This is a genomic window from Klebsiella sp. HMSC25G12 (assembly GCF_001807705.1).
GTDB lineage: Bacteria > Pseudomonadota > Gammaproteobacteria > Enterobacterales > Enterobacteriaceae > Klebsiella > Klebsiella variicola.
Genome location: NZ_KV789924.1, coordinates 825 through 57,668, shown reverse-complemented (window position 1 = coordinate 57,668; position 56,844 = coordinate 825). Strand labels below are relative to the sequence as shown.

The following is a 56,844-nucleotide window of genomic DNA, read 5'->3' as shown; positions in this document are numbered from 1 at the left end:
CTTCACGACCCGGTGTTTTCAGATCCAGGGCTTTAATCAGCACGCGGAAAATGACGTAGTACACGATCGCATAGCAGATACCGACAATCGGGAACAGCCACAGCTTGCTGCTGTTACCGGACAGGACGATAAAGTCGATCAGGCCGTGAGAGAACGAGGTACCGTCACGCATACCCAGCAGGATACAGATCGGGAACGCCAGACCCGCCAGAATGGCATGGATAACGTACAGGATCGGCGCCACGAACATGAAGGAGAACTCGATCGGCTCGGTGATACCGGTCAGGAACGAGGTCAGCGCGGCGGAGATCATGATACCGCCCACTTTGGCGCGGTTTTCCGGTTTAGCAGAGTGCCAAATCGCGATTGCCGCTGCCGGCAGACCGTACATTTTGAACAGGAAGCCGCCAGACAGTTTGCCCGCGGTCGGGTCGCCTGCCATGTAGCGCGGGATATCGCCGTGGAACACCTGACCAGCCGCGTTGGTGTATTCGCCGATCTGCATCTGGAAAGGAACGTTCCAGATGTGGTGCAGACCAAACGGCACCAGGCAACGCTCGATGAAACCGTAGATACCAAACGCTACCACCGGGTTCTGATAAGCAGCCCACTGGGAGAAGGTCTGGATCGCGGAACCGATCGGCGGCCAAATGAAGGAGAGGATCACGCCGGTGAAGATAGCGGCCAGACCAGAGATAATCGGTACAAAGCGCTTGCCTGCAAAGAAGCCCAGGTATTCTGGCAGCTTGATGCGATAGAAGCGGTTGAACATGTACGCGGCGATAGCACCGGAGATAATACCGCCAAGCACGCCGGTATCAGCCAGGTGTTTTGCCGCAATCTCTTCAGCAGGTAAATGCAGCACCAGCGGCGCAACCACCGCCATGGTTTTCACCATGATGCCGTAAGCCACGACTGCAGCCAGTGCGGATACACCGTCGTTATTGGTGAAGCCGAGGGCCACACCGATAGCGAAGATCAGCGGCATGTTGGCGAAAACTGAACCGCCTGCTTCTGCCATAACGTGGGAGACCACGGCTGGCAGCCAGCTGAAGTTTGCGGAACCGACGCCCAGCAGGATACCTGCGATAGGCAGTACGGATACCGGCAGCATCAGCGATTTACCGACCTTCTGCAGGTTAGCAAATGCATTCTTAAACATAATTGAGAGTGCTCCTGAGTATTTGGTACTTTTTTACGTTTTCACGCATTGGCCCGGGGGGAGAACCGTGCCGTGGACAGGACATCTAAGCGCCCTTTATTTATTACACAGAGTAAAATAATTAACGGGATGATTGTTTGACGGCTATCACGTTTCAATCAGCCTTCCGGTAAAAATTTACATCAGCTTACATAAGTTGTATCCAGATGTTGCCAAAAAACCTTCACCGCCACTTTTGTGGCGGTGAACTTTACTCGCTTTGGTTATTAATTACGAGCCTTAAAATAATAAGCAGATCAAGCAGGTTGTAAGCGGGCGGGGTCAATATGGAACAGAGTGGCAAAATTATCGGTGGTCTGCTGGGCCAGTTGCTCCAGCGACACGCCTTTCAGTACCGCCATGTATTCCGCAACGTCACGGACCAGCGCCGGCTGGTTCTCTTTGCCGCGATGGGGGACTGGCGCCAGGTACGGCGAATCGGTCTCCACCAGCAGGCGATCCAGCGGAACATAGCGCGCCGCATCGCGCAGCTGCTCGGCGTTACGAAAAGTGACGATACCGGAAAACGAGATATAGAACCCCATGTCGAGCAATTTACCCGCTGTCTCCCTGTCCTCAGTGAAACAGTGTAGTACGCCACCGCAATCCGTCACCTTTTCTTCGCGTAAAATGGCCAGGGTATCGGCGCGCGCGTCGCGGGTGTGGACGATCACCGGCTTATTCAGCTCGCGGCCAATGCGTATGTGGTCGCGAAACGAGGTTTGCTGCTGGGCTTTGGTTTCCGGGGTATAAAAATAATCCAGACCGGTCTCCCCCATCGCCACAACGCCCTCTTCCGCCGCCAGCGTGCGCAGGGTCTCCACCTCGTAGGCTTCGTCCTGGTTTAACGGATGCACGCCGCAGGAGAAGACGACGTTGTCACGCGTCCCCACCAGCTCACGCATACTGCGGTAGCCGGGCAAGGTCGTGGCGACCGCCAGGCAGAATTTCACATCGCGCGCGGCCGCTTTTGCCAGCACGTCGTCGACGTTTTTGTGCAGAGTTTGATAATCCAGACCATCAAGATGGCAGTGGGAGTCGACTAAAAACATAATGTCTCACTCAGAGGTGGGATACGGGTAAAACCGTCCCGGGTTGCAGGTAATGTTCCCAGCGCAGCAGGCGCTCGGTGAGCAGCAGTTCGCGGTTGACGCCGACGACGTTCAGCAATTGCTCACGGCAGGTACAGACGTCATGGGCGATCGCCTGCAGCCGGGCGGCGGGCAGGCTGTGCGCCAGCTGCTCCAGCAGCGGCCAGACGTCCGGGTTACTCACCAGGGCAATCCCCTGCTGTCGTTTTTGCGCATCGACCAGCAGCGATGCCAGCCAGTGCAGGCGAACCGCCGCCTGTTCATGATTGAGTATCGGCAGCAACGCCAGCCAGTCACCGCTCGCCAGAGTGGCCGCCAGGGCCTGACACAGCTGCTGCCGCGCCGTCCACTGCGGTTCCTGTAATAGTTCGAGCGCCGCGGCCGGCGCGCTGGCGCACAGACGCAACGCGGTCAACAGTGACTCCTGCGGCAGGTTCACCTCTCGCTCCAGCCAGGCCAGGGCATAAGACTCCGACGGCGGCGCCAGGTGGTGCAGGCGACAACGGCTGCGCAGAGTCGTCAGCAGACGCGCCGGCTCCTGGCAGGCGAGGAAGAACCAGGTATTCTCCGGCGGCTCCTCCAGCGTTTTCAGCAACGCGTTGGCGGCGGCATCGGTCAGCAAAGCGGCATCGCTAATCCACACCACTTTCGCCCCACCGAGGCGCGCGCGCTCATAGAGCTTTTCATTGACATCGCGCACCGCATCAATGCCCAGCGCACTCTTGCCCTTTTCGGGGATCAGCGGATAGTAATCGGGATGTGTGCCGGCCTGCATCAGCTGGCAACTATGGCAGTGGCCGCAGCTTTTATGTCCTTCGGGCTGGCGGCACATCAGGAAGCGGCACAGCGCGTAAATCAACGCCTCACCGCCCATCCCGCTCAGAGACTGTAACAGCAAGGCGTGGTGGCCTCGTCCGGCCTGATAGCTTCCGACCAGTTGCTCGAACGACGGGCGCAGCCACGGATACCATTTCATGCCGGTTGCTCCGCCATCCACTGGGCGATCGTGGCGCGAATGTCGCGAGCGACGGCGTCGAGCGGCTGGGTCGCGTCAACCGTGCGGATCGACGGGTCTGCAGCGGCCAGCTCAAGGTAGCGCGCGCGGGTGCGATTGAAGAAGTTCATGGACTCCTGCTCAATGCGATCCAGTTCGCCGCGGGCCCGGGCGCGCTGCAGCCCCACTTCCGGCGTGACGTCGAGGTACAGCGTCAGATTGGGGCGGAAATCGCCGAGTACCGCGTCGCGCAGCGTCGCCAGCATCGTACGGTCGATTCCCCGGCCGCCGCCCTGATAAGCCTGAGTCGACAGATCGTGACGATCGCCGATCACCCACTGGCCGCGGGCCAGCGCGGGCTTAATCACGGTCTCCACCAGCTGGACGCGCGCCGCGTAAAACATCAGCACTTCCGCTTTATCATTAATGACCTCATCACCCGTGGACTGGATATCCAGCACCAGGCTACGCAGTTTTTCGGCAAGGACAGTGCCCCCCGGCTCGCGGGTAAACACCATATCGTGAATACCTGCCGACTGCAGCGTCTCCACCACCAGCTGACGTGCGGTGGTCTTCCCGGCGCCCTCCAGCCCCTCGATGACGATATAGTTACTGCGCATTTTTTTCCTTAAGTACTTTCAGATAGTCCTGCACCGCACGGTTATGACTGACCAGGTTTGTGGTAAACGTATGGCCCCCTTTCCCGTCGGCGACAAAATAGAGGTATGACGTTTTCGCCGGATGGGCGGCCGCCTTCAGCGACGCCTCGCCCGGCACTGCGATAGGACCAGGCGGCAGGCCGCTGATGGTATAGGTATTGTATGCGGTCGGCGTCTCGAGATCCTTACGCGTTAACTTACCAGTATACCCCTCGCCCATCCCGTAAATCACGGTCGGATCGGTCTGTAAGCGCATACCGATGCGCAGGCGATTGATAAATACCGACGCGACGCGGTCGCGCTCTTCCGCCACCGCGGTCTCTTTCTCAATAATCGAGGCCATGGTCAACAGCTGGTTCTGATCGGCATAGGGCAGATTGTCCATCCGTCCTTCCCAGATCTTCGCCACTTCGGCGACCATTTTCTGATGCGCGCGCTTGAGGATGGCGATATCGCTGGTATTGGCGGTGTACATCCAGGTATCCGGCCAGAACCAGCCCTCCACCCAGTCGGCATGCTCAAGACCTAACGCCTTAGCCACCGTCGCATAGCTATCATCATCGAGAGTGTGCTTCACGTACGGGGCATCGCGCAGCTGGCGCAGGTAGTCGCTAACGCGCATACCTTCGACAAAGCGCAGCGGAAACTGCGCCTCTTTACCGCTGGCCAGCAGCTGCAGCATCTCGCGCACCGTCATCTGCGGCGTGAAGCGATAGGTCCCGGCTTTGAAGTGAGACAGCTCAGGTTCCACCCGCAGCAGCCACTGGAAAACGCGCGGGCGGTTGATCACCTTCTCGCGATAAAGATCCTGGCCCAGCGCCAGACGGCCGGTACCGGGCTCCAGGGTGAAGATGGTCTCTTCTTTAATCAGCAGCTTGCTGTCCGCCAGCTGGCGTACTTTCCACATGCCTGCCGCCGCGGCGATGCCCAGCACCACCACCAACAGCAGAATAAAACGTAACATTTTCTTCATACTAACCAGACAGCTCACACAAAGGGGCTAAAAAATGGTAAAGCTCGCGCGAGGACCAGACGGTCTCCTCCCAGCGACGAACCGGCACCAGCGGCATCAGCGCATTGCAGATCAGCACTTCATCGGCTTCACGCAATACCTCAGGACGCGCTGTCACTTCGACAACGCGAAACGCCGATGGTGCCAGCTGTGCGATACAGCGCTGCCGCATAATGCCGTTGACCCCGGCGTAATCGAGCCGCGGAGTAAATACATCCCGTCCCTGACGCCAGAATAAATTCGCGGCACAGCATTCCGTAAGCCACCCGTCACTGTCAAGGACCAGCGCCTCATCGGCGTCCGTCTGCTCAAGATGAGAGCGGATCAGCACCTGCTCAAGGCAATTAAGATGCTTCAGTCCGGCAAGCCACGGGTTGCGCCCCAGGGGCACCGGGCTCTGGGTCAGGGTAATGCCCTCCTCCCGCCAGCGCGCATAATGCGCCGGGAATGGAGAGACACTGAGAATGCGGGTGGGCGACACGCAGCCCGCCGTACTGTATCCCCTTCCCCCAACGCCGCGGGTGAGGATCACCTTCAACACGCCCTGCGCGTGCGGCCGCGCCAGACGCTGCATCTCTTCGCTCAGCGTCAGCCAGTCGTGAAATGGTATTTGTAATTTTTCACAGGTTGTCTGCAAACGCTGCAGATGGGCGTCCAGTAGCGCAACCTGCCCCTGCTGGATGCGGGCGGTGGTAAAACAGCCGTCGCCAAACTGGGCGGCGCGATCGTTCGCCGCCAGCGTGTCCTGTTCAACGCCATTTATCAAGAACATAAAGGACTCCTTTTCACTGGTCGGTGAGTGTCTCAGGACACGGAGCAGAGGACAAGCGGAGAAAGCCGAATAAAAAAGGCCCGACGAACGGGCCTTTTGTTAAAGCAGTACCGGGGCAAGCCCTGTCACACTTTTTTGAAGATCAGCGAACCGTTAGTGCCGCCAAAACCGAAGGAGTTGCACAGGGTGTACTCCATACCGGAAACCTGACGCGCTTCGTGTGGCACGAAATCGAGGTCGCAGCCCTCATCCGGGTTGTCGAGGTTGATCGTCGGCGGAACCGCCTGGTCGCGCAGCGCCAGGATAGAGTAGATCGACTCTACGGCCCCTGCCGCGCCCAGCAGGTGCCCGGTCATGGATTTGGTGGAGCTCACCATGACGCGGTTCGCCGCATCACCGAAGACTGACTTAACGGCCTGCGCTTCTGCTTTATCGCCAGCCGGCGTCGAGGTGCCGTGGGCGTTGACGTAGCCAATCTGGCCCGGTTCGATGCCCGCATCGCGAATGGCATTCACCATCGCCAGCGCGGCGCCCGCACCATCTTCCGGCGGTGACGTCATGTGGTAAGCATCGCTGCTCATGCCGAAGCCAACGATCTCGGCGTAGATTTTGGCACCGCGTTTTTTAGCATGCTCGTACTCTTCCAGCACCACCATACCCGCGCCGTCGCCCAGCACGAAGCCGTCGCGATCTTTATCCCACGGACGGCTCGCCGCCTGCGGGTTGTCATTGCGCGTGGAGAGCGCACGCGCCGCGCCGAAGCCGCCCACGCCAAGCGGGGTACTGGCTTTTTCCGCACCGCCTGCCACCATCGCATCGGCATCGCCATAGGCGATGATGCGCGCGGCCTGGCCGATGTTGTGCACGCCTGAAGTACACGCGGTCGCGATAGAGATACTTGGCCCACGCAGACCAAACATGATGGTCAGATGCCCGGCCACCATGTTAACAATTGTGGAAGGAACGAAGAATGGGCTGATCTTACGCGGTCCGCCGTTAACCAGCGAACTGTGGTTTTCTTCGATCAAGCCGAGACCGCCAATACCGGAGCCGATAGCGGCGCCAATACGGGTTGCATTCTCTTCCGTCACTTCAAGGCCAGAATCCTGCATGGCCTGAACGCCAGCGACAATTCCATATTGAATGAAGGCATCCATCTTGCGCTGTTCTTTGCGCGAGATAATGTCATCACAGTTAAAATCCTTTACTAAGCCAGCAAATTTCGTTGCATAGGCGCTAGTATCGAAATGGTCGATCAGGCTGATGCCACTCTGACCGGCAAGGAGAGCTTTCCAGGTAGACTCTACGGTATTGCCGACAGGAGACAACATGCCCAGTCCGGTCACAACTACACGACGCTTAGACACGTTTGTCCTCCAGGGAGGGAAAATAGATTCTTGTGGGACAATAAAAAGATAAAACTCAGGCGGTCGAATGACCGCCTGGAGATGTTCACTTACGCCTGGTGGCCGTTGATGTAATCAATGGCAGCCTGAACGGTGGTGATTTTCTCAGCTTCTTCGTCCGGAATCTCAGTATCAAACTCTTCTTCCAGAGCCATTACCAGCTCAACGGTGTCAAGAGAATCAGCGCCCAGGTCTTCAACGAAGGAAGCATTGTTGGTAACTTCTTCCTGCTTAACGCCCAGCTGCTCGCCGATAATTTTCTTAACGCGTTCTTCGATAGTGCTCATACTCTTAAATTTCCTATCAAAACTCGCTTTCGCGATGGTTTTCGTAGTGTATAAAATGTTGAAAAATTTGCAACTAAATCCCGGCAGGTCTTACCACGATTTTGCGCTATTTTGAGGCCGTTTGCCCTAAGAACGCAAATCTTTTCGCACAAAACCGCACAGGGAACCGTGCGAAGTGCGCGGTTCCTGAACGTTTTGCACAAATCTCGGTCAGACCATGTACATTCCGCCGTTGACGTGCAGCGTTTCACCAGTGATGTAACTTGCTTCGTCAGAGGCTAAAAATGCAACCGCGCTGGCGATTTCATTTGGGGTGCCAAGGCGCCCCGCAGGAACTGCCGCCAGCGTACCCGCACGCTGCTCATCGGTCAGCGCACGCGTCATGTCCGTTTCAATAAAGCCCGGAGCAACAACGTTTACAGTAATACCGCGGGACGCAACTTCACGCGCCAGTGATTTACTGAAGCCGATCAGACCCGCTTTCGCCGCAGCGTAGTTGGCCTGACCCGCATTTCCCATGGTACCAACCACAGAACCGATAGTGATAATACGTCCATGACGCTTTTTCATCATAGCGCGCATTACCGCTTTTGACAGACGGAAAACCGATGACAGGTTGGTTTCGATAATATCGTTCCACTCGTCATCTTTCATGCGCATCAACAGATTGTCGCGAGTGATCCCGGCATTATTCACCAGGATATCCACTTCGCCAAACTCTGCGCGCACATTTTCCAGAACAGATTCAATAGATGCCGGGTCGGTCACATTCAACATCAGACCTTTACCGTTGGCGCCTAAATAGTCGCTGATGGCCTGCGCGCCGCTTTCGCTGGTCGCAGTACCGATAACTTTCGCGCCACGAGCGACGAGCGTTTCAGCGATTGCACGGCCAATACCGCGGCTTGCACCGGTAACCAGCGCGATTTTTCCTTCAAAACTCATGGTTTTCCTCTTTTATTGCTCAAGCGCCGCAGACATCGCCGCCGGCTCGTTAAGCGCGGAAGCGGTCAGGGTGTCAACAATACGTTTGGTCAGGCCGGTGAGGACTTTACCCGGGCCAACTTCATACAGATGCGTTACGCCCTGCGCCGCCATAAACTCAACGGTTTTGGTCCACTGGACCGGGCTGTACAGCTGGCGTACCAGCGCGTCGCGAATGGCGTCCGGCGTGGTTTCGCATTTCACGTCGACGTTATTCACTACCGGAATCGTCGGCGCGTTGAAGGTAATTTTCTGCAACTCCAGCGCCAGTTTTTCTGCAGCTGGCTTCATCAGCGCGCAGTGGGACGGCACGCTCACCGGCAGCGGCAGCGCGCGTTTGGCGCCGGCGGCTTTACAAGCGGCGCCAGCGCGTTCAACGGCCTCTTTATGCCCAGCGATAACCACCTGGCCCGGGGAATTGTAGTTCACCGGAGAGACAACCTGCCCTTCGGCCGATTCTTCACAGGCTTTGGCGATAGAAGCGTCATCCAGGCCGATAATCGCGGACATGGCGCCGGTACCTTCCGGTACGGCTTCCTGCATGAATTTCCCGCGCAGTTCAACCAGACGAACGGCATCAGCGAAACCGATAACCCCTGCGCAAACCAGCGCGGAGTATTCGCCGAGGCTGTGGCCCGCCAGCAGGGTCGGCGCTTTGCCGCCCTGCTGCTGCCAGACGCGGTATAGCGCCACGGAGGCGGTCAGCAGCGCCGGCTGAGTCTGCCAGGTTTTATTCAGTTCTTCTGCCGGGCCCTGTTGAGCCAGCGCCCACAGATCGTAACCCAACGCTGCGGACGCTTCACCGAAGGTCTCTTCAATCACCGGCCAGGTGGCTGCCATATCGGCCAGCATGCCTACGGCCTGGGAACCTTGTCCCGGGAACACAAAAGCAAATTGCGTCATGTTTAAATCCTTATACTAAAAACGAACCAGCGCGGAACCCCAGGTGAAACCGCCACCAAAGGCTTCCAGCAGAATCAACTGACCGCGTTGGATACGGCCATCGCGAACGGCTTCATCCAGCGCGCAAGGGACTGACGCCGCGGAGGTGTTGCCATGGCGGTCGAGGGTCACAACGACGTTATCCATCGACATGCCCAGTTTCTTCGCCGTCGCGCTGATAATACGCAGGTTTGCCTGGTGCGGCACCAGCCAGTCCAGCGCTGAACGTTCAAGATTATTCGCTGCCAGCGTCTCATCAACGATGTGCGCCAGCTCGGTGACCGCCACTTTGAAGACTTCATTGCCGGCCATCGTCAGATAGATCGGGTTTTCCGGATCGACGCGATCGGCGTTCGGCAGGGTCAGCAGTTCGCCATAGCTGCCGTCAGCATGCAGATGCGTCGAGATAATGCCTGGCTCTTCAGACGCGCCAAGCACTACCGCGCCCGCGCCGTCACCGAAAATAATGATCGTGCCGCGATCGGTGGGATCGCAAGTACGCGCCAGCACATCGGCGCCAATCACCAGCGCATAATCCACCGCGCCGTTCTTCACGTACTGATCGGCGACGCTCAGCGCATAGGTGAAACCGGCGCAGGCGGCCGCGACATCAAACGCCGGGCAACCCTTAACGCCCAGCATAGACTGGATCTGGCATGCCGAACTCGGAAACGCGTGCGTGCCGGAGGTGGTCGCAACGATAATCAGACCAATCTGCTCCGCGGACACGCCCGCCATCGCCAGCGCCTGCTTTGCGGCTTCAAAGCCCATCGTAGCAACTGTTTCATGCGCTGCGGCAATACGACGCTCACGGATACCTGTGCGGGTGACAATCCACTCGTCAGAGGTCTCTACCATTTTTTCCAGGTCGGCGTTTGTACGCACTTGCTCGGGCAGATAGCTGCCGGTACCAATAATCTTCGTATACATGTACGCTCAGTCACTCTTGGGTAATATACCCGCCTCTTTCAACCTGCCGCGGCGTCAATCGTGGCCATTCGTCCCGCTTTGCTGTCGGGAGTTCACGTCACTGTCGCTTTCCGGCAGCGCGAAACCAGCTGGGTATAAAGATTCCAGGCGCGCGGCGATCCGTTGAGGAATTTGCCGCTGCACCGCCTGCACTGCCTGCTCTATCGCGACGCTAAAGGCGCGTTGATTGGCAGCACCATGACTCTTGATCACGGAACCGCGCAATCCTAACAGACAGGCGCCATTATACTGGTCGGGGTTGAGGTGACTGAATCGCCTCGCCAGGCTTTTTTGTAACCAACGTTTTAATAACAGCAGCCACCACGACCGTTTTTTGCCCTCTCCCTGAGATTTCAGCAGCGAAAGGAACATTCTGACAACACCTTCCATGGTTTTTAATGTGACGTTGCCCGTGAATCCATCACAAACCAGCACATCGGTTTTTCCGGTCAACAGTTCATTGGCTTCAAGATAGCCGATGTAGTTGAGGGAAGGCAGCGTTTTCAGCACTGCGGCAGCATCGCGAATGCTGCTGAGGCCTTTCATCTCTTCTTCGCCGATATTCAGCAAGGCGACGCGCGGGTTGGTCATGCCAACCACTTCCTCTGCCAGCACCGCGCCCATGACGGCGAACTGCACCAACATCGTGCTGTCGCAATCGACGTTGGCGCCAAGATCCAGCACCACGGTTTTGCCCTTCTGCTGGTGCGGCAGAACCGTCACCAGCGCCGGCCGCTCAATACCTTCGATCGGTTTGAGCAACAGTTTCGCCAGTCCCATCAGCGCGCCGGTGTTGCCGGCGCTGACGCAGGCTTCCGCCCGCCCTTCTTTCACAAGCTCCAGCGCCACGCGCATTGAGCTTCCGCGACTGCTGCGGATAGCCTGTGCGGGTCGCGCATCACTGGCAATAACTGACTGCGCAGGAATAATCTGCAGACGCGAACGTTGTTCGAAGTCAGCTTTGGCAAGTAATGGCGTGATGGCGTCGGGGTCGCCGACTAAAAGAAGTGTGAGTTGCGAATTAGAGTTCAGTGCCTGCAGTGCTGCAGGCACCGTCACGGATGGGCCAAAATCGCCCCCCATGACATCTAACGCCAGGGTTAGACGTGTCAAGGTATCGTCGCTGCCCGGTTCGGTGATTCCCCAGTTGCCCGGGGAGTCCTCACTAAGCTTCATCACGCTGGCACTCGCGAATGTTCACGCTGCAGACGCAACAATTCGGGCATTGATGCCCCTGGTGATCGGGTTAACCGAATGTCCAGGGACGCACACGCCCGCCATGGCCTGCAACGGGAAATCCTGCGAGTATCGCGTGATTACTTAGCGATAACCTTGCGACCGCGGTAGAAACCGTCGGCAGTGATGTGGTGACGCAGGTGTTTCTCACCAGAAGTTTTGTCTACAGACAGGCTGGTGACTGCGGTCAGCGCGTCATGGGAACGACGCATGCCACGTTTGGAACGGGTTGGTTTATTCTGTTGTACGGCCATGGACCTTACTCCTCAATTACTTACGCTTTAAGCTGGCTAATACGGCAAATGGGTTTGGTTTTTGTGCCTCTTCAGGCAGTTCGCCAAAGACCATGTCCGCGTCGGACACTTCACAGTGTTCAGAATCATGCACCGGAACTACGGGCAGGGAGAGGATAATTTCATCCTCGACCATTGCCTGCAGGTCGATTTCACCGAATTCGTTAACCTCAATCGGCTCATACGCTTCCGGTAGTGCTTCGGCCTGTTCGTCATTTCTGACGGGGCTAAAACAATACGTGGTGTGGACGTGATGAGGGAACGGTTTCCCGCAACGCTGGCATTCGAGGGTTACCGTTACCTTTGCATCGCCAGTAATGACGGCGAGACGCTGGTTATCGATAGCGAACGACATGCTGCATTCCACATCGCTGTCCACGCTGACTACAGAATCGGCTACACGTTCAACCTGATCGCGGGCATAGATGCCTTCGTAATCAAGGCGTTTTTGAGCCGTGCGGACCGGATCAAGAGTCAGGGGTAATTTTACCTTTTGCATAGGGCGCGCATATTAACTTTGTAATGTCATAGAGTCAAAGAAAAAGGCAGCCTCAGGTTGCCTTTTGCCATTTATTCGCACACATTGCGGCGCATAGTTTAAGATGATGCTCTGCGAAGCGCTATATGTGGATGAAAAAATATGTCTGAACTTATCCTCGCGTCAACCTCTCCCTGGCGGCGCATGCTGCTGGAAAAACTGGGGTTACCGTTTGAATGTGCCGCGCCTGACGTTGACGAAACGCCGCTGCCGGAAGAATCCGCGCGTCAGCTTGTCGCCCGACTGGCGCAAGCCAAAGCGCAAAGCCTGGCCTCCCGCTATCCGCACCACCTTATTATAGGCTCCGATCAGGTTTGCGTATTAGACGGTGAAATCACCGGCAAACCGCACACCGAAGAAAATGCCCGCCGGCAGTTGCGAAAGGCCAGCGGGACCATCGTCACCTTTTATACCGGTCTGGCGCTATACAACTCCGCCACCGGCCATCTGCAAACCGAATGCGAGCCCTTTGACGTTCACTTTCGCCATCTCAGCGATAAAGAGATTGAAGGCTACGTCCGCAAAGAGAACCCGCTGCAATGCGCCGGGAGTTTCAAGAGCGAGGGGTTAGGGATTACGCTATTTGAACGACTGGAAGGCCGCGACCCGAACACTCTGGTCGGTTTACCCTTAATCGCGCTCTGTCAGATGCTGCGCCGCGAGAATAACAATCCGCTGTTAGGTTAAAGCAAAAAAAACGGCGGAACTGATTCCGCCGTTGCGCTTATTTGCTCTTACGTAGCACCTGTAAACAGTGCTTCAGCTGGTTATCCAGCGGCGCCTCAACGCGCATCACCTCCCCGCTCCCCGGGTGGGTAAACTTCAGCGCCGCCGCGTGCAGGAACAGGCGGTTTAAGCCGGTACCGGACAGCTGCTTGTCGAACTCGCGGTCGCCATAGCGATCGTCAAAAGCGATAGGATGCCCGGCATACTGGGTATGAACGCGGATCTGATGCGTGCGGCCGGTGACCGGGCTGCAGCGCACCAGCGTGGCGAATTCGTAACGCTCTTCCACTTTAAAGCGCGTCTCCGACGGCTTGCCTTCCTGACTCACGCGAACGATACGCTCCCCACTCTGCAGAATATTCTTCAACAGCGGGGCCTGGACCACTTTGGTATGCGACTGCCACTGGCCGCGCACCAGCGCCAGGTAGTCTTTCTGCATGCCTTTATCGCGCAGCTGCTCGTGCAGCGAACGCAGCGCCGAGCGCTTTTTCGCCACCAGCAGCACGCCGGAGGTATCGCGGTCGAGACGATGCACCAGCTCAAGGAAACGTGCCTCCGGGCGCAGGGCGCGCAGCCCTTCAATCACGCCAAAGCTCAGTCCGCTGCCGCCGTGTACCGCAGTACCGGAAGGTTTGTTGAGTACCAGAATATGATCGTCTTCATAGAGGATCACCTCAGAGAGCGCGGCCACTTTCTGCAGATGCGGCGATACCGCCTCTTCTTCACGCTCCGCCACGCGCACCGGCGGGATACGGACTTCATCACCCGCTTCCAGCTTATACTCCGGCTTCACGCGCTTTTTGTTTACCCGCACCTCGCCTTTACGCAGGATGCGATAAATCATGCTCTTCGGTACACCTTTCAATTGGGTACGCAAAAAGTTGTCGATACGTTGCCCCGCTTCATCAGCAGCAATGGCAACCATTTTTACGGTTGGGGTCTCAGTTTTCATGGTGCGCGATTCTAAATAGCCGGACGCATTAGCGCCACTCATTTTTATATGCTTATATTTATCATTATCCTGTTTTCACGGTTTACCTGACCGCCATTTTGTTTGTTATTAGAACAATCTGTATGGGCAGGTGATAAAACTGTGAGTAACCGGGTGATAAAAGGTGAAAGTCAACTTGCTATAACAAGGTTAGCAATGGAATAATGAGACCGTTTTCCGTATTGCATCTTGTTAGAACAAGACATTAGCGGAATGACCAATTTTGTCTGACCGATCGCCCACGCAGCAATGGCGTAAGACGTTGTGATCTTTCAGACAGTTAGCGGGCTGCGGGTTGCAGTCCTTACCGGTACAGGCTCTATGGATTTCAAGTCGCAGGAAGGCGTCAACTCCGGGACTCCCGGGAGCTCATCTGGATCCTTTGATCGAGGTGAGCAGGTTAAGCCACCATGCCTGCAACGCGAAAGACGACGAGTATAAATGGAATATTCTCTGGTGATACATCCCAGGCTGTTCCCCTGAATAATTGCGCTGTGTTTCCGTTTGAAACACAGGCGACCGACACTCTGCGCCTCTTAAGCGCGCGACAACCGTGAGGTTGGCGACGTGAACCAGACACGAGGCCATCGGTTTTCCCCCGGAAAGGCATTACTCTGCCCGCAGCTTAGTCGTCAATGTAAGAATAATGAGTAAGTTACGATGAAAAGAATGTTAATCAACGCAACTCAGCAGGAAGAGTTGCGCGTCGCCCTTGTTGATGGGCAGCGCCTGTACGACCTGGATATCGAAAGCCCCGGGCACGAACAGAAAAAAGCGAACATCTACAAAGGCAAAATCACCCGCATTGAACCTAGCCTTGAAGCCGCGTTTGTCGATTACGGCGCCGAGCGTCATGGTTTCCTCCCCCTCAAAGAAATCGCCCGCGAATACTTCCCCGCTAACTACAATGCGCACGGTCGTCCTAATATCAAAGACGTGCTGCGTGAAGGTCAGGAAGTTATCGTGCAGATTGATAAAGAAGAACGCGGCAACAAAGGCGCTGCGCTCACCACCTTTATCAGCCTGGCAGGCAGCTATCTGGTCCTGATGCCGAACAACCCGCGCGCGGGGGGAATTTCCCGCCGTATCGAGGGCGACGACCGCACTGAACTGAAAGAAGCGCTGGCGAGCCTGGAGCTTCCGGACGGCATGGGTCTTATCGTTCGCACCGCTGGCGTCGGCAAATCTGCCGAAGCCCTGCAGTGGGACCTGAGCTTCCGCCTGAAGCACTGGGAAGCGATTCAGAAAGCCGCGGAAAGCCGTCCGGCGCCGTTCCTGATCCACCAGGAAAGCAACGTGATTGTCCGCGCATTCCGCGATTATCTGCGCCAGGACATCGGCGAAATCCTGATCGATAACCCGAAAGTGCTCGAGCTGGCGCGCCAGCATATCGCCGCACTGGGTCGTCCGGATTTCAGCAGCAAAATCAAACTGTACACCGGTGAAATCCCGCTGTTCAGCCATTATCAGATTGAATCGCAAATTGAGTCCGCCTTCCAGCGTGAAGTGCGCCTGCCTTCCGGTGGGTCTATCGTTATCGACAGCACCGAAGCGCTGACCGCGATCGATATCAACTCCGCCCGCGCCACCCGCGGCGGCGATATCGAAGAGACAGCCTTCAATACCAACCTTGAAGCGGCTGACGAGATTGCCCGCCAGCTGCGTCTGCGCGACCTCGGCGGCTTGATCGTTATCGACTTTATCGATATGACCCCGGTTCGCCACCAGCGTGCGGTGGAAAACCGTCTGCGTGAAGCCGTTCGTCAGGACCGCGCGCGCATTCAGATTAGCCATATTTCGCGCTTCGGCCTGCTGGAGATGTCTCGCCAGCGCCTGAGCCCGTCGCTGGGCGAATCCAGCCATCACGTCTGCCCGCGCTGCTCCGGCACCGGTACCGTGCGTGATAACGAATCGCTGTCGCTCTCTATTCTGCGTCTGATTGAAGAAGAGGCGCTGAAAGAGAACACCAAAGAAGTCCACGCCATCGTTCCGGTACCGATCGCCTCTTATCTGCTGAACGAAAAACGTGCCGCAGTGAGCGCAATCGAATCCCGTCAGGGCGATGTCCGCGTCATTATCGTGCCAAACGACGAGATGCAGACGCCGCACTACTCCGTCCTGCGCGTGCGTAAAGGTGAAGAGACCTCAACGCTGAGCTATCTGCTGCCGAAGCTGCATGAAGAAGAGATGGCGCTGCCTGGTGACGAGGAGCCAGCAGAACGTAAACGTCCGGAGCAGCCTGCGCTGGCCGCCTTTGTGATGCCTGACGCCCCACCGGCACCGATGCTGGAAGAGCCTGTGGCTGCCCCTGCGGTCGCCGCTGCCCCGGTCGCGGCCGCCGCGCCGGCCCAGCCGGGACTACTCTCACGCTTCTTCAGCGCGCTGAAAAATATCTTCTCTGGCACTGAAGAAGCCAAGCCGGTTGAAGTTCCGGTCGAGAAGAAAGCGGAAGAAAAACCGGAGCGTCAGCAGGAGCGCCGTAAACCGCGGAGCAACAACCGCCGCGATCGCAACGACCGCAACGATCGCCGTGATAACCGCGACAATCGTGACAACCGTGATAACCGTGACAATCGCGACACCCGTGCGGACAATGCCGAGGGTCGTGAGCCGCGCGAATCGCGTGAAGAAAACCGTCGCAATCGTCGCGAAAAGCAGCCGCAAAACGTAGAAGCGCGTGACGCTCGCCAGACCGTCGGCGATGACGCGGACAAAGCCAAATCCTGCGACGAGCAGCAGCCGCGCCGCGAACGCTCCCGCCGCCGCAATGACGATAAACGCCAGGCGCAGCAGGAAGCCAAGGTGCAGACGCGTGAAGAGCCGGAAGTACAGGAGACTGAGCAGGAAGAGCGTGTGCAGACTCTGCCGCGTCGTAAACCGCGTCAGCTCTCCCAGAAAGTACGCATTGAGTCAGCCGTTGCCGAGCAGACTGCCGAGATCGCGCCTGAGACCGTTGTGGCTGAAGTCGCCACCCCGCGCAGCGAGCCGGTGAAAGCCGAACTGCCGGCGGTAGTGGAAAACGTAGTGGAACACGATGAAAACGGCGAATCCCGTGAAGCGAACGGTATGCCGCGCCGCTCTCGTCGTTCCCCGCGTCATCTGCGCGTGAGCGGTCAGCGCCGTCGTCGCTATCGTGACGAACGCTATCCGACCCAGTCGCCGATGCCGCTGACCGTCGCCTGCGCCTCGCCGGAGATGGCTTCCGGTAAAGTCTGGATCCGCTACCCGGTCGTTCGTCCGCAGGACCAGCAGCCGGAAGAGGTTCCGGTTCAGGACACCAGCGCCATTGAAGCCGTCGAAGCTATTGCGACACCGGTTGCCGTAGTTGAAACCGTCACTGCCGCGCCAGTTACCGTCGAGCCGGCGACCATGGAGCCCGTTACCGCTGAGCCGGTGGTCGTCGAACCCGTCGCGGCCGCCGAGCCGGTTATCGTTGATACTCCGGAAATTGTCGAGCCAGCCGCTGTCGAGCCAGCGCCGGTCGAAGCGCCAGCTGTCGAAGCGCCTCAGGCTATTGCGCCAGTGACGATCGACGCCGAGCCGGTCACGGTTGAACCTGAAGTGGTGGAAACGGCGCCTGTCGTTGAAGCGCCAGTGGAAACCATCGTTCCGGCCACGGAAACCGTGGTGGAAGCACCGGTGACCGAAGCCGCCCCAACAGCCCCTGCCGAACCGGTCAAAGCTGAAACGCCGGTAAGCAAACCCGTGGTTGTGGCTGGCGATCGCCATGCTACCGCGCCGATGACCCGGGCGCCTGCTCCGGACTATGTCCCGGAAGCGCCGCGCCACAGCACCTGGGTGCGTCCGCCGTTCGCTTTTGAAGGTAAAGGCGCCGCCGGTGGTCATAGTGCGACGCGTAAAGCCACCGCAGAACCGACCCGCCCACAGCCCGTCGAATAAGCGTGCTTAATAAAAAAACCGGCCTCTGGCCGGTTTTTTTATGCGCTTTGCGGACGCTGCATCCCGGCCAGATCCGGCATGATCTCCCGCATCAGGTCAAGGAACTTACGCAGGCGTGTCGGATAATAGCGCGCCCAGGGATAAACCAGATGAACCGGTAGCGAGGCGGGACGCCACTGCGGGAACAGCTCAATCAGCCGTCCGGCGGCAATATCCTCCACGACTGTCCAGCTGGACACCATCGCCACCCCCAGCCCCGCCAGCGCGGTATTTCGCGCGACGTACAGGCTGTCAGTGCTCAGGCAGGGGGTGATGGCCGTCGAGACGATTTGCCCACTTTTCAGATGCCGGAGCCGTACCTCATGCTGATAAAAGGTATTAATGGCGATCCACGGCAGGCCGGATAGCGCCTCCAGCGAGGTTAACGGCGGGTACTTCGCCAGGAGTTCAGGGGAAGCCACCACGCAGCGCGGCACTTCCGCCAGCAGCACGGATACCGTGGCCGGATCCACCTCCGCGCCAACGCGAATGGCGCAGTCGATATTATCGCTGAGAAAGTCGACGGTATTATCATTCAGCATCCACTCGACCGACAGTTGCGGATGACGCTGCAGAAATGCGACCAGCGGCGCCAGCAGCTGTTGCTGGCCAAAAGCATGGGGCGCCCGTACCCGCAGCACCCCCACGGGCTGATCGTCGGCAATACGCAGATCATCCTCCAGCGCCAGCCAGGCGTCCACGACCTGACGGGCATGGCGATAACAGCGTTCGCCATCGTCAGTAAGCTTCATCGCATGAGTGGTGCGCAGGATCAACTTCACCCCCAGCAGTCCTTCCAGGGACTGCAGGCGGCGGCTGACGGTTGCCTGGGTGGTATCCATCTGCCCCGCGGCGGCGGAGAGTGAGCCGGCCTCTATAATACGAATATAGGTGCGCATCAGCTCAATGCGGTCTATACGCTCCTGTCTTTTCATTTTTCTTTTGCCTATACGTGCTACGTATAACCGTTTTACCACCAGCCCGGCTACCGCGCCAGCTGCATTCAGGGAAAAATAGCGCCATCGCATCTATGAGGTACTGATCATGACACCGACTTCCCTTTCCACCCGCGACGCAGGCTGGATTATCTTCATTCTCGCACTCGGCGCCGGCTTTAGCGTCGCCTCTATCTATTATGCGCAGCCGCTACTGCCGCTGATGGGCGCCAATCTCCATCTGTCGGTAGAAGGGATGGGGCTGGTTCCTACCCTGACGCAGGCTGGCTACGCGCTCGGCATTCTCTTCCTGCTCCCGCTCGGCGACCGTCACGATCGCCGCCGGCTGATCCTGCTGAAGAGCGCAATGCTGGCGATCCTGCTGTTCCTGTGCAGCCTTACCGGCCAGCTCACCTCACTGCTGGTGGTCAGTCTGCTGATCGGTATGGCGGCCACCATGGCGCAGGATATCGTCCCGGCGGCGGCGATCCTCGCTCCGGCAGGCAAGCAGGGAAAAATGGTGGGCACGGTGATGACCGGGCTGCTGCTGGGGATCCTGCTTTCCAGGACGGTCAGCGGCGTAGTGGGCGCCGTATTCGGCTGGCGGGTGATGTATCAGGCGGCTGCAGTCAGCGTGGCGCTGATTGGCCTGGTGATGTGGCGGGTCCTGCCGCGCTTCGCCATTCACTCGACGCTGAGCTATCCGCAGCTGATGGCCTCAATGGCGCATCTGTGGCTGCGTTATCCGGCGTTACGCCGCGCTGCGCTGGCTCAGGGGGCGCTCTCTGTCGCCTTTAGCGCTTTCTGGTCGACGCTGGCGGTGATGCTCTCAGAACACTATCACATGGGGAGCGCAGTAGCGGGTGGCTTTGGTATCGCCGGTGCCGCCGGGGCGCTGGCGGCACCGCTGGCCGGCGGACTGGCCGATAAGTTTGGCGCCGGTAAAGTGACTCAGATGGGCGCGGCGCTGGTCACCCTCTCCTTCGCCCTGATGTTTATGCTGCCGCTGCTCCCTCTGCATGGCCAGCTGGCGCTGATTGCTCTCTCGGCTATTGGCTTCGATCTCGGCCTGCAGTCAAGCCTGGTGGCACATCAGAACCTGGTTTACAGCCTGGAGCCGCAGGCCCGTGGCCGCCTGAACGCTCTGCTGTTCACCGTGGTCTTTATCGGGATGTCGCTGGGGTCGGTGCTGGGCAGCAAGCTGTACGTGCTGGCCGGCTGGAACGGAGTGGTCACCCTCGCCGTCGTCAGCGGGGCAATTGCCCTGGCGATCCGCCTGCTGGAGAATGCGCGCCTCATCGCAGCCGAACGCCGCACATCATAAAAAAAACCCGCTTCGCCTGAGCGAAGCGGGTTTCCTCTTTCCGTCGCAATGGCTTACGCTGTGCGACGGGCAAACTCTTTTACGCGGAAGCCCAACACCAGCAGCGTAGCGAAATAAGCCACTACTCCGGCGACCACCACCACCAGCAGGCGCATCAGGCGGAACGGCATCGTCCCCTGAGACCACTCCGGCATGAGATGCATGACGCCCAGCAGCGCCGCGGCCATCACCACCACCGCCGCGACCAGACGCAGCAGGAAAGTCAGCCAGCCGGGCTGTGGGGTGAAAATTTTCTGTTTACGCAGTTGCCAGTAGAGCAGCGCGGCGTTCAGGCAGGCCGCCAGCCCTATGGACAGTGACAGGCCCGCGTGCTTGAGCGGGCCGATAAACGCCAGGTTCATCACCTGGGTCATAATCAGGGTGACAATGGCAATCTTCACCGGCGTTTTGATGTCCTGACGGGAATAGAAGCCCGGCGCCAGCACTTTCACCACGATAAGCCCCATCAGCCCCACGGAATAGGCCACCAGCGCGCGCTGGGTCATCGCCGCGTCAAAGGCGCTGAATTTACCGTACTGGAACAGGGCCACGGTCAGCGGTTTAGCGAGGATCCCCAGCGCCACCGCGCTCGGCAGCGCCAGCAGGAAGCAGAGTCGCAGGCCCCAGTCCATCAGGCGGCAATACTCGTCATGGTTACCACTGGCGAAGCTTTTCGACAACGACGGCAGCAGGATGGTGCCAAGGGCCACGCCCAGGACACCTGACGGAAACTCCATCAGACGGTCGGCATAGTACATCCATGACACCGATCCCGACACGAGAAACGAGGCGAAGATGGTATTGATGATGAGGGAGATCTGGCTTACCGACACGCCAAGGATCGCCGGCCCCATCTGCTTCACTACCCGCATCGCGCCAGCATCTTTCAGATTAATTCTGGGCAGAACCAGCATGCCAATCTTCTTCAGGTGCGGCAACTGGTAGGCCAGCTGCAGCACGCCGCCGACCGTCACCGCCCAGGCCAGCGCCAGCACCGGCGGATGGAAGTACGGCGCGGCAAACAGCGCAAAGCTAATCATGCTGACGTTGAGGAACGTCGGGGCAAAGGCCGGCACCGAGAAACGGTTCCAGGTATTGAGGATCGCCCCCACCAGCGAGGCCAGGGAGATCAGCAAAATATAGGGGAAGGTAATGCGCAGCAATTGGGTGGTCAGCGCAAATTTATCGGCGGTATCAGCAAACCCGGGGGCGGTGATGGTGATCACCCACGGCGCCGCCAGCATCCCGATAACGGTGACGATCGCCAGGGCCAGGGTCAGTAATCCGGAGACATACGAGACAAAAACCCGGGTGGCATCTTCGCCCTGCTTGCTTTTATATTCGGCAAGGATCGGCACAAACGCCTGCGAGAAGGCGCCTTCGGCAAAAATACGCCGCAGCAGATTAGGCAGTTTGAAGGCGACAAAAAAGGCATCGGTCGCCATCCCGGCACCAAAAATGCGCGCCACAATCGCATCGCGGGCAAAGCCCAGCACGCGCGAAAACATGGTCATCGAACTGACGGCCGCCAGTGATTTTAAAAGATTCATTACGCTGTTATTCCAAACCCTGGAGTAAAACGCCCGCAAATGCGGGCGCTGGAAAGTGGCGATAGTCTACCGGGTTCAATATGAATTACTACTGTCAGTTGTTACAACGGATTATTCGCTGATGGCGTCGCGCCAGAGTTTGTCAACCACCCGCTGAGCCAGCAGCGCCTGTTCGCCAGCGGTTTCCGGAACCGTCTGATTTTGCACGCATTCGATGAAATGTCGCGCACAGCCGACAAAACCGCGCTGCTCGAGGGTGGTTTGCCAGCCCGCCACCGGGCGCTGGACCACGCCAAGGCCACACTCCTCCTGCCATTCGCGCATCTCACTCACCGCATATAACCCGCCATCGGTGACCGCCTGCACCCACTCACGCTGGCTTCCGGCACGGCGGTGCATGCTGGTGGTAACCTGCAGCCGGGGCGAACTGAACTGGTGTTCGGCATAGAGCATTTCACCCTGAGGAGTGATCTGCAACGTGCCGCCGCGCAGGCGCGCCTGACCATCAGCCAGCCACAACGCAGTATCCACCACGTGCAGATAGTCATCGAGAAGGGTAAAGCGCAGATCGTTGCCTACGCTGTCGCTACGATGCTTATCCATCCGCAGCGAGGCCACCTCGCCCAGCCGCCCCTTCAGTTCACGATAGAGTGGCGCAAAGCGGCGATTGAAACCGACCATCAGCGTCAGATGACGCCGGGCAGCCAGCTCGACCAGCGCTTCCGCCTCGCTCAGCTTGTCCGCCAGCGGTTTATCCACACAAACATGAACCCCGGCATTCAACAAGTGATTCACGACTTCATAATGTGAAGCCGTCGACGTATGGACAAAGACCGCATCGCACTCCGCCGCCAGGGCATCCAGCGAATCAGCATACGGGATCCGCCAGGTTTCGCAGATGCGCAACGCCTTCTCTTTTCCCGGCGACCAGGCTGCCTGCAGCGTCCAGCTTTCCGCAGCGCCTAACACCGGCAGCCACGCTTTCTGCGCGATGCCCCCTAAGCCAACCACCCCAATGCGCAGTCTTGTCCCCACGTTTAGTCCCCCAGATGGTGTAACAGCGAGTCAAGGCGCGCTTTCAATTCCGCCACCTCGCCTTCCAGTGCTTCAACCCGGGCACGCAGATCGTCATCGTCTTCCAGCGGCGAGAGTGCTTCCACCGTGGTGATCAGCGTGTCCATGTCATCGCAAAACAGATGCATATAGCGGCTTTCCCGTTTCCCCGGTTCCCGTGGCAGGCGGGCAACAAAAGGACCATCCTCGCGCGTCGCTAACCCTTCCAGCACGCTTTCCACTTCCGCCATATCGCTGAACTCATGCATCCGCTGCGCGCGGCTACGGAGTTCACCCGGCGTCTGGGCGCCGCGCAGCAGTAGCGTCGTCACCACCGCTACTTCGCCGGCGCTGAGTTTCAGATCGCCAAATTCAGAGTTGCAAAAGCGCTGCTCATACTTGGTCACTCGATTGCCGAATCCGCTGACCGTGCGCAAATAGTGGCGCTTCACCAGGGTATCCAGCAGCGTCTGGACCTCGCCTTCGCTCAGCGACATCACCGGTTCGCGGTTGGTTTTCTGATTGCAGGCGGTCACCACGGCGTTCACCGACAGCGGGTACTGCTCGGGCGTGGTAACCTGCTTTTCCAGCAGACAGCCAATGACGCGCGCTTCGTGCGCGGTTAACTGATATTTCATCCTCTCTCCTTAGCGCCCTGCTGACCAGTCCGGCGTCGTTAGCGCCGTCAGTACATGGTCACGCCACTGCCCATCAATCAGCAGATAATCTTTGGCGTAACCCTCTTTTTCGAACCCCAACCGCGCCAGCAGCGCGCCGCTGCGCTGATTATGCGGCATATAGTTGGCCATAATGCGATGGATATGCTGCGTGCGCTGCATATAGCGAATCGCGGCGGTCAACGCTTCAAACATCAGCCCCTGCCCTTGCCACTTCTCGCCAATGGAGTAGCCGAGATAACAGGCATGGAATGATCCGCGAACTACGTTGGAGAAATTCGCCACGCCAACGATCTCTTTTTCCTCCGCATCGAGCAGCGCGAAATAAAATGCAGACCCCTGCTTATGAAACTCGCCGATCATTGACAGACGCGCCTGCCACCCGGAGGGATAGCAGTGGCTGTCGTCACGTACCGGCTCCCAGGGTTTTAAGAACACTTTATTCTCGGCGTAATAATCGGCCAGACGCCAGGCGTCACGATCGTGGACCAGGCGCACCACCAGCCGGTCCGTCGTCAAACGCACCTTCGGCACGTTACTGCGATAGCCAAACATTTCCTTTTCAGTCCCCCTGACTTCAATCTTGCTCTCATCACTATACCTGTCCTGCACGATAGTGTGAAAACAGCAACATACCATTTTCTGCGCCATCTCCTCTTTTCGATGAATAGGCTCAATCGAACTTGCTTTTTGATAAAAAAATATTGTCGCAAGGGTGCTGGGAAAAGCAGCAGATTGCCCGCAGAATATCCTCGCTTATCTCTATTTTTCCCTGGAGGGGAAATGTCCCGCGTCTCGCAGGCAAGGAGCCTGGGTAAATATTTCCTGTTAGTCGATAACATGCTGGTCGTACTGGGCTTTTTTGTCGTTTTTCCGCTGATTTCCATCCGCTTTGTCGATCAGATGGGTTGGGCAGCGCTGATGGTCGGCATTGCGCTCGGCCTGCGCCAGCTGGTGCAGCAAGGATTAGGCATTTTTGGCGGCGCCATTGCCGACCGCTTCGGCGCGAAACCCATGATTGTCACCGGCATGCTGATGCGCGCCGGCGGCTTCGCGGCGATGGCCGTTGCCCATGAGCCCTGGGTGCTCTGGCTCTCCTGTATCTTGTCCGGGTTAGGCGGCACGTTGTTCGATCCGCCACGAGCCGCGCTGGTGGTCAAACTGGTGCGCCCGCATCAGCGCGGCCGCTTTTTCTCCCTCCTGATGATGCAGGACAGCGCCGGCGCGGTGATTGGCGCCCTGCTGGGCAGTTGGCTGCTACAGTATGACTTCCGTCTGGTGTGCAGCGCCGGCGCCGCGCTGTTTATCGCTTGCGCCGCGTTTAACGCCTGGTATCTGCCAGCATGGAAACTGTCCACGGTGAAAACGCCAGTCCGCGAGGGGCTGGGACGGGTGCTGCGGGATAAGCGCTTCGTCACCTATGTCCTGACGTTAACAGGCTATTACATGCTGGCGGTGCAGGTGATGCTGATGCTGCCGATCATGGTGAACGACATTGCCGGTTCGCCGGCCGCCGTGAAGTGGATGTACGCCATCGAAGCCACCATTTCGCTGACCCTGCTCTATCCCATTGCCCGCTGGAGCGAGAAACGCTACCGCCTTGAGCACCGGCTGATGGCCGGTCTGCTGGTGATGACGCTGGCGATGCTGCCGATTGGCATGACCAGCAGTTTGCAGCAGTTATTTACCCTGATCTGCCTGTTTTACATCGGTTCGATCATCGCGGAACCCGCCAGGGAGACGCTGGGCGCCTCGCTGGCGGATGCCCGGGCGCGCGGCAGCTATATGGGGTTCAGCCGCCTGGGTCTCGCCTTCGGCGGCGCGCTGGGTTACGCGGGCGGCGGCTGGCTGTTTGATGCCGGCAAAGCCGTGGGCCAGCCCGAACTGCCGTGGCTGATGCTCGGCGCCATTGGGTTTATCACTTTCCTTGCCCTGTGGTGGCAATTCAGTCCAAAACGCTCCGCCTCCGGTATGCTGGAGCCGCGCACCTAAGAGCGTAGGTCCGCGGTTTCTCCTGCCTTTCAGCCTATTCTGCTGGCATGAAGAATGCTGACAGGTCATGATGCTTTGTGTCAGGATGAATGATGGTACGAGCTTGAGGAACCCCATGAAAAAAATATTGATCGCCGCGGCGCTGATTGTCAGCGGTCTGCTGAGCGGCTGTAACCAGTTGACCCAATACACGGTAAGCGAGCAGGAGATAAACCAGGCGCTGCAGAAGCGTAACCATTTCGCCAAAGATATCGGTCTGAAAGGCGTTGCCGATGCCCATATTGAGCTGCAGAACCTGACCAGCGCTATTGGCCGTGAAGAGCCGGGTAAAGTCACGCTGACCGGGGTCGCCAACGTCGATCTGAACTCCCTGTTCGGCACCCAGAAAGCGACGATCGATCTGAAGCTCAAAGCGCTGCCAACCTTTGACAGAGAGAAAGGCGCTATCTTCCTGCAGGAAATGGAGGTGGTCGATGCCAAAGTGGCGCCCGAGAAGCTGCAGTCGGTGATTCAGGCCCTGCTCCCCTATCTGAATCAGTCGCTGCGCAGCTACTTCAGCCAGCAACCGGCCTATGTCCTGCGTGAAGACGCCAGCACCGGCGAAGCGCTGGCGAAGAAATATGCCAAGGGCATAGAGGTGAAACCGGGCGAAATTGTCATCCCCTTTACCAATTAATCTCCAGGGCGCTACGGCGCCCTGAATTTTTTACGGAAATGAGTGCAAAGGAAAACGTTTACGCTTATCCTTAGTGCCCGGCAAAAAACAGCCCTGATGACTGAACCTATTAGCCGGAGCCTTCCATGACAGCACAACCCCAGGTATTGAAAATCCGCCGCCCAGACGACTGGCATATCCATCTGCGTGATGACGATATGCTGAAAACCGTCGTGCCTTACACCAGTGAGTTTTATGGCCGGGCGATCGTGATGCCGAATCTGGTGCCGCCTGTCACCACCGTCGCGGCGGCTATCGCCTATCGCCAGCGCATTATGGACGCCGTCCCGGCCGGGCACGATTTTACCCCGTTGATGACCTGCTATCTGACAGACTCCCTCGACCCGGCGGAGCTGGAGCGCGGCTTTAACGAAGGTGTGTTCACCGCCGCCAAGCTCTACCCGGCCAACGCCACGACCAACTCCAGCCACGGTGTCACCAGCACCGACGCCATTATGCCGGTGCTGGAGCGGATGGAAAAACTGGGAATGCCGCTGCTGGTACATGGGGAAGTCACCCACGCCGAGATTGATATTTTCGATCGTGAAGCGCGCTTTATTGACACGGTGATGGAGCCCCTGCGCCAGCGCCTGCCCGGTCTGAAGGTGGTCTTTGAGCATATTACTACCAAAGATGCCGCCGAATATGTGCGTGACGGCAATGAACTGCTGGCGGCCACTATTACCCCGCAGCACCTGATGTTCAACCGCAACCATATGCTGGTCGGCGGTATTCGTCCTCACCTGTACTGCCTGCCGGTACTCAAACGCAATATTCATCAGCAGGCGCTGCGCGAACTGGTCGCCAGCGGCTTTAGCCGCGCCTTCCTTGGCACCGACTCCGCGCCGCACGCCCGCCATCGTAAGGAAGCCAGCTGCGGCTGCGCCGGCTGCTTCAACGCCCCGACCGCCCTCGGCAGCTACGCCACCGTGTTTGAAGAAATGAACGCTCTGCAGCACTTTGAAGCCTTCTGCTCGCTGAACGGCCCGCGCTTCTACGGTCTGCCGGTCAATGAAAGCTATGTTGAGCTGGTGCGTGAAGAGACCACGGTCGTTGACAGCATTGCGCTGCCCAATGATAGCCTGGTCCCGTTCCTGGCGGGTGAAACCGTTCGCTGGACGATGAAGCGATAAAAAACGTAGCCCCCTGTTGTCAACGCCCACCGGATACTGTATAAATAACCAGTATCAAACACAGGGGGCAATTATGCGCATCGAAGTGTCTATCGCCAAAACGACCGCCTTACCCAACGGCGCGCTGGAAGCGCTGAATAACGAACTCTCCCGGCGTATCGCCGAGCAATTCCCGGCCATCGACAGTCAGGTGAGCGTGCGCTACGCCACCGGCAACCAGCTCTCGGTGTTCGGCGCCCTGAAAGAAGACAAAGACCGGATAAGCGAAATCCTGCAGGAAACCTGGGAAAGCGCGGACGACTGGTTTGTCCACGATCTCTCCTGAAGCATGGCGGGATCCAGTTACTCTGGTTTGCTCCCTCATTGTGCTTTTCTTTGCCGGGTCGCCCCGGCTTTTTTCTCCCCGCCTCTTGTTCAGAATATTCCTGATTATTCTGCTTAATATCGGCTAAAATGGCCATTTCCCGCGCTTATCTTGCGTAAAAAAGCGGCGAAAACAAGAAAATCATGCTGCCTTTCATTTAATTTCTCGAGTTTATTCTTGATCCCTGATATAATTAACTTGCTTCAAAAAACATGCATTAAACCTCGAGAATTGTTGTCTTTTAACATATGAATAAGGGGTTATGATGGAAAAAAATAATGAAGTCATTCAGACCCATCCCCTCGTTGGATGGGACATCAGCACCGTTGATAGCTACGATGCGCTGATGTTGCGCCTGCACTACCAGAACCCCACTCAAGAAAACAGTCATGATGCTGAAATTGGCCAGACGCTATGGCTAACGACGGACGTCGCACGTCAATTTATTTCAATCCTGGAAGCAGGCATTGCGAAGATTGAATCTGGCGAATACCAGGAAAACGAGTACCGCCGACATTAACGCGATACGGGGAATGACTAAACAATAGTCTTAACAGGCACCTGCGGGTGCCTGAATTATTTTCGGGCTTGTATAAGCGCAGGGAGTTAATTACCCTGCTAATAAGGCAATTACCCGGAACTCACCATGCAATACGATCTTATCATTATCGGCAGCGGATCGGTCGGCGCTGCCGCTGGCTATTATGCGCGTCGTGCCGGACTCAATGTTCTGATGACCGATGCCCACCAACCTCCCCATCAGGAGGGCAGCCATCATGGCAGTAGCCGTCTTATCCGTCACGCTTATGGCGAAGGTGAAAAGTATGTTCCGCTGGTGCTGCGCGCCCAGCAGCTGTGGGATGAACTGGCTGAAATCAGCGGCGAAGCCGTTTTTGAACGCACCGGCGTCATTAACCTCGGCCCCGCCAGCTCTCCTTTCCTGGCCAACGTCGCCGCCAGCGCCAGGGCGTTCGATCTTGAGGTTGAAGAGTTAGATGCTCAGGCCGTCATGCAGCGCTGGCCGGAGATACGCCTTCCCGACGACTATCGGGCGATTTTCGAACCGGCGTCCGGCGTACTGCGCAGTGAGCTGGCTGTCGAGACCTGGATACGTCTGGCACGGGAAGCTGGCTGCGCGCAGCTATTCAACTGCCCGGTCTCAGCCATTCATCACCATGCAGACGGGGTCACCATTGATACCCTTGACGGTGAATATCACGGCAAGAAATTGCTGATTAGCGCCGGTACCTGGGTCACCCGCCTGCTTCCGGACCTCCCCATCCAGCCGGTACGTAAGGTTTTTGCCTGGTTCCAGGCCGATGGCCGTTACAGCAGCAAGAATCATTTCCCGGCATTCACCGGCGAGCTACCCAACGGCGATCAATACTACGGTTTCCCGGCGGAAGATAACGAGCTAAAGATCGGCAAGCATAACGGCGGTCAGCCTGTCTCCACGCCGCAGGAGCGATCGGCGTTTGGCGCTGTCGCCAGCGATGGTTCCGAATCCTTTCCGTTTTTACGTAACGTCCTGCCCGGGATCGGCGGCTGTCTGCACGGCGCCTCCTGCACCTATGACAACACGGTCGATGAAGATTTTATTATCGATACGCTCCCTGGCAGACCAGACACGCTGCTGATCACCGGTCTGAGCGGCCATGGCTTTAAGTTTGCGCCGGTGCTGGGAGAAATTGCCAGTCAGTTTGCCCAGGGACAGACGTCGACCTTTAACCTGACGCCTTTCTCACTGGCGCGCTTTAGCTCATAACGGAATGCGGCACGCTTGCCGCCGGAAAAAAAACGGCCTCTGTGTCGAGGCCGTTAGTCATTGAGAACGGTTATGCGTCGCCTGTTTAATATGCTGGTTAACAACGTGCGCGAGCACTTTATGATCTACCTTGCGCTGTGGTTGCTGCTGGCGATCATCGATCTCGTCTGGTTATGGTTTTTCTGACGACTCCGGCTCGGGGATCCCGAGTTTGGTGTTCAGTCGGCCACGCGATTTGTTAAAGATTTTATTGCCGTTTTCGCGTCCGGCGCGCAGTTTGCGCTGCTCCTCTTCCGGCAGCTTATGCTCTTCCATGCACGCTTCGCTACAGCAACCGGCAAACTTCTCAGCGCAGCTCGGGCACTGAATAAACAGCAGATGACAGCCATCATTCAGGCAATTGGTATGGGTATCGCACGGCGCGCCACACTGATGACAGTGCGCGATGACGTCATCGGAGATACGCTCGCCCATCCGCTCATCAAAGACAAAGTTTTTGCCAATAAAACGGACCGGCAGCCCCTGCTCACGTGCGCGGCGGGCGTACTCAATAATCCCGCCCTCGATATGCCAGACCTTATTGAAACCGTTATGCTTCATCCAGGCGCTGGCTTTTTCACAGCGAATACCGCCGGTGCAATACATAACAATTTTCTTGTCTTTGTGGTCCTGCATCATTTCCACGGCTTTCGGCAGCTGGTCGCGGAAGGTATCCGCCGGGATCTCCAGCGCGTTTTCGAAATGACCCACCTCATATTCATAGTGGTTACGCATATCGATAAATACCGCATCCGGATCGTCAAGCATGGCATTGACGTCCGCCGCCTTGAGATAATCCCCAACATTGGAGGCATCGAAAGAGGGATCGTCGATGCCATCGGCGACAATACGGTCACGCACTTTCAGGCGCAGCACCCAGAAAGATTTCCCATCGTCCTCGAGGGCGATATTGAAACGCAGCCCCGCCAGCGCCGGATCGAAGCCATAGAGAAACTCACGCAGGGCTTCAACGTTGCTTTCCGGCACGCTGATTTGCGCGTTGATCCCTTCCCGGGCCAGATAAATACGGCCAAAGACCTTCAGCTGGGTTAAGGCAACCCATAACGCATCGCGAGTGGCTTGTGGGTCGACAATGGTGAAATATTTATAGAATGAGATCGTCGTGCGCGGCTCGGTCTCAGCCAGCATTTGCGCCTTTAACGTCTCATTTGAAATGCGGTTGTGTAACACTGGCATGGTGTACCTGCTCGACATAGAAATGAGGAAATAAACGGCGGGCATGATATAGCAAAGCTAATTAATTTACATCCCTACATTTTACGCTACATTTCTCTCACCCGGTCGCGCCCCGCTTAACAAAACGAGCTGACTGTCGCCGCCTTTGGCTGGCCGGTAAAAAAATGCGATAATATAAGACGTTGCTCACTGATACGGGTATGAAATGACTCATTTGCCTAAATTTTCTCCGGCGCTGTTGCATCCGCGCTATTGGCTGCTGTGGCTGGGTATCGGCCTGCTGTGGCTGGTTGTCCAACTGCCCTATCCGCTGATTTACCGCCTGGGAAATGCCATCGGCCGGCTGGCCATGCGCTTTATGAAGCGTCGGGCGAAGATAGCCTACCGCAACCTTGAACTCTGCTTCCCAGAGAAAAGCGAGCAGGAACGTCACCGAATGGTGGTGATGAACTTTGAATCGGTGGGGATGGGACTGATGGAGACGGGGATGGCCTGGTTCTGGCCGGTTCGTCGTATCGCCCGCTGGACCGACACCATCGGCTTTGAGCATATCCGCGATGTGCAGGCGCAGCAGCGCGGCATTCTGCTGATCGGTATTCACTTCCTGACCCTCGAGATGGGCGCGCGAATGTTCGGTATGAATGAGCCGGGAATTGGCGTCTATCGCCCCAACGACAACCCGGTGATCGACTGGCTGCAGACATGGGGCCGCTTGCGCTCAAATAAGGACATGATTGACCGTAAGGATCTGAAAGGGATGATCCGGGCGCTGAAAAAAGGTGAAGTGGTCTGGTATGCGCCGGATCACGATTACGGTCCGACCGCCAGCGTCTTCGCCCCACTGTTCGCTGTCGACCAGGCGGCGACCACCTCCGGCACCTGGATGCTGGCGAAAATGTCCAAAGCCTGTATCGTCCCCTTCGTCCCGCGTCGCAAACCGGATGGTAAAGGTTATGAACTGATTATCCTGCCGCCAGAGTGTTCCCCGCCGCTGGACGACGCGGAAACCACGGCCGCCTGGATGAACAAGATTGTTGAGCAGTGCATCATGATGGCCCCGGAACAATATATGTGGCTCCACCGCCGCTTCAAAACCCGCCCCGAGGGCATGCCCTCCCGCTACTGATCCCTTTTCCCGGCCGCGCATGTGGCCGGGAATGCGCTTCTCGCTCATGCTTAAGGCTCTGCTTTAGCTTTAAAAGCTCTCCTCCATTGCGGCATTTATTTCCCAGGCGCATAATTAGCAGGCTCATATTTTCTCTTAATTTGACCTGCCGCGCAGGCCAGTGGAACCCTATGTCCTCTGCTGATACCCCTATTAACTGGAAACAAAATCTGACCGTGACCTGGCTCGGCTGCTTTTTAACGGGCGCCGCCTTCAGTCTGGTTATGCCCTTTCTGCCACTCTATGTCGAACAGCTCGGGGTCACCGGGCATAGCGCGCTGAACATGTGGTCCGGGCTGGTCTTTAGTATCACCTTCCTCTTCTCCGCCATTGCCTCACCGTTCTGGGGCGGTCTTGCTGACCGCAAAGGACGAAAAATTATGCTGCTGCGTTCCGCCCTCGGAATGTCCGTAGTGATGATGCTGATGGGGATGGCACAGAATATCTGGCAGTTTCTGCTGCTACGCGCACTGCTCGGCCTGCTGGGCGGCTTTATTCCCAACGCCAACGCCCTGATTGCCACCCAGATCCCGCGCCACAAAAGCGGCTGGGCGCTGGGCACGCTGTCAACCGGCGCGGTGAGCGGCGCCCTGCTCGGCCCGCTGGCGGGTGGCTTCCTGGCCGACCACTGGGGCCTGCGCACCGTCTTCTTTATGACCGCGGCGGTGCTGTTTATCTGCTTCCTGTTTACCCTGTTTTTAATCCGTGAAAATTTTGTGCCGATCGCCAAAAAAGAGATGCTCAGCGCCAGAGAGGTTTTCTCCTCGCTACAGAATCCCAAGCTGGTGCTCAGCCTGTTTGTGACCTCGCTGATCATCCAGGTGGCCACCGGCTCCATTGCGCCGATTCTGACGCTTTACGTGCGCGATCTCGCGGGCAACGTCAGTAACATCGCCTTTATTAGCGGGATGATCGCCTCGGTGCCGGGAATAGCCGCGCTGATGAGCGCCCCGCGGCTGGGCAGGCTCGGGGATCGTATCGGGCCGGAAAAGATCCTCATCGTCGCGCTAATTATCTCTGTGCTATTGCTGATCCCGATGTCGTTCGTTCAGACCCCACTGCAGCTGGGTATCCTGCGTTTCCTGCTCGGCGCGGCAGACGGGGCACTGCTGCCGGCAGTGCAAACCCTGCTGGTGTATAATTCCACCAGCCAGATCTCCGGGCGTATCTTTAGCTATAACCAGTCGTTCCGCGATATTGGCAACGTCACCGGCCCCCTGATAGGCGCCTCGGTGTCCGCCAACTACGGTTTCCGCGCGGTATTCCTGGTCACCGCGGGCGTGGTGCTCTTTAACGCCATTTATTCTACCCTCAGCCTGCGCCGACCTGCCGCGGAAGCCTCGCAGCCTGACCGCCATTCAGTAAATTAATGTCCAGAGGGGCCCAGCCCCTTGACGCTTTGGCTACCGCCTTCTATAGATTGAATCGTGTTCAATTCATATTCTTCTCAGGAGATTCGCTATGCCAAAGGATTCGATGTTCTATGCCACGCTCGAAGAAGCTATTGATGCAGCACGCGAAGAATTTCTCGCCAATAATCCTGACAGCGATGAAGAGAGCGCTAACGTTGAGCAGCTTAATATTCAAAAGTATGTGCTGCAGGATGGCGATATCGCCTGGCAGGCCGAATTTTTTGCTGACGAAGACGAACAAGGCGAATGTTTACCGATGCTCAGCGGCGAAGCTGCGCAGAGCGTTTTCGACGGGGATTATGATGAGATAGAGCTGCGCCAGGAGTGGCTGGAGGAAAATACCCTCCATGAGTGGGATGAAGGCGAATTCCAGCTCGAGCCCTCGCTGGACACCGAAGAGGGACAGACGGCGGCCGACGAGTGGGACGAGCGCTAATCAGTTATAGGGCCCGTGGCTGGCATCCAGCGGCAGCAGCAGCGTATCGAACACCAGCGAGAACGGAAGGTCCAGAACGGTGAGATAGCGCCATGCCGAGTCGCGAACGTCCCACTGCACGCCCGGGTAATATTGATTGCCATGCCCCTGCCCGGGCACCGTCCGGCTGATAATGCTGCCGCAGCCGCTCAGCAGCAGCGCCATGGCAATGATCGATAATATTCGCATTCACAACCTCGTGTTTCAGATAAAAAAATACCGGCATCGCTGCCGGTATTTTCCTTTACGTACGGCTTATTTCGTTTTCAGCGCCAGCGGGTTAAGCGCTAACTGCTGATAGGCGTTGACCCACGATGAATATTTCTCCGGCGCGGCCCAGACGCGATAGTGCAGACGCGACATGGTCACCGGGTCGCTCAACAGCACCAGTCGACGATCGCGGTTCAGCTTATCCGGCGTTTCGTTCAGCGCCTGCTCAACGTGGCGCTCGCGAGCGATCTCAAGGATATGACCATGACGGTGGCGCGCGGTGGCCATCGCCGTGGCGAGGGCGTTAAACGACGGATTGAATACCGCGTGCATAAAGCCATCGTCCAGTGAACGCTGACGGTTCAGCGTCAGGTACGCGTCGGTATCCTTGAGCACCTGCGGCGGCGAATACTCTTCCGGGATCAGGAACAGCTTCCAGCGCTTGGTGCGCAGGCCCACGGTCGCCCGGCTGGAGATCGCCGACACGAACGGCGACAGGATCAGCGAGACGACGATCGGCGCCAGCCAGAACAGGAAGCGCAGATCCAGCCATGCCATTCCGACTGCCCATACCAGCCCCAGCAGCAGCTGCGAGCCGTGACGCATAAAGGCTTCTCCCCACGGCGTGGAGTCATCATCACGCTGCGGCGAATTCCACACCACTTCCCAGCCGAGGAAGGCGCTGACCACGAAGACGGTGTGGAACAGCATGCGAACCGGCGCCAGCAGGACCGAGAACAGGACCTCCAGCAGCAGAGAAAGCGTGACGCGGATAAATCCGCCATACTCTTTCGGCCCTTTACACCACACCAGAATAATACTCAGCAGCTTCGGCAGGAACAGCAGCACCATGGTCGAAGCGAACAGCGCGATGGCCAGCTCTGGACGCCACTGCGGCCACACCGGGAACAGCTGACGCGGCTGCAGGAAGTACTGCGGCTCGGTCAGGGCATGCACCACCTGTAGCGCCGTCGACAGGGCAAGGAACATAAACCACAGCGGCGCCGACAGGTACGACATCACGCCGGTGAGGAACACCGCCCGGTGAACCGGGTGCATCCCTCTGACGAGGAACAGGCGGAAGTTCATCAGGTTGCCCTGACACCAGCGACGGTCGCGTTTCAGCTCGTCCAGCAGGTTCGGCGGCAGCTCCTCATAGGAGCCCGGCAGATCGTAGGCAATCCACACCCCCCAGCCGGCACGGCGCATTAGCGCGGCTTCGACGAAGTCGTGCGACAGAATCGACCCGGCAAAGTTACCCTCGCCCGGCAGCGGCGCCAGCGCGCAGTGCTCGATGAACGGCTTCACGCGGATAATGGCGTTGTGTCCCCAGTAGTGGGACTCCCCCAGCTGCCAGAAGTGCAGACCGGCCGTAAACAGCGGACCGTACACCCGGGTGGCAAACTGCTGGCAACGCGCATACAGCGTGTCCATGCCCGAAGCGCGCGGGGATGACTGGATGATCCCGGCGTTCGGGTTCGCTTCCATCAGGCGCACCAGGCTGCTCAGACACTCGCCGGTCATCACCGAGTCTGCGTCCAGCACCACCATATAGCTGTACTTGCTGCCCCAGCGGCGGCAGAAATCATCGATGTTGCCGCTCTTACGCTTCACGCGACGACGGCGACGACGATAGAAAATCTGCCCTTCGCCCTGCACTTCGGCAATCAGCTCCATCCACGCCTTTTGCTCAGCCACACAGATATCGGGGTTATAGCTGTCGCTGAGAATATAGACGTCGAAATGAGCGGCGTTACCGGTCGCTTTCACCGACTCCCAGGTCGCCCGCAACCCGGCGAAAACGCGGTCAACGTCTTCGTTACAGATCGGCATAATAAGCGCCGTACGGTGCGCCGGGTTCAACGGTTCGTCACCAACCGTCGAGGCGGAAATACTGTACTTGTCGCGGCCAATCAACAGCTGCAGAAAGCCCATTAACGCAGTCCAGAAGCCGGCGGAAACCCAGCAGAACAGCACCGCGAAGAGGATCAGAATGCCGCTCTGCAACACGTACGGCAGCAGCTGCATGAACGAGATCCACAGGTTCTGCCCCACCATGTCGGCCGGGTTGATCAGCGCCCAGCCCTGATAAGGCAGAATGGTTTTCATATACCAGGTGGCCACCACGGTCTGCGACAGCGTCAGCAGCAGCAGGATGTAGCGACGAATGGTGCCGACGGTACGCCATTTTTGCTCACTCTCGCGCTCTTCTTGCGTCAGGCGGGAGAGATAGCGCGGCGTGACATCGCGGCCGCGCAGACGATCCCAGAAGCGGCCGACCGGGTTAGTCCGCCACGGGTCCGGGATCATCGAGGAACGCCTGGCTTTCGGCATAGCATGCAGCTGGGTACGACCTTCGTCATCCTTCACCAGTTGATCGCCAGAAAGCGAATCCGGCCAGCTGTGCGCCAGACGCGCCTTCACCGACCCCAGCGGAGAGTCGTCTTCGCGAGCGAAGGTCTGATGTTCGTCATCCAGGGCCTGATGAACGGCCTGCAGACTGGTGTCCGGCAGCGCCGATTTTTCGGCGTCCGACAGCGGCAATGCGTCAATGTACTTCGTTATCTTATTCATTGGCAGGCAGCTGATAGCTCCAGGTTTCGCTCAACGTGTCATCACCGTTAACCAGTGCGGCACGCATTTCCGTCGTTTTCTTCGGATCTTTGACCTTCAAACGCAGGATCATCCGCCAGCCTTTGGTCACTGGATTGTAACGCACGGTATTTTCAACGATTTCCGCGTTATCGCCGGTGCTCGCCTGAGCAGCGACCGGGGTATCCGCTGGCAGTTTCTTCATATCGGCGCCGGTGAAGTCGACAATGAAGGCAACCGTACCGTCCGGCTGACGGATCAGGTTCGACTGCTTCACGTCGCCGGTAGAGCGGCGGGTCTGCATAACGTAAGCGTTATCTGGCGCATGCAGCTTGTCTTCATCGCGGCTGAAGGTGATGGTGTATTTGAAGTTCATCTCCTTGCCCGGCTCCGGCAGCTGATCCGGCGTCCAGTAAGTCACGATGTTATCGTTCGTTTCATCGTTGGTCGGAATTTCAACCAGCTCGATTTTCCCTTTGCCCCAGTCCCCTTTCGGGGTGATCCAGGCGCTTGGACGCAGGTCATAACGATCGTCGAGATCCTCGAAGCGCGAGAACTGACGGCCGCGCTGCAGCAGGCCAAACCCTTGCGGGTTTTCCATCGCATAGCTGCTGACAGCCAGGTGTTTCGGATTGTTCAGCGGACGCCAGATCCACTCGCCGTTACCGGCCAGGATAGACAGACCATTGGAGTCGTGCAGCGCCGGACGATAGTTGAGCGTCGGAGAAGGCTGGTTGGAACCGAACAGGAACATGCTGGTCAGCGGCGCCACACCCAGTTTGCCGACTTTGTCACGCAGGTAAACTTTGGACTGGACGTCCACGACGGTGTCGCGTCCCGGCATGATGACAAAGCGATAGGCGCCGGTTGCCCGTGGGGAATCCAGCAGTGCATAGATAGTCAGACGCTTGTCAGTGGCTTTTGGACGTTCGATCCAGAACTCACGAAAACGCGGGAACTCTTCGCCGGACGGCAGCGCGGTATCGATAGCCAGACCACGCGCGGACAGACCGTAAACCTGACCCTGACCCAGCACGCGGAAGTAGCTGGCACCGAGCATGCTGACGATTTCATCGTTCTTATCTTTGCTGTTGATCGGATACAGTACTTTGAAGCCGGCGAAACCGAGGTCTTTCACCGTGTCTTTATCGTGCTGGACGTTACCAAAGTTGAAATAGTCCGGACTATATTTAATTTTGCGCACGCTGGTCGCCGTCACTTCATTGATGGTGACCGGCGTGTCGAAGTACATCCCCTGATGGTAAAATTCAAGCTTGAATGGGGTTTTCTGGTTATTCCAGTAAGCTTTATCGTGATTAAACTGAATTTGCTGGTAGTCCGCGTATTTCATGTCGCGGAAAGCGGAGGGCAGGTTACTCTTCGGCGCTTCATAGCCTTTCCCGGCTAACGTTTTGGCCTCTTTTGCAACGTCATCAATGCTAAACGCCCATGCAGATGAAGTACACAGGGACAACATTACGGCTGCGCTTAACCAACGCATTTTCATCATCTGTGGTTTATGTTTCATATAAGTAAGCACTTCCCCCTTTGTGTGCTTAAATCGATCCGATCTATTTTAATGGAAACTCAGGCAATCCGACAACATAATCCCTGCTTTGTTCAGCCTGGCGGCACAGGGAATAAACAGTTCGCTGTCCCGTTTGCACTTTGAGTGCTTATCCTGGAGACAGATACCCCGAGTTCATGTAGGGTTGCTGATAATGTAAGCGTTATCACCTTGAGTGATAAGACGAATTATCTGAGATTGTCGTGAATCGTATGAATAATACTCCGGTACAGCGTGAATATTTCTTCGACAGCATCCGCGCCTGGTTGATGCTGCTGGGGATCCCTTTCCACATTTCGCTGATTTATTCCAGCCACAGCTGGCATGTCAACAGCGCCGAACCCTCGTGGTGGTTGACGCTGTTTAATGACTTCATCCATGCCTTTCGCATGCAGGTCTTTTTCGTCATCTCCGGCTATTTCTCCTACATGCTGTTCCTGCGCTACCCGCTGAAAAAATGGTGGAAAGTGCGCGTTGAACGGGTCGGTATTCCGATGCTGACCGCCATCCCACTGCTGACGCTGCCGCAATTTATTATGCTGCAATACGTCAACGGCAAGGCGGAAAACTGGCATACCCTTTCGATGTACGACAAATTTAATACCCTGGCCTGGGAGCTCATTTCCCACCTGTGGTTTTTACTGGTTCTGGTGGTGCTGACCTCGCTGGGGGTGGTGCTGTTTAAATGGCTGACGCGCCGTCCGGCTGGCCACGGCCTCGCCTTCAGTGACACTGTCACCATGGGCCAGCTGACGATGATTTTCCTCGCGCTGGGGGTCTTTTATGCGCTGATCCGCCGGTCCTTGTTCCTGCTCTATCCGCCCCTGCTGAGCAATGGTCTGTTTAACTTTGTGGTGATGCAGACGCTGTTCTATCTGCCCTTCTTTGTGCTGGGCGCGCAGACCTTTATTAATCCACGCTTAAAGACCATGTTCACCACTCCATCGCCGTGGTGCTGCGCCGCAGCGCTGCTCGGGTTTATCGCCTATCGACTGAATCAGCAGTATGGGTCCGGCGACGGCTGGATGTATGAAACCGAATCGGTGATTACTATGGTGTTGGGGCTGTGGATGGTCAATGTGGTCTTTTCGCTCGGCCATCGACTGCTGAACTTCCAGTCAGCGCGCGTGACCTATTTCGTCAATGCCTCGCTGTTTATTTACCTGGTGCACCACCCGCTGACGCTACTGTACGGGGCGTGGATCACCCCGGCCATCAAGTCCAATACCTTAGGCTTTATTGTCGGGCTGGTTTTTGTGGTGGGTATCGCGCTGATCCTGTATGAAATTCATCTGCGCATTCCGCTGCTGCGTTTCCTGTTCTCCGGTAAACCGATGAACAAACCGGCCAAAACCCCGGCTTCGGCCAGCTAATTTGCCGCGGGTGCGGCACGCCAGGCGTGTCGCATTACGCCTGCTCGTCAAAAAGCCGGTCGAAAATCATATTATACAGAGCTTCTAAATCTGCCTTATCGACCGGGGTCGAGGCGCTCAGCTCACAGCGATAGGCGGCCCCCTCGGTCAGAACGGCGATGAGCTCTGATGCGGCATTGCGTCGCGCATCGCTGAGCCCGGGATGGTAGCGCTGCGACAGACGTCCTCCTTCCTCTTTCAAACGCCGATCGGCCTGCACCAGGATCTCGCGCAAGCGTGGGTTACGCGAGGCTTCGGCGTTGATCTCCATCAGCAGATAATTGTCGCTTTTGGTGGCTGCCGACGTCGGGATCCTGCCGGCCAGCACCGCCGCTTTGCGCGCCAGATTGTGGTTCTCATCGATCATCTCCCCGACCCTGGCGTGGACGATTTCGCTGACAATCGCTTCGATGATCGCCTCTTTGCTGGCAAAAATACGATACAGCTGACCAACGCTCAGGCCCGCCTCGCGGGCAATATCGGCAACGGAAGCGCCATGCAGCCCCTTTTCAGCAAAACACCTTTGCGCAGCGGCAACGATCTCTGCGCGGCGCGCCTGCTGCTTCTGCTGTACTTTTCCTTCTGACACCCTGCTCCCTCCTGCTATCCATCTTTCCCGTCAATACCGGCGGTTATCATAGCCTATTCTGCTGGATCAGGGGTATGACGCCAGCAGGCGGCGATAGATAGCCGCCGTTTCCTCATCAAAACAGACGAACAGGACGCGCTCAAGGGGGTTATAGCGAGTGAGAAACGCGGTGACGGTGCGCACGGCGATCTCCGCCGCTTCCTCTTTTGGATAGCCATACACGCCGGTGCTGATCGCCGGAAACGCAATGGAGCGATAGTTGTTTGCCGCGGCCAGCTTCAGACTGTTTTTGTAAGCATCCGCCAGGGTTTGCGCTTCCATGCGGTCGCCGCCGTGCCAGACCGGGCCCACGGTGTGGATCACCGCGCTGGCGGGAAGATCGCCCGCAATAGTGATCACCGCGTGACCGGGAGGACATTCGCCCTGCTGCTGCAATACCTGTTTGCAAGCCGCCAGCAGCGCCGGGCCGGCCGCCCGGTGGATCGCGCCATCTACCCCGCCGCCGCCCAGCAGCGAGGGGTTTGCCGCATTAACAATCACATCGACTTCAAGCGTCGTAATATCGCCGAGAATTACCTCAGGTTGAACAGCCATTTCTCCTCCTGTCGGCATAGCGCGTGGATACGGCTTTCTGCCGATACTAGGGCATTCCCGCCCCCGGGAGCAAGATTATCCCTCAGCCCTGGCGACGGGAAGCTAAAAAAAACAGGACCCTAAGGGTCCTGTTGAGTCTGCTGTTTCGCCAGTCAGGCGTTGTCATTAGCGAACGATTTATGTTTGCCCGCGCGGGCCGCCAGCCACAGGCCACTATTCTTCATGGCATAGCCAAAAACCAGACCCAACGCCAGGGAGGGCACCACCAGGCGCCAGTCGCCGTCTGCCGCAAAAGTCGCGCAGGCGCCGATAAAGGTGCCCGGTACAAACGACAGCAATGTCTGTCGCGCCTGAATGCACATCAGGAAGGCGACGATACCGGTCATCATATAGCTGAGGATCTGCAGCTGCGGGGCCAGTGCGCTACCGTGGATAATCACTAATGCCCAGACCACGCCGCTCATTACCGTGCACGAGGAGATGGCCAGACCTTTCAGACCGCCCTGCGGGCAGGCGAAATAGGCCGTACAGCCGAGGAAACCGGCCCAGCTCAGCAGGCCGAGAGCGACCGCCACCCATCCCCAAATTCCGGAGAGAATGCCCGTCGTTAATGCGATTGCGAAGAGTATGTTCATGGCGCGTATCCTAGCAGATACGCGCCGGAAGAATGAGATCTAAAACACAGTATATGAATGAACCTAATTTCAGTTGCATTCAAATAGTGATTAAAATCACATATTATTGCTCATCTTCTTCCTGAAGCTCGTCCCACATCGCGGCGATGGCGTCGCGGGTCAATGGCGCCATGGTGCGCCAGAATGGCGTGTGCGCATGGGCTTCGACTTTGCCCAGCATCGTCCCGCACCATGGCAGGATATAGTCAGCAAACAGAAGCTCCAGCGTCTCGCTCTGGTCTTCTGTAGCATGATCCTCCAGCCAGGAGGCGGCCAACAGCAGCGATCCGAGATGATCCGCCGGACCTTCCCCTGTCGGGATACCGTGTTCGCTCATAAAAGCCCGTACTTCTGCTTCCGAGGAACCCTCCACCCACGCGCTACGGTACGGCGGCACGCTGCAGGCTTCACCGACGAACAGCGCATTATAGTCCGTCGCCAGGGACTGCATCTCACAGCTTTTCTGCAGACGCGCCAGCAGTTCATCCTGCTCAAGCGGCCAGCTGGCAGCCAGTTTGCCCTCACGGATCAGGGTAAACAGCGGCACCAGCAGCAGGTCCTGCGGTTGACGGTAATACAGCGAACCCAGCACGCGGCAGAGGATTGAAAACTCGTTCATTCAGTTATTCCAGTTATACAAATTAAAGGTCAGCAAATTCCGGGATCGCCGGCATGCCCCGCGACTCGAGGAAGTTGAGCAGGCGACGCGGAGAAACGTTGAGGATCCTCTCCTCCGGGAAATCGACCGCATCAAGGATCTTGCGGCATTCGGTAAATTCCCCGAGGGTAAAGGCAGTGTGAGAGTCCGAGCCCAGCGCCACCCATCCCCCGGCATCACGCACCGCCGCAGCGATAGCTCGACAGTTATCTTCACTGCCCACGCGCGATGAAATAAAAGAGGAGTTATTAATCTCCAGCGCCACCTGATAGCGGGCCGCCGCTTCGGCAATAGCCGGGATATCCACCGGGAATTTCGGATTACCCGGATGGCTAATCATATGCACCTTACCGCTGGCCATCGCGGCAATCATCGCCTGCGTATGGGTGTCTCGATCCTGCGGCGGGAACACCGGCTCATGGAATCCGGCAATGATCAGATCAAGCGAGGTTAACATCGGCCCGGAGCAGTCGATCTCACCTTCGATATTTTTAATATTCGACTCAATACCGCGCAGGATCCCCACCCCGTCTACCAGACGGGGCCAGATGCGCATATTAACGAAGTGCCAGTAGTGCGGGGCATCCGCCATATCCGGGCCATGGTCGGTGATGGCGAAGAGTTTGATCCCTTTACGCTTTGCTTCCGCAATATAATCGTGCAGGGTGCTGTAGGCGTGGGTGCTGGCGACGGTATGCATGTGCAGGTCAACGGGATACATCACATTCTCCTCTTCTGTTTGCCGCAAGAATAGCAGGAAACCGGGCTATTGATTAGCAAAAACCCCGCCGTGGCGGGGTTCTCTCGTCTTAATAACCGCGCTGGCGGTCAACCTGACCGCTTACCGGTTCCCCTCGCTCAAGCCGGCTAATGGTCTCCGCAATGTAGGTGATAGCTTCCATTGGACGGGTCACTGCCGCCACATGGGGGGTCATGGCCACCCGCGGATGTGCCCATAGCGGGCTCTCCTGCGGCAGCGGTTCGCGACTGAAGACATCGAGCATCGCCCCTTTGAGCTTACCGCTGTTCAGCGCCGCCAGCAGATCCTCTTCAACGACATGCACGCCGCGAGCAAGGTTGAGGACATAGCTCTCATCCGGCAACTGCGCCAGCAGCGTTTGGTTAATAATACCGGCAGTTTCGGCGGTATTCGGCAGCAGGTTGATCAGCACGCGAGTGCCCTGCAGGAATTCGCCCAGTTCGGCCTGACCGGCGAAGCTCTGTACCTGTGGCCAGGATTTGCGGCTACGGCTCCAGACGCGAAGCGGGAACCCCCAGGGTTGCAGACTTTCCGCAACCTTCGCCCCCAACACGCCGGCGCCCATAATCCCGACAGTGAATTCGTCGGCGCGATACTCGGGCAGCGGCTGCCAGCGGGAAGCCAGCTTCAGCGCCTGATAGTCATCAAAGCGGCGGAACCAGTGCAGCACCTGGCTCACGGCATACTCCTGCATCTGCCGTCCCATACCGGTATCTTCGAGGCGAAACAGCGGGATCGACAGCGGCAGCATATCCGGATGGTCACGCAGCTTGCTGAGAATAGAATCTACCCCCGCCCCGAGGGCAAACACGGCCTTCAGCGCCCGGCCCTGCAGCATCTCTACCGGTGGATGCCAGACCAGGGCATAGTCCGCCGGCTGGTTGTCACCCGCTTTCCACTCGCGCACCCGCGCCCCGGGTAACTGTTTTTCCAGCTCACGGATCCAGAATGGGGTATCAAAGGTCTGATGGTAAAAAATAATCTCCATAGGGGCTCCTGATAGCAGACGCCTTTGGCCGATTGACGCTGGCGTCTTATTTTACTCATTGTTTTCTATTGGTTTGCCAGCATAACAAATTTCCCCCGAGCGAAAAGGGAAAAGGCACTGGCGACAAAAAAAACGGATTTCGCACGTTTAAGGAGCAAGTTGCTCGAAGTTTGTCTAAACGCGCTTTTTTTGCAAAAAGTTGATTGACGGGCGATACGTATTTCCCTACATTAGCGCCCGTTCCCGACAACAACGGGAAAGACAATATGGTGAGGTGTCCGAGTGGCTGAAGGAGCACGCCTGGAAAGTGTGTATACGGCAACGTATCGGGGGTTCGAATCCCCCCCTCACCGCCATATTCAAGATGAGAGCCTGTACGCAAGTACGGGCTCTTTTCTTTTATATTCTCCGCTGGGGGGATGAGAACCCCCGACCGGGGTTCGACAACTGGCGCAGCCAGTTGGACAGACCGCGAGCCTGCGAGCGGGCTGCCCCGCAGGGGCGAGCGAAGCGAGTCAATCCCCCCCTCACCGCCATATTTTAAGAAGAGCTCGTACGCAAGTACGGGCTTTTTTTTCGCATGTAGCACCTGCTGGGGGGATGAGAACCCCCGACCGGGGTTCGACAACTGGCGCAGCCAGTTGGACAGACCGCGAGCCTGCGAGCGGGCTGCCCCGACAAAAACGCCGGGAGCGTTTTTGAACAACGCCTGCGTTGGCCCCGCAGGGGCGAGGCCCATGGATGGGCCGAGTAACGGCGAGCGAAGCGAGTCAATCCCCCCTCACCGCCATATTTTAAGAAGAGCTCGTACGCATGTACGGACTTTTTTTTCGCTTGTGGCACCGCAGACATCCCCGGGGTCGGCAGCAATGCCTCCCCCGGCTACCAGACCGTACCCGCCAGGTAGCCCGGCTAAGCGCAGCGCCGCCGGGAGGATGCCCAAAAACAACAAAGCCCGGGCTAGCCCGGGCCTTGCTCACAGTATGACGATTAATAATAGGCTTTCAGCGTCCGCTGGCAGAGAGCCGAGCGCACGCAGTCATCGGTGGTGAAACGCACGATGCCGATCATCTCGTCTTCCTCAAAACGCGCCAGCGCATCACTCAGGCCAGACCTCACACCAGAGGGCAAATCGCACTGGGTGATATCGCCATTGACGATGACCGTCACGTTCTCCCCGAGGCGGGTTAAAAACATCTTCATTTGCGCAGCGGTCACGTTCTGGGCCTCGTCCAGAATCACCACCGCATTTTCAAAGGTACGTCCGCGCATATAGGCGAACGGCGCGATTTCCACCTTGCCGATTTCCGGACGCAGGCAGTACTGCATAAAGGAAGCCCCCAACCTTTTCACCAGCACGTCGTAAACCGGTCGGAAATAGGGCGCGAACTTCTCGGCGATATCTCCCGGTAAGAAGCCAAGATCTTCATCGGCCTGCAGAACGGGACGGGTAACAATAATTCTGTCCACATCCTTATGGATCAGTGCTTCAGCTGCCTTCGCCGCACTGATCCAGGTCTTGCCGCATCCGGCTTCGCCGGTGGCGAAAATCAGCTGTTTATTGTCGATGGCATTCAGATAATGCGCCTGAGCTTCATTGCGCGCCTCAATTGGGGAAGTATCACGGCTGTCCCGCGCCATGCCAATTGCTTCTACGCCACTCATTTGCACAAGCGATGTGACCGATTCTTCTTCACGCTGTTTATGGCTACGTGAATCCCGTCTCAGCACACGTTTTGCTTCACGACGAGCTTTGATCACTGCTTTTTGTCTTCCCATGGATAGCACCTTGCGTTGTAGGTTTACATCACACGCGTCAACATCGACGCGACTATGCGCACGAACGATTGAGGTTTGGCTTCCTTGTAAGCCATTGCTTGCCGGTAGAACTGACAACGAGTCGCGGCTACGCGCACCGCGTACCCTGCCAAGGTGGTAATAATTCGAAGCGGAGGGAGAAAGAGTAAGAAAATCGCTGCCGGAAGCGGGGCTTCCGTGCTGAAGAGTACGGTCTGTGGTTTTACGTTGTCCGGTACGGGACCTTACCATTCGCGATCTCCATAGTGAAACGTCACACTGCCGGGAACTACCGCGTATGTAATAAGTACATCAAAAAAGATTCTTAATGCAACTTATTTTTCACAATGACGCAACAAATAGTTCTTAAGCAAGTGTAGGAGACTATCGGTCATTTGTATTACAGAAATATAACACATGGCAGGAAATATAATAAAAAAGAGAAAAACAGCAGAAAACGCCCTGCCCTCACGGACAGGGTCGGTATCAGGCCTGCAGCAGCGACTCTCCCAGATAGTGTTTTTCATCAACTACGCCGGGTAAAACAAAGAAGTAGCCCCCGCCGATGGGTTTGACGTACTCCTCCAGCGCCTCGCCGTTAAGCCGTTTCTGCACCGTCAGAAAACCCTTTTCCAGATCGTGCTGATAGCAAACGAATAACAGCCCCATATCCAGTTGTCCGGCGTTAGTGACGCCCAGCGAATAGCTGTAGCCGCGGCGCATCATCAGGCTGGACTGGGTTTCCGGCGTGCGAGGATTGGCCAGACGAATATGGCTATCCAGCGCGATCGTTTCGCCGCCAGGATCTTTGCTGTAATCCGGGGTATCGTGTTCGTTTTTCATCCCCAGCGGCGCACCGCTGTGCTTGTCGCGGCCAAAGATCGTCTGCTGCTCTTTCAGCGGCGTCCGATCCCAGAACTCCACGTGAAACTGGATGATGCGCGCCGCCTGATAGCTGCCGCCCACGGTCCAGGCCGGCTCGTCCTGATCGGCTGTCACCCACACGACTTTATCCATCAGCGCGCTGTCGTGGCTCGGCGGGTTAGCGGTGCCGTCCTTGAATCCCAGCAGGTTGATCGGGGTCTCTTTGCCTTTACTGCGCGCCGCGCTGTCGGAGATAAACCCTTCCCGCTTCCAGCGCACACTCAGCAGATCCGGCGTATGTTTGATGACATCGCGCAGGGCGTGGATCACCGTATCCTGAGTATTGGCGCAGATCTGCAGCAGCAGGTCGCCATGGCACAGGGCGGCATCCAGTGAATCGTTGGGGAAGCGGGTCATCGGCTGCAGTTTTTTCGGCGCTTTATCCGCCAGGCCAAAACGCTCATCAAACAGTGAATGGCCAACCGAGACGGTCATGGTCAGGTTATCCGGTGCAATCCACGCCCCTAAGATGCCGGAATCCATCGGCGGCAGCCGGGGATTCGGCGTATCCGGCGCCGGGCCGCCCTGGGTTAAAAAGGCGATACGCTGGGTCAGCAGCCGAAACAGACGCTCGAGGTCAGCTTTATCTGACGCCAGCACATCGAACGCCACCAGCATCATCGAGGCCTGCTGCGGCGTCAGGATGCCCGCCTGATGCGGGCCGTAGAAGGGCTGTTTTTCCTGACGGGCGTCGGGTGTGAGCGTCCCCGGGGAACTTTCTGCTTTTGCCGCATGCGCCACCGGGCAGCCGCCGGTGATGGCCAGCGCGCCGCCAAGCGCGCCGATCCCTTTCAGTAAGCGACGACGTGACGGCTCGTTCACGTCGTGTGGTTTCTGTTGTGCCATCGACTTAGTCCAGACCCAGGATCCCGCGCAGCTGAGCCAGATCTTCCGCCAGGGTGGTGATCGGCCCTTTCAGCGCATTACGGTCAGCGGTGGTCAGCTTATCGTAGGTCTCGAAACCGTCTTTGGTGCGATATTTGCTGAGGATGCTGTCCACTTTCTTAAAGTTGGCGTCCACTTTCGCCAGCAGCGCGCTGTTCTCTTTTTGCAACTGCGGACGCAGCAGGTCGACGATTTTCTGTGCGCCGTCAATGTTGGCCTGGAAGTCCCACAGGTCGGTGTGGCTGTAACGATCTTCTTCGCCGCTGATCTTGCTGGCTGCGACTTCCTCAATTAATCCTGCCGCCCCGCCCACCACTTTTGACGGTGGGAACGCCAGCTCGCTGATGCGTTTTTGCAGCTCCAGCACATCGCTGTTCAGCTGATCGGCATATTTTTCCATCCCCTTGACGCTGTTATCGCCAAACAGCGCCTTTTCCAGACGGTGGAAACCGGTGAATTTCGGATCTTCCGCTTTTTTCTCGAAGTCGTCTTCGCGGGCGTCGATGCTGCCGTCAAGGTCAGAGAACAGCTCGGCAATCGGCTCAATGCGCTCGTAATGCTGGCGCGTCGGGGCGTACAGCGCTTTCGCTTTTTCGATGTCGCCCGCTTTCACCGCGTCGGTAAAGGCTTTGGTACCGCTGACCAGCTGCGCGGTTTCCGCCGTCACATAGGCTTTGTAAGCGGTGATCGCGTCGCCGAGGCTCAGCACCGCATCCGCTTTCGCCGCGTCTTTGGTTGCTTCGCCGGTGACAATCAGTTTCCCTTTCGGGTTGGTGAGCAGGCCGCAGGTCATATCATATTCGCCTGGCTGCAGGTTAGCGGTGAGCTTTTGGGTAAAGCCCGGCGCGATGTTCTCACGCTCTTCCACCACCATGACCCCTTTCAGAATTTCCCACTCCAGAGCTTTCTGGCTATGGTTCTGAATAATAAACTGGGTTTTACCCGCTTTAACGGTCACCTGCATCGGCTCGCACTGCTTGTCGTTGACGGTGACTTTGACCTGCGGGATATCCGCAGCCTGAGCACCCAATGCAGAGCTGAGCAGCGCGGCCACGGTCGCCCGCAGCGCATTACGGCGAAAATGAATCATCATGATCATCCCTTTCGGTAAGTAGAGTGTCGCTTATAAGCTCGCAGCGCCCGGTCAGGCAGCCCGCGAGGCAGTGGTATTATTCCGCGGCGGCAGGGCAAACAGCACCAGCGCCGGGATCAGATAAAGCAGATAGACCGCCACTTCGCTAACGCTCGGGGTCTCCTGGTAGCCGAAGATCCCTTCAAGCAGTGTGCCGAACAGCGTATGCGTCGACAGCACGTTGCTCAGATCGAAGGCCGTATCCTGGAACAGGTTCCACAGGCCAGCCTCGTGGAAGGCGCGGATCGCCCCCGCGGCCAGGCCAGCGGCCACCAGCAAAATAAACAGGCTGGTCCATTTGAAGAACACGCCGAGGTTAAGGCGGATACCGCCCCAGTAGAGCAGGAAGCCCAGCACGATTGCCGTGGCCAGGCCCAGCAGCGCCCCCAGCGGCGGCCAGATGCCGACATCCTGCTGGAATGCCGCCAGCAGAAAGAAGACCGACTCCAGCCCCTCACGGGCAACGGCGAAAAAGACCATCATCACCAGCGCCCAGCCATGGTGATTACCGCGCTGCAGCGCCTTGTCCACGGCCTGCTCCAGTTGCTGTTTAACGTTGCGCGAGACATTGCGCATCCAGAAGACCATCCAGGTCAGGATCACCACCGCGATGACCGCGACGATCCCCTCGAACAACTCCTGTTCGCGCTGAGGAAATTCCCCGGTGGTTTCGTTGATAAAAATGCCTAAGCCAAGACACAGCGCCGCCGCGAGGATCACGCCAATCCACATCACGCCAATCCAGTTGCCGCGCTGGGTGCGTTTCAGATAGCTGGCGATCAGGCTGACAATCAGCGCCGCCTCAAGGCCTTCGCGTAACATAATGAGAAATGGGACAAACATGCCAATACCCTTAAATGTAAAGCACCGTCAACGAATGCAAAAACAGGTAATATTTATGATAGTGATTATCATTACAATACTCAGAAACACAAGCGAAATGTTTAGAGAATGATGACTATCTGTAAATAAATCGCTGGCAAATAATGACTTACGAAAATATTCGCCTGTTATGAGGGTAAAGAATAAGCAAAGGATTTTTTACGCCAGATATTTACCCGTGGCGGCGGCTATGGCTAAATGGCGGCCTTATTGACCTGCGAAAAGAACAACATGACTGCATTTTTTCATTTCCTGCTGGCGCTGGTGGTGATCCTCGCCCTGGCCTGGCTTGTCAGCTACGACAGACAAAATATTCGTATTCGTTACATTCTCCAGTTGATTATTATCGAAATAGCGCTCGCCTTCTTTTTCCTGCACGCAGAAAGCGGCCTGTGGCTGGTGAAAAATATCTCCGGCTTTTTTGCTTCACTGTTAGGCTTTGCCGCCGAAGGGACCAATTTCGTCTTTGGCGGCATGAGCGAAAAAGGGTTAGCCTTTATTTTCCTGGGCGTCCTGTGTCCGATTGTGTTTATTTCCGCGCTGATTGGTATTCTTCAGCACTGGCGGATCCTGCCGATTTTCATTCGTGTCATCGGTACCCTGCTGTCGAAGGTAAACGGCATGGGTAAGCTGGAATCTTTCAACGCCGTCAGTTCGCTGATCCTCGGCCAGTCGGAAAACTTCATCGCCTACAAAGGCGTGCTGGGCGACCTCTCCTCACGGCGTCTGTTCACCATGGCGGCGACGGCCATGTCGACCGTGTCACTGTCGATTGTCGGCGCCTATATGACCATGCTGGATGCCAAATATGTCGTCGCGGCGCTGATCCTGAATATGTTCAGCACCTTTATCGTGCTGTCGGTGATTAACCCGACGCGGCCGGACAGCGAGCAGGAAATAAAACTCGAGAAGCTGCACGAATCGCAGAGTTTCTTTGAAATGCTCGGGGAATATATTCTGGCCGGCTTTAAAGTGGCGATGATTATTCTGGCGATGCTGATCGGCTTTATCGCCCTGATCAGCGCCATTAACGCGCTGTTCGCTACCCTGTTTGGTCTCAGCTTCCAGCAGATCCTCGGCTACGTCTTCTATCCGCTGGCCTGGCTTATCGGTATCCCGCTGAGCGATGCGCTGAACGCCGGCAGCATCATGGCCACCAAACTGGTCGCTAACGAATTTGTGGCGATGATTGAGCTGCAAAAGATTGCCGCCAGCATGACGCCGCGCGGGCTCGGCATTCTCTCGGTCTTCCTGGTGTCGTTTGCCAACTTTGCCTCGATCGGCATTATCGCCGGGGCGATCAAAGGCCTGAATGAACCGCAGGGCAATATCGTCTCCCGCTTCGGCCTGCGGCTGGTGTATAGCGCCACGCTGGTGAGCCTGCTTTCCGCCAGCTTCGCCGGGCTGGTGCTGTAAGACAAACGGCGGGGCTGCCCCCGCCGTTTACTCAGAACTGCACGCAGACCGGCTGGTCGACACGCATCACCGACTCCTGCGCGAAGCGTGATTTATAGCCCTGGCGCAGGGCTTCAATACCGGCCTCGCTCTGCGCATCGTTGCCATGGATCACCATCAGCGCCTTACTCTGCTCCCGCACCACCTGACCATTCTGGCCAAGCCACTGGCCGCGGGCATCAAACACCGTCAGCCCATCGCGAAAGCGCGGCGTGACGTCGCGGTCGACAAACTGTTGCCACTCTTCAGCAGTGATGTCTTTCCCCGCCGGGCGGCTCAGGCCGAAATAAAGCGTGGTTTGCACCATGGACCGATCCGCCGGGCAGGCGCCGGGCTTCGGCGCGCGGGTCGACGAACTTCCACCCGCCACGCAGCCGCTGAGTAACCCTGCCAGCACCAGCGCTATTGCACCCTGTCTGAACGTCATCTTTGCTATCCTCATTGTTATTAGTCAGGAAATATCAGCGGATTTTCAAATAATTAGCAAGGGTTATAATATTCCGGCCCGGCACCAGGCAAAAAAAACCCGCCAGCGGCGGGCTCGTGAGCGTCAGATGACCTTACTCAGCCGTGGCGCGTACCGGCGGCGGCGTATGATAATGGGCATCCGCTTCGGCGAAGCGCTGCTGCATGCTGGCCGACGGCGCTTTATCCAGCAGGCTAAAGACCACAATCCCCAGGCTACCGAAGATAAAGCCCGGAATAATTTCATACAGGCCCAGCCAGCCAAACTGCTTCCAGACGATCACGGTCAGGGCGCCAATCACCATCCCGGCCAGCGCGCCGTTACGGGTCATGCGCGACCACATCACCGAGAACAGCACCACCGGACCAAAGGCGGCGCCGAAGCCAGCCCAGGCGTAGCTCACCAGTCCCAGCACGCGGTTTTCCGGATTGGCCGCCAGGGCAATCGCCACCAGGGCAACCACCAGCACCATCATACGGCCCACCCACACCAGCTCTTTCTGGCCGGCGTTTTTACGCAGGAAGGCTTTATACAAATCTTCGGTGATTGCGCTGGAGCAGACCAGCAACTGACAGCTCAGGGTGGACATCACCGCCGCCAGAATCGCCGACAACAGGATCCCGGCAATCCACGGGTTAAACAGGATTTGCGCCAGTTCGATAAACACGCGCTCGGCATTCTGATTAACCGCGCCCGCCAGGCTCGGGTTGTTATTGAAGTAGGCAATCCCAAAGAAGCCGACCGCCACCGCGCCCGCCAGGCACAGGATCATCCAGGTCATACTGATGCGACGCGCGTGGACGATGCTGTGGTGCGAATCCGCCGCCATAAAGCGTGCCAGAATATGCGGCTGACCGAAATAGCCCAGCCCCCAGCCCATCAGCGAAATAATTGCCACGAAGTTCAGCCCCTTGAGCATGTCGATATTTTCGATGCTCTTTTGCTTAATGACTTCCAGCGAATCCCCAAAGCCGCCGACGGAAATAATCACGATCACTGGGGTGAGGATCAGGGCAAAAATCATCAGGCTGGCCTGCACGGTGTCGGTCCAGCTGACGGCGAGGAAACCGCCGACGAAGGTATAGATAATCGTCGCCGCCGCCCCGGCCCACAGTGCGGTTTCATAACTCATGCCGAAGGTGCTTTCAAACAGACGCGCCCCCGCCACAATTCCCGATGCACAATAGATGGTAAAGAACAGCAGAATAACCAGCGCTGAAATAATTCTCAGCACCCGGCTTTTATCTTCAAAACGGCCGGTAAAATAATCGGGCAGCGTCAGGGCGTTATTATTCACCTCGGTATGCACGCGCAGGCGCCCGGCTACCAGCTTCCAGTTAATCCACGCCCCCAGCGTTAAGCCAATGGCAATCCAGCTTTCGGAAATCCCGGAGAGAAAAATGGCGCCCGGCAGGCCCATCAGCAGCCAGCCGCTCATATCCGAGGCGCCGGCGGAAAGCGCGGTCACAAATGGCCCCAGACTCCGCCCCCCGAGAATATAATCATCAAAGTTTTTGGTCGAACGCCAGGCTATAAACCCTATTAAAACCATACCAAAAATATAAACAATAAATGTCACCAGCATCGGTGTGCTAATAGCCATGCAAAGTCTCCAGAATTTTTATCGACAGCATCCCGCTTCGTCGTTTTTTTCCACTACCGGAACGGGGTAATGGTGCGTTGTTTAATTGGGCGACCGTATCCTGACGGAAGCTTCGGTTTTTCACAAATGATTTAACACAGCATTTACACGAAAACCCGACAGCGCAAAACGTCATTTTTTTAGAGGTTGCACTCTCTCACGTTTTTAAAGGTTGCACCAAACAAAAGTGTTAACTCACGCATACAAATACCCTATGAGCACGGGGTTAAAATTCTGCTATTTTAGGCATTATTTTTAACAAATCCGCCATTTCACGGCTTGCGTCACAAGCCACAATTAACAGGGTTGCACAAAGTTGCAACATAGTGGATATTTCCATGCAACCGCATAAGCCTAACGATAAATGACAGGAGTTTTGAGCATGGGCACCACCACCATGGGTGTTAAGCTTGACGACGCAACTCGCGAGCGCATTAAGTCCGCCGCGAGCCGTATTGACCGCACGCCGCACTGGCTGATTAAACAGGCCATCTTCAATTATCTGGAAAAGCTGGAAAACGATGAGACGCTGCCTGAGCTGCCGGCGCTTCTGAACGGCGCCGCCAATGAAAGCGATGAAGCGGGTTCACCGGCGGAAGAGCCGTATCAACCGTTCCTCGAATTTGCCGAGCAGATCCTGCCGCAGTCGGTGAGCCGCGCAGCGATCACCGCCGCCTGGCGTCGCCCGGAAACCGACGCGGTGCCGATGCTGCTGGAACAGGCCCGACTGCCGCAGTCGCTGGGCGAACAGGCGCACAAGCTGGCGTATCAGCTGGCGGAAAAACTGCGCAACCAGAAGACCGCCAGCGGCCGCGCCGGCATGGTGCAGAGTCTGCTGCAGGAGTTCTCCCTCTCCTCACAGGAAGGGGTGGCGCTGATGTGCCTGGCGGAAGCCCTGCTGCGTATTCCGGATAAAGCCACCCGCGATGCGCTGATCCGCGACAAAATCAGCAACGGCAACTGGCAGTCGCACATCGGCCGCAGCCCGTCGTTGTTCGTCAACGCCGCCACCTGGGGGCTGCTGTTTACCGGGAAACTGGTGTCGACCCATAACGAGACCAGCCTCTCCCGCTCCCTGAACCGCATCATCGGTAAGAGCGGCGAACCGCTGATCCGCAAGGGCGTGGATATGGCGATGCGCCTGATGGGCGAGCAGTTCGTCACCGGCGAAACCATCGCCGAAGCGCTGGCTAACGCCCGCAAGCTGGAAGAAAAAGGGTTCCGCTACTCCTACGATATGCTCGGCGAAGCGGCGCTGACCGCCGCCGACGCTCAGGCCTATATGGTCTCTTATCAGCAGGCGATCCACGCCATCGGCAAAGCCTCCAACGGCCGCGGCATTTATGAAGGGCCGGGCATCTCCATTAAGCTCTCCGCGCTGCACCCGCGCTACAGCCGCGCGCAGTATGACCGGGTGATGGAAGAGCTTTACCCGCGTCTGAAATCGCTGACCCTGCTGGCGCGCCAGTACGATATCGGCATCAACATCGACGCCGAAGAGGCCGATCGCCTGGAGATCTCCCTCGATCTGCTGGAAAAACTCTGTTTCGAGCCAGAGCTGGCCGGCTGGAACGGCATCGGCTTTGTTATTCAGGCCTACCAGAAGCGCTGTCCGTTTGTTATTGATTACCTGATTGACCTCGCCACCCGCAGCCGCCGTCGCCTGATGATCCGTCTGGTGAAAGGCGCCTACTGGGATAGCGAAATCAAACGCGCGCAGATGGAAGGCCTCGAAGGCTATCCGGTCTATACCCGCAAGGTTTACACCGACGTCTCCTACCTCGCCTGCGCGAAGAAGCTACTGGCGGTGCCGAACCTGATTTACCCGCAGTTCGCTACCCACAACGCCCATACCCTGGCGGCTATCTACCAGCTGGCGGGCCAGAACTACTACCCGGGCCAGTATGAGTTCCAGTGCCTGCACGGCATGGGCGAACCGCTGTACGAGCAGGTGGTGGGCAAAGTCGCCGACGGCAAACTGAACCGGCCGTGCCGGATCTACGCCCCGGTGGGCACCCACGAAACGCTGCTGGCGTATCTGGTGCGCCGTCTGCTGGAAAACGGCGCCAATACCTCTTTCGTCAACCGTATCGCGGACAATACCCTGCCGCTGGACGAGCTGGTGGCCGACCCGGTCAGCGCAGTAGAAAAACTGGCGCAGCAGGAAGGCCAGGCCGGCCTGCCGCATCCGAAAATCCCGCTGCCGCGTGATCTCTACGGCAGCGGCCGCAGCAACTCCGCCGGCCTCGATCTGGCGAACGAGCACCGTCTGGCCTCCCTCTCCTCTTCCCTGCTCAACAGCGCCCTGCATAAATGGCAGGCATTGCCGATGCTGGAGCAGCCAGTGGCCGAAGGCGAAATGCAGCCGGTGGTTAACCCGGCAGAGCCGAAAGATATCGTCGGCTACGTCCGCGAAGCCAGCGACGCCGAAGTGCAGCAGGCGCTGACCAGCGCTATCAACAATGCGCCGATCTGGTTCGCCACCCCGCCGCAGGAGCGCGCCGCCATTCTTGAGCGCGCCGCGGTGCTGATGGAAAGCCAGATGCCGACCCTGATGGGGATCCTGGTGCGCGAGGCGGGTAAAACCTTCAGCAACGCCATCGCCGAAGTACGCGAAGCCGTCGACTTCCTGCACTATTATGCCGGCCAGGTGCGCGACGATTTCGATAATGAAACCCACCGCCCGCTGGGCCCGGTGGTCTGTATCAGCCCGTGGAACTTCCCGCTGGCGATCTTCACCGGCCAGATTGCCGCCGCGCTGGCGGCCGGCAACAGCGTGCTGGCGAAACCAGCCGAGCAGACGCCGCTTATCGCCGCCCAGGGCGTGGCGATTCTGCTGGAGGCCGGCGTGCCACCGGGCGTTATTCAACTGCTGCCGGGCCGCGGGGAGACCGTGGGCGCCGCGCTAACCTCCGATGAGCGCGTACGCGGCGTGATGTTCACCGGCTCCACCGAAGTGGCGACGCTGCTGCAGCGTAATATTGCCAGCCGCCTCGATCCCCAGGGTCGCCCGACGCCGCTGATCGCCGAAACCGGCGGGATGAACGCGATGATCGTCGACTCGTCGGCGCTGACCGAGCAGGTGGTGATCGACGTCCTGGCTTCCGCGTTCGACAGCGCCGGCCAGCGCTGCTCCGCCCTGCGCGTCCTCTGCCTGCAGGAAGAGGTCGCCGACCATACGTTGACCATGCTGCGCGGCGCCATGAGCGAGTGCCGGATGGGCAATCCGGGCCGGCTGACCACCGATATCGGCCCGGTTATCGATGCGGAAGCGAAAGAGAATATTGAACGCCATATTCAGGCGATGCGCGCCAAAGGACGCACCGTCTACCAGGCGGTGCGCGAGAATAGCGAAGACGCAAGCGAATGGCGCCACGGGACCTTTGTGCCGCCGACGCTTATCGAACTCGATAGCTTCGACGAGCTGAAAAAAGAGGTCTTCGGCCCGGTGCTGCACGTGGTGCGCTATAACCGTAACGAGCTGGACAAACTGGTGGAGCAGATTAACGCCTCTGGCTACGGCCTGACGCTCGGCGTGCATACCCGCATCGACGAGACCATCGCCCAGGTCACCGGCAGCGCGAAGGTGGGCAACCTGTACGTCAACCGCAATATGGTTGGCGCGGTGGTCGGCGTGCAGCCGTTCGGCGGCGAAGGGTTGTCCGGTACCGGTCCGAAAGCCGGCGGCCCGCTGTACCTGTATCGTCTGCTCTCCAGTCGCCCGCAGGACGCGGTTGGCGTG

52 protein-coding genes and 1 tRNA gene (1 of these 53 cut by a window edge) are annotated in these 56,844 nt (G+C 57.6%); 17 read left to right on the top strand and 36 right to left on the bottom strand.

Annotated elements, in window-relative coordinates:
* The 14 genes from ptsG to yceD all read right to left on the bottom strand — a co-directional run.
* On the bottom strand, positions 1–1,162 hold the 5' portion of the coding sequence (gene ptsG, locus HMPREF3096_RS25450) for a PTS glucose transporter subunit IIBC (protein ID WP_008805993.1). Its footprint begins 272 nt before the window's first position; only the first 1,162 of its 1,434 coding nucleotides appear in the window; it begins with the start codon at positions 1,160–1,162; its stop codon lies off the left edge, out of view.
* Between the two features lie 296 nt (positions 1,163–1,458).
* On the bottom strand, positions 1,459–2,253 hold the full coding sequence (locus HMPREF3096_RS25445; protein WP_008805992.1) for a metal-dependent hydrolase: 795 nt from the start codon (positions 2,251–2,253) through the stop codon (positions 1,459–1,461).
* Between the two features lie 10 nt (positions 2,254–2,263).
* Positions 2,264–3,268, bottom strand: coding sequence for a DNA polymerase III subunit delta' (gene holB, locus HMPREF3096_RS25440; protein WP_008805991.1), 1,005 nt, complete (start codon positions 3,266–3,268; stop codon positions 2,264–2,266).
* Positions 3,265–3,906, bottom strand: a complete 642-nt coding sequence (tmk, locus tag HMPREF3096_RS25435) for a dTMP kinase (RefSeq protein WP_008805990.1) — start codon at positions 3,904–3,906, stop codon at positions 3,265–3,267. Before tmk ends, holB begins: the two co-directional genes overlap by 4 nt.
* Positions 3,896–4,918: a cell division protein YceG gene (gene yceG / locus HMPREF3096_RS25430; RefSeq protein WP_008805989.1), complete on the bottom strand. Its 1,023-nt coding sequence runs from the start codon at positions 4,916–4,918 to the stop codon at positions 3,896–3,898. The genes tmk and yceG overlap by 11 nt, the downstream gene beginning before the upstream one ends.
* 1 nt (position 4,919) lies before the next feature.
* On the bottom strand, positions 4,920–5,729 hold the full coding sequence (gene pabC, locus HMPREF3096_RS25425) for an aminodeoxychorismate lyase (RefSeq protein ID WP_032729951.1): 810 nt from the start codon (positions 5,727–5,729) through the stop codon (positions 4,920–4,922).
* Between the two features lie 125 nt (positions 5,730–5,854).
* Entirely contained in the window at positions 5,855–7,096 is a 1,242-nt protein-coding gene (gene fabF, locus HMPREF3096_RS25420; RefSeq protein ID WP_022065359.1) for a beta-ketoacyl-ACP synthase II, read from the bottom strand.
* An 89-nt stretch (positions 7,097–7,185) separates the two neighbouring features.
* On the bottom strand, positions 7,186–7,422 hold the full coding sequence (gene acpP / locus HMPREF3096_RS25415) for an acyl carrier protein (RefSeq protein WP_000103754.1): 237 nt from the start codon (positions 7,420–7,422) through the stop codon (positions 7,186–7,188).
* Positions 7,423–7,632: 210 nt separating this feature from the next.
* Positions 7,633–8,367 carry a 3-oxoacyl-ACP reductase FabG gene (gene fabG, locus HMPREF3096_RS25410; RefSeq protein WP_002899294.1) on the bottom strand — a complete coding sequence of 245 codons (735 nt, stop codon included), beginning with the start codon at positions 8,365–8,367 and terminating at the stop codon, positions 7,633–7,635.
* Positions 8,368–8,379: 12 nt separating this feature from the next.
* Positions 8,380–9,309 (bottom strand): ACP S-malonyltransferase, encoded by a 930-nt coding sequence (fabD, locus tag HMPREF3096_RS25405; protein WP_012542242.1) that lies wholly within the window; start codon positions 9,307–9,309, stop codon positions 8,380–8,382.
* A 15-nt stretch (positions 9,310–9,324) separates the two neighbouring features.
* Positions 9,325–10,278 (bottom strand): beta-ketoacyl-ACP synthase III, encoded by a 954-nt coding sequence (locus tag HMPREF3096_RS25400; protein WP_008805985.1) that lies wholly within the window; start codon positions 10,276–10,278, stop codon positions 9,325–9,327.
* Between the two features lie 54 nt (positions 10,279–10,332).
* The gene (plsX, locus tag HMPREF3096_RS25395) at positions 10,333–11,430 is read right to left on the bottom strand and encodes a phosphate acyltransferase PlsX (RefSeq protein ID WP_012542244.1); all 1,098 of its coding nucleotides are present in this window, start codon (positions 11,428–11,430) and stop codon (positions 10,333–10,335) included.
* A gap of 203 nt (positions 11,431–11,633) precedes the next feature.
* Complete coding sequence (gene rpmF / locus HMPREF3096_RS25390; protein ID WP_000290724.1) at positions 11,634–11,807, bottom strand: 50S ribosomal protein L32; 174 nt, start codon at positions 11,805–11,807, stop codon at positions 11,634–11,636.
* Positions 11,808–11,823: 16 nt separating this feature from the next.
* Positions 11,824–12,345 carry a 23S rRNA accumulation protein YceD gene (gene yceD, locus HMPREF3096_RS25385; RefSeq protein ID WP_008805983.1) on the bottom strand — a complete coding sequence of 174 codons (522 nt, stop codon included), beginning with the start codon at positions 12,343–12,345 and terminating at the stop codon, positions 11,824–11,826.
* A gap of 141 nt (positions 12,346–12,486) precedes the next feature.
* Between yceD and HMPREF3096_RS25380 the strand changes: the two genes are divergently transcribed.
* Positions 12,487–13,071 carry a Maf family protein gene (locus HMPREF3096_RS25380; RefSeq protein WP_008805982.1) on the top strand — a complete coding sequence of 195 codons (585 nt, stop codon included), beginning with the start codon at positions 12,487–12,489 and terminating at the stop codon, positions 13,069–13,071.
* 37 nt (positions 13,072–13,108) lie between these two features.
* Here HMPREF3096_RS25380 and rluC read toward each other — a convergent pair whose 3' ends face one another.
* A complete protein-coding gene (rluC, locus tag HMPREF3096_RS25375) occupies positions 13,109–14,062 on the bottom strand; it encodes a 23S rRNA pseudouridine(955/2504/2580) synthase RluC (RefSeq protein WP_012542245.1) in 954 nt (317 codons plus the stop codon).
* Positions 14,063–14,761: 699 nt separating this feature from the next.
* On the opposite strand from rluC, the gene rne reads away from it, so the two are divergent.
* Positions 14,762–18,001, top strand: coding sequence for a ribonuclease E (gene rne / locus HMPREF3096_RS25370; protein ID WP_070544664.1), 3,240 nt, complete (start codon positions 14,762–14,764; stop codon positions 17,999–18,001).
* Between the two features lie 38 nt (positions 18,002–18,039).
* On the opposite strand, the gene HMPREF3096_RS25365 is transcribed toward rne, so the two are convergent.
* Positions 18,040–19,068 carry a LysR family transcriptional regulator gene (locus HMPREF3096_RS25365; protein ID WP_176747760.1) on the bottom strand — a complete coding sequence of 343 codons (1,029 nt, stop codon included), beginning with the start codon at positions 19,066–19,068 and terminating at the stop codon, positions 18,040–18,042.
* 16 nt (positions 19,069–19,084) lie between these two features.
* Between HMPREF3096_RS25365 and HMPREF3096_RS25360 the strand changes: the two genes are divergently transcribed.
* Complete coding sequence (locus tag HMPREF3096_RS25360; RefSeq protein WP_008805977.1) at positions 19,085–20,299, top strand: MFS transporter; 1,215 nt, start codon at positions 19,085–19,087, stop codon at positions 20,297–20,299.
* Between the two features lie 53 nt (positions 20,300–20,352).
* Here HMPREF3096_RS25360 and murJ read toward each other — a convergent pair whose 3' ends face one another.
* The 4 genes from murJ to rimJ form a co-directional block, all read right to left on the bottom strand.
* Positions 20,353–21,888, bottom strand: coding sequence for a murein biosynthesis integral membrane protein MurJ (gene murJ, locus HMPREF3096_RS25355; protein ID WP_012968575.1), 1,536 nt, complete (start codon positions 21,886–21,888; stop codon positions 20,353–20,355).
* Positions 21,889–21,999: 111 nt separating this feature from the next.
* Entirely contained in the window at positions 22,000–22,911 is a 912-nt protein-coding gene (locus HMPREF3096_RS25350) for a Gfo/Idh/MocA family protein (RefSeq protein WP_162822797.1), read from the bottom strand.
* A 14-nt stretch (positions 22,912–22,925) separates the two neighbouring features.
* Positions 22,926–23,579 carry a YceH family protein gene (locus HMPREF3096_RS25345; protein ID WP_012542247.1) on the bottom strand — a complete coding sequence of 218 codons (654 nt, stop codon included), beginning with the start codon at positions 23,577–23,579 and terminating at the stop codon, positions 22,926–22,928.
* Positions 23,580–23,588: 9 nt separating this feature from the next.
* Positions 23,589–24,173 (bottom strand): ribosomal protein S5-alanine N-acetyltransferase, encoded by a 585-nt coding sequence (rimJ, locus tag HMPREF3096_RS25340; RefSeq protein ID WP_008805973.1) that lies wholly within the window; start codon positions 24,171–24,173, stop codon positions 23,589–23,591.
* 228 nt (positions 24,174–24,401) lie between these two features.
* Here rimJ and mdtH point away from each other — a divergent pair, with 228 nt between their 5' ends.
* The 7 genes from mdtH to HMPREF3096_RS25305 all read left to right on the top strand — a co-directional run bounded on the left by mdtH (position 24,402) and on the right by HMPREF3096_RS25305 (position 29,773).
* Positions 24,402–25,610, top strand: a complete 1,209-nt coding sequence (mdtH, locus tag HMPREF3096_RS25335) for a multidrug efflux MFS transporter MdtH (RefSeq protein WP_012542248.1) — start codon at positions 24,402–24,404, stop codon at positions 25,608–25,610.
* A gap of 115 nt (positions 25,611–25,725) precedes the next feature.
* Positions 25,726–26,286, top strand: a complete 561-nt coding sequence (locus HMPREF3096_RS25330) for a lipoprotein (RefSeq protein ID WP_012542249.1) — start codon at positions 25,726–25,728, stop codon at positions 26,284–26,286.
* Positions 26,287–26,411: 125 nt separating this feature from the next.
* Positions 26,412–27,458 (top strand): dihydroorotase, encoded by a 1,047-nt coding sequence (pyrC, locus tag HMPREF3096_RS25325; protein ID WP_008805970.1) that lies wholly within the window; start codon positions 26,412–26,414, stop codon positions 27,456–27,458.
* Between the two features lie 73 nt (positions 27,459–27,531).
* Entirely contained in the window at positions 27,532–27,783 is a 252-nt protein-coding gene (dinI, locus tag HMPREF3096_RS25320; protein ID WP_002898994.1) for a DNA damage-inducible protein I, read from the top strand.
* A 304-nt stretch (positions 27,784–28,087) separates the two neighbouring features.
* Positions 28,088–28,342, top strand: a complete 255-nt coding sequence (gene bssS / locus HMPREF3096_RS25315; protein ID WP_008805969.1) for a biofilm formation regulator BssS — start codon at positions 28,088–28,090, stop codon at positions 28,340–28,342.
* Between the two features lie 126 nt (positions 28,343–28,468).
* Entirely contained in the window at positions 28,469–29,587 is a 1,119-nt protein-coding gene (gene solA, locus HMPREF3096_RS25310; protein WP_008805968.1) for an N-methyl-L-tryptophan oxidase, read from the top strand.
* Positions 29,588–29,659: 72 nt separating this feature from the next.
* The gene (locus tag HMPREF3096_RS25305) at positions 29,660–29,773 is read left to right on the top strand and encodes a DUF2770 family protein (RefSeq protein WP_002898988.1); all 114 of its coding nucleotides are present in this window, start codon (positions 29,660–29,662) and stop codon (positions 29,771–29,773) included.
* Here the strand turns inward: HMPREF3096_RS25305 and HMPREF3096_RS25300 are convergent.
* On the bottom strand, positions 29,759–30,823 hold the full coding sequence (locus HMPREF3096_RS25300; RefSeq protein WP_008805967.1) for an oxygen-dependent tRNA uridine(34) hydroxylase TrhO: 1,065 nt from the start codon (positions 30,821–30,823) through the stop codon (positions 29,759–29,761). The two genes, HMPREF3096_RS25305 and HMPREF3096_RS25300, sit on opposite strands and share 15 nt — an antisense overlap.
* Before the next feature lie 205 nt (positions 30,824–31,028).
* Here HMPREF3096_RS25300 and HMPREF3096_RS25295 point away from each other — a divergent pair, with 205 nt between their 5' ends.
* From HMPREF3096_RS25295 to HMPREF3096_RS25285, 3 genes are all read left to right on the top strand, one after another.
* The gene (locus tag HMPREF3096_RS25295; RefSeq protein WP_004140735.1) at positions 31,029–31,949 is read left to right on the top strand and encodes a Kdo(2)-lipid IV(A) acyltransferase; all 921 of its coding nucleotides are present in this window, start codon (positions 31,029–31,031) and stop codon (positions 31,947–31,949) included.
* A 170-nt stretch (positions 31,950–32,119) separates the two neighbouring features.
* Positions 32,120–33,358 carry a multidrug efflux MFS transporter MdtG gene (gene mdtG, locus HMPREF3096_RS25290; protein ID WP_008805966.1) on the top strand — a complete coding sequence of 413 codons (1,239 nt, stop codon included), beginning with the start codon at positions 32,120–32,122 and terminating at the stop codon, positions 33,356–33,358.
* A 91-nt stretch (positions 33,359–33,449) separates the two neighbouring features.
* Positions 33,450–33,836, top strand: coding sequence for a MysB family protein (locus HMPREF3096_RS25285; RefSeq protein ID WP_012542251.1), 387 nt, complete (start codon positions 33,450–33,452; stop codon positions 33,834–33,836).
* Here the strand turns inward: HMPREF3096_RS25285 and HMPREF3096_RS25280 are convergent, their stop codons facing one another.
* The 3 genes from HMPREF3096_RS25280 to mdoG form a co-directional block, all read right to left on the bottom strand.
* Positions 33,837–34,064, bottom strand: a complete 228-nt coding sequence (locus HMPREF3096_RS25280; protein WP_008805964.1) for a YceK/YidQ family lipoprotein — start codon at positions 34,062–34,064, stop codon at positions 33,837–33,839.
* A 66-nt stretch (positions 34,065–34,130) separates the two neighbouring features.
* Positions 34,131–36,659 (bottom strand): glucans biosynthesis glucosyltransferase MdoH, encoded by a 2,529-nt coding sequence (gene mdoH, locus HMPREF3096_RS25275; protein ID WP_032729944.1) that lies wholly within the window; start codon positions 36,657–36,659, stop codon positions 34,131–34,133.
* On the bottom strand, positions 36,652–38,205 hold the full coding sequence (gene mdoG / locus HMPREF3096_RS25270) for a glucans biosynthesis protein MdoG (RefSeq protein ID WP_012968580.1): 1,554 nt from the start codon (positions 38,203–38,205) through the stop codon (positions 36,652–36,654). Before mdoG ends, mdoH begins: the two co-directional genes overlap by 8 nt.
* A gap of 251 nt (positions 38,206–38,456) precedes the next feature.
* Between mdoG and mdoC the strand changes: the two genes are divergently transcribed.
* Positions 38,457–39,617 (top strand): glucans biosynthesis protein MdoC, encoded by a 1,161-nt coding sequence (gene mdoC / locus HMPREF3096_RS25265; protein WP_012968581.1) that lies wholly within the window; start codon positions 38,457–38,459, stop codon positions 39,615–39,617.
* Positions 39,618–39,651: 34 nt separating this feature from the next.
* Here mdoC and HMPREF3096_RS25260 read toward each other — a convergent pair whose 3' ends face one another.
* The 6 genes from HMPREF3096_RS25260 to ghrA all read right to left on the bottom strand — a co-directional run bounded on the left by HMPREF3096_RS25260 (position 39,652) and on the right by ghrA (position 43,919).
* Positions 39,652–40,245: a TetR/AcrR family transcriptional regulator gene (locus tag HMPREF3096_RS25260; RefSeq protein WP_012968582.1), complete on the bottom strand. Its 594-nt coding sequence runs from the start codon at positions 40,243–40,245 to the stop codon at positions 39,652–39,654.
* Positions 40,246–40,311: 66 nt separating this feature from the next.
* Positions 40,312–40,839 carry an O-acetyl-ADP-ribose deacetylase gene (gene ymdB, locus HMPREF3096_RS25255; RefSeq protein WP_070544662.1) on the bottom strand — a complete coding sequence of 176 codons (528 nt, stop codon included), beginning with the start codon at positions 40,837–40,839 and terminating at the stop codon, positions 40,312–40,314.
* Between the two features lie 152 nt (positions 40,840–40,991).
* Positions 40,992–41,474 carry a DUF1097 domain-containing protein gene (locus HMPREF3096_RS25250; RefSeq protein ID WP_008805958.1) on the bottom strand — a complete coding sequence of 161 codons (483 nt, stop codon included), beginning with the start codon at positions 41,472–41,474 and terminating at the stop codon, positions 40,992–40,994.
* A gap of 103 nt (positions 41,475–41,577) precedes the next feature.
* On the bottom strand, positions 41,578–42,132 hold the full coding sequence (locus HMPREF3096_RS25245) for a TorD/DmsD family molecular chaperone (RefSeq protein WP_070544661.1): 555 nt from the start codon (positions 42,130–42,132) through the stop codon (positions 41,578–41,580).
* Positions 42,133–42,154: 22 nt separating this feature from the next.
* Entirely contained in the window at positions 42,155–42,892 is a 738-nt protein-coding gene (locus HMPREF3096_RS25240) for a phosphatase (protein ID WP_008805956.1), read from the bottom strand.
* Between the two features lie 88 nt (positions 42,893–42,980).
* Positions 42,981–43,919, bottom strand: coding sequence for a glyoxylate/hydroxypyruvate reductase GhrA (gene ghrA / locus HMPREF3096_RS25235; protein ID WP_008805955.1), 939 nt, complete (start codon positions 43,917–43,919; stop codon positions 42,981–42,983).
* Positions 43,920–44,187: 268 nt separating this feature from the next.
* On the opposite strand from ghrA, the gene HMPREF3096_RS25230 reads away from it, so the two are divergent.
* Positions 44,188–44,275: transfer RNA gene (locus tag HMPREF3096_RS25230), tRNA-Ser, on the top strand.
* Between the two features lie 634 nt (positions 44,276–44,909).
* Here the strand turns inward: HMPREF3096_RS25230 and phoH are convergent.
* From phoH to efeU, 4 genes are all read right to left on the bottom strand, one after another.
* Entirely contained in the window at positions 44,910–45,698 is a 789-nt protein-coding gene (phoH, locus tag HMPREF3096_RS25225) for a phosphate starvation-inducible protein PhoH (RefSeq protein WP_002898923.1), read from the bottom strand.
* A gap of 504 nt (positions 45,699–46,202) precedes the next feature.
* Positions 46,203–47,486, bottom strand: coding sequence for an iron uptake transporter deferrochelatase/peroxidase subunit (gene efeB / locus HMPREF3096_RS25220; RefSeq protein ID WP_032729933.1), 1,284 nt, complete (start codon positions 47,484–47,486; stop codon positions 46,203–46,205).
* 4 nt (positions 47,487–47,490) lie between these two features.
* A complete protein-coding gene (gene efeO, locus HMPREF3096_RS25215; RefSeq protein WP_008805949.1) occupies positions 47,491–48,618 on the bottom strand; it encodes an iron uptake system protein EfeO in 1,128 nt (375 codons plus the stop codon).
* Positions 48,619–48,669: 51 nt separating this feature from the next.
* On the bottom strand, positions 48,670–49,500 hold the full coding sequence (gene efeU / locus HMPREF3096_RS25210; RefSeq protein ID WP_008805948.1) for an iron uptake transporter permease EfeU: 831 nt from the start codon (positions 49,498–49,500) through the stop codon (positions 48,670–48,672).
* A 270-nt stretch (positions 49,501–49,770) separates the two neighbouring features.
* On the opposite strand from efeU, the gene HMPREF3096_RS25205 reads away from it, so the two are divergent.
* A complete protein-coding gene (locus HMPREF3096_RS25205; protein WP_012968585.1) occupies positions 49,771–50,955 on the top strand; it encodes a NupC/NupG family nucleoside CNT transporter in 1,185 nt (394 codons plus the stop codon).
* A 31-nt stretch (positions 50,956–50,986) separates the two neighbouring features.
* Here HMPREF3096_RS25205 and HMPREF3096_RS25200 read toward each other — a convergent pair whose 3' ends face one another.
* Together HMPREF3096_RS25200 and putP are read right to left on the bottom strand one after the other, a co-directional pair.
* Positions 50,987–51,421 (bottom strand): DUF3574 domain-containing protein, encoded by a 435-nt coding sequence (locus tag HMPREF3096_RS25200; protein ID WP_032729931.1) that lies wholly within the window; start codon positions 51,419–51,421, stop codon positions 50,987–50,989.
* Between the two features lie 133 nt (positions 51,422–51,554).
* A complete protein-coding gene (putP, locus tag HMPREF3096_RS25195) occupies positions 51,555–53,063 on the bottom strand; it encodes a sodium/proline symporter PutP (RefSeq protein WP_008805945.1) in 1,509 nt (502 codons plus the stop codon).
* A 421-nt stretch (positions 53,064–53,484) separates the two neighbouring features.
* Between putP and putA the strand changes: the two genes are divergently transcribed.
* Positions 53,485–56,844: trifunctional transcriptional regulator/proline dehydrogenase/L-glutamate gamma-semialdehyde dehydrogenase (gene putA / locus HMPREF3096_RS25190; protein WP_228704811.1), on the top strand; the 3,360-nt coding region annotated here is incomplete at its 3' end.

What these genes read in the sequence shown, in the direction of transcription:
- HMPREF3096_RS25445 (WP_008805992.1), bottom strand. Translation starts at nt 2,253, where the DNA reads ATGTTTTTAGTCGACTCCCACTGCCATCTTGATGGTCTGGATTATCAA.
- holB (WP_008805991.1), bottom strand. Translation starts at nt 3,268, where the DNA reads ATGAAATGGTATCCGTGGCTGCGCCCGTCGTTCGAGCAACTGGTCGGA.
- tmk (WP_008805990.1), bottom strand. Translation starts at nt 3,906, where the DNA reads ATGCGCAGTAACTATATCGTCATCGAGGGGCTGGAGGGCGCCGGGAAG.
- yceG (WP_008805989.1), bottom strand. Translation starts at nt 4,918, where the DNA reads ATGAAGAAAATGTTACGTTTTATTCTGCTGTTGGTGGTGGTGCTGGGC.
- pabC (WP_032729951.1), bottom strand. Translation starts at nt 5,729, where the DNA reads ATGTTCTTGATAAATGGCGTTGAACAGGACACGCTGGCGGCGAACGAT.
- acpP (WP_000103754.1), bottom strand. Translation starts at nt 7,422, where the DNA reads ATGAGCACTATCGAAGAACGCGTTAAGAAAATTATCGGCGAGCAGCTG.
- fabG (WP_002899294.1), bottom strand. Translation starts at nt 8,367, where the DNA reads ATGAGTTTTGAAGGAAAAATCGCGCTGGTTACCGGTGCAAGCCGCGGT.
- fabD (WP_012542242.1), bottom strand. Translation starts at nt 9,309, where the DNA reads ATGACGCAATTTGCTTTTGTGTTCCCGGGACAAGGTTCCCAGGCCGTA.
- HMPREF3096_RS25400 (WP_008805985.1), bottom strand. Translation starts at nt 10,278, where the DNA reads ATGTATACGAAGATTATTGGTACCGGCAGCTATCTGCCCGAGCAAGTG.
- rpmF (WP_000290724.1), bottom strand. Translation starts at nt 11,807, where the DNA reads ATGGCCGTACAACAGAATAAACCAACCCGTTCCAAACGTGGCATGCGT.
- yceD (WP_008805983.1), bottom strand. Translation starts at nt 12,345, where the DNA reads ATGCAAAAGGTAAAATTACCCCTGACTCTTGATCCGGTCCGCACGGCT.
- HMPREF3096_RS25380 (WP_008805982.1), top strand. Translation starts at nt 12,487, where the DNA reads ATGTCTGAACTTATCCTCGCGTCAACCTCTCCCTGGCGGCGCATGCTG.
- rluC (WP_012542245.1), bottom strand. Translation starts at nt 14,062, where the DNA reads ATGAAAACTGAGACCCCAACCGTAAAAATGGTTGCCATTGCTGCTGAT.
- rne (WP_070544664.1), top strand. Translation starts at nt 14,762, where the DNA reads ATGAAAAGAATGTTAATCAACGCAACTCAGCAGGAAGAGTTGCGCGTC.
- HMPREF3096_RS25365 (WP_176747760.1), bottom strand. Translation starts at nt 19,068, where the DNA reads ATGCGATGGCGCTATTTTTCCCTGAATGCAGCTGGCGCGGTAGCCGGG.
- HMPREF3096_RS25360 (WP_008805977.1), top strand. Translation starts at nt 19,085, where the DNA reads ATGACACCGACTTCCCTTTCCACCCGCGACGCAGGCTGGATTATCTTC.
- murJ (WP_012968575.1), bottom strand. Translation starts at nt 21,888, where the DNA reads ATGAATCTTTTAAAATCACTGGCGGCCGTCAGTTCGATGACCATGTTT.
- HMPREF3096_RS25345 (WP_012542247.1), bottom strand. Translation starts at nt 23,579, where the DNA reads ATGAAATATCAGTTAACCGCGCACGAAGCGCGCGTCATTGGCTGTCTG.
- rimJ (WP_008805973.1), bottom strand. Translation starts at nt 24,173, where the DNA reads ATGTTTGGCTATCGCAGTAACGTGCCGAAGGTGCGTTTGACGACGGAC.
- mdtH (WP_012542248.1), top strand. Translation starts at nt 24,402, where the DNA reads ATGTCCCGCGTCTCGCAGGCAAGGAGCCTGGGTAAATATTTCCTGTTA.
- HMPREF3096_RS25330 (WP_012542249.1), top strand. Translation starts at nt 25,726, where the DNA reads ATGAAAAAAATATTGATCGCCGCGGCGCTGATTGTCAGCGGTCTGCTG.
- pyrC (WP_008805970.1), top strand. Translation starts at nt 26,412, where the DNA reads ATGACAGCACAACCCCAGGTATTGAAAATCCGCCGCCCAGACGACTGG.
- dinI (WP_002898994.1), top strand. Translation starts at nt 27,532, where the DNA reads ATGCGCATCGAAGTGTCTATCGCCAAAACGACCGCCTTACCCAACGGC.
- bssS (WP_008805969.1), top strand. Translation starts at nt 28,088, where the DNA reads ATGGAAAAAAATAATGAAGTCATTCAGACCCATCCCCTCGTTGGATGG.
- solA (WP_008805968.1), top strand. Translation starts at nt 28,469, where the DNA reads ATGCAATACGATCTTATCATTATCGGCAGCGGATCGGTCGGCGCTGCC.
- HMPREF3096_RS25305 (WP_002898988.1), top strand. Translation starts at nt 29,660, where the DNA reads ATGCGTCGCCTGTTTAATATGCTGGTTAACAACGTGCGCGAGCACTTT.
- HMPREF3096_RS25300 (WP_008805967.1), bottom strand. Translation starts at nt 30,823, where the DNA reads ATGCCAGTGTTACACAACCGCATTTCAAATGAGACGTTAAAGGCGCAA.
- HMPREF3096_RS25295 (WP_004140735.1), top strand. Translation starts at nt 31,029, where the DNA reads ATGACTCATTTGCCTAAATTTTCTCCGGCGCTGTTGCATCCGCGCTAT.
- mdtG (WP_008805966.1), top strand. Translation starts at nt 32,120, where the DNA reads ATGTCCTCTGCTGATACCCCTATTAACTGGAAACAAAATCTGACCGTG.
- HMPREF3096_RS25285 (WP_012542251.1), top strand. Translation starts at nt 33,450, where the DNA reads ATGCCAAAGGATTCGATGTTCTATGCCACGCTCGAAGAAGCTATTGAT.
- HMPREF3096_RS25280 (WP_008805964.1), bottom strand. Translation starts at nt 34,064, where the DNA reads ATGCGAATATTATCGATCATTGCCATGGCGCTGCTGCTGAGCGGCTGC.
- mdoH (WP_032729944.1), bottom strand. Translation starts at nt 36,659, where the DNA reads ATGAATAAGATAACGAAGTACATTGACGCATTGCCGCTGTCGGACGCC.
- mdoG (WP_012968580.1), bottom strand. Translation starts at nt 38,205, where the DNA reads ATGAAACATAAACCACAGATGATGAAAATGCGTTGGTTAAGCGCAGCC.
- mdoC (WP_012968581.1), top strand. Translation starts at nt 38,457, where the DNA reads ATGAATAATACTCCGGTACAGCGTGAATATTTCTTCGACAGCATCCGC.
- ymdB (WP_070544662.1), bottom strand. Translation starts at nt 40,839, where the DNA reads ATGGCTGTTCAACCTGAGGTAATTCTCGGCGATATTACGACGCTTGAA.
- HMPREF3096_RS25250 (WP_008805958.1), bottom strand. Translation starts at nt 41,474, where the DNA reads ATGAACATACTCTTCGCAATCGCATTAACGACGGGCATTCTCTCCGGA.
- HMPREF3096_RS25245 (WP_070544661.1), bottom strand. Translation starts at nt 42,132, where the DNA reads ATGAACGAGTTTTCAATCCTCTGCCGCGTGCTGGGTTCGCTGTATTAC.
- HMPREF3096_RS25240 (WP_008805956.1), bottom strand. Translation starts at nt 42,892, where the DNA reads ATGTATCCCGTTGACCTGCACATGCATACCGTCGCCAGCACCCACGCC.
- ghrA (WP_008805955.1), bottom strand. Translation starts at nt 43,919, where the DNA reads ATGGAGATTATTTTTTACCATCAGACCTTTGATACCCCATTCTGGATC.
- phoH (WP_002898923.1), bottom strand. Translation starts at nt 45,698, where the DNA reads ATGGGAAGACAAAAAGCAGTGATCAAAGCTCGTCGTGAAGCAAAACGT.
- efeB (WP_032729933.1), bottom strand. Translation starts at nt 47,486, where the DNA reads ATGGCACAACAGAAACCACACGACGTGAACGAGCCGTCACGTCGTCGC.
- efeO (WP_008805949.1), bottom strand. Translation starts at nt 48,618, where the DNA reads ATGATGATTCATTTTCGCCGTAATGCGCTGCGGGCGACCGTGGCCGCG.
- efeU (WP_008805948.1), bottom strand. Translation starts at nt 49,500, where the DNA reads ATGTTTGTCCCATTTCTCATTATGTTACGCGAAGGCCTTGAGGCGGCG.
- HMPREF3096_RS25205 (WP_012968585.1), top strand. Translation starts at nt 49,771, where the DNA reads ATGACTGCATTTTTTCATTTCCTGCTGGCGCTGGTGGTGATCCTCGCC.
- HMPREF3096_RS25200 (WP_032729931.1), bottom strand. Translation starts at nt 51,421, where the DNA reads ATGACGTTCAGACAGGGTGCAATAGCGCTGGTGCTGGCAGGGTTACTC.
- putP (WP_008805945.1), bottom strand. Translation starts at nt 53,063, where the DNA reads ATGGCTATTAGCACACCGATGCTGGTGACATTTATTGTTTATATTTTT.